Origin of the sequence: Nostoc sp. T09, assembly GCF_002154695.1 — a bacterium.
GTDB lineage: Bacteria > Cyanobacteriota > Cyanobacteriia > Cyanobacteriales > Nostocaceae > Aulosira.
This window is the reverse complement of record NZ_MTAV01000041.1, coordinates 1-41,268: the sequence shown is the minus strand read 5'-3', so window position 1 is coordinate 41,268 and position 41,268 is coordinate 1. Positions and strand designations below refer to the sequence as shown.

The following is a 41,268-nucleotide window of genomic DNA, read 5'->3' as shown; positions in this document are numbered from 1 at the left end:
CTGGGTTTCAGCTTTGAAGACAGTAGTTCATTTGTTCGCGTTGAAAGGGCTGGGTGGGCAGTGCCCACCGTTCGCTCAAACCCTTACTTTTACTTTCTACTTTGGACTTTAAACTCTTGAGTTGGCGTAGCGGTTACAAGAGTCCAATCATGTGCAGCAGTCCTCGACCAGTCACTAGCTCGATAATTAGGGCAATAAAGCCAAGCATAGCAATCCGACCATTCCAGACTTCGGCGCTCGTGGTTATACCCCATTCCCAACGCTCTTGGGGATACATTTTAACCCTCTTCTTCATCTGGGCAGCTTGAGAAAGCTTGAAACTCGGTTGTTTGAGCGCATCAATTACTAAATCTGCCAGCGCTCTAATAAATACTGGATGGGTATTGGGAGCAGGTACACGCCGGAAGTTATGAATTCCCGCTTCCTCGGCTACTTCGCGATACTCAATGTCAATTTCTTGCAGTGTCTCAATGTGTTCTGAGACAAAACTGATAGGTACGACAACTAAATCTTTGACACCTTGGGCCCCTAATTCTTTTAGTGCATCCTCCGTGTAAGGTTGAAGCCACTCTACAGGACCCACACGACTTTGATAAGCCAAGGTGTGGGCATTGGGACGATTGAGAGTACGCATAATCAGAACCGTACATTCCTCAATTTCTTGCTGGTAAGGGTCTCCTGCTTCTTCAACGTAGCTTTTAGGTACACCATGAGCGCTGAAGAAGATATGAACTTCATCGGGATTGGGAAATTCATCAAGTTCTTGGGCAATGAGTTCTGCCATTGCTTGGAGATAGCCCGATTGTTTATACCAGGAGGGAATGACTGTGTATTTAAGAGGTTGCAGTTTTGGGTCTTCTTGCCAAAGTTTTTCTAAAAGGCGGAAGCTGGAACCACTGGTACTGATGGAAAATTGGGGGTATAGGGGTAAAATTACTAAGCTTTCGATATTATCTTGAGTAAGCAGAGCGATCGCTTCTTCAGTATAAGGATGCCAGTAACGCATTCCCACATAGATATTAGCTTCTTGCCCCAGAGCGCTCAGCTGTTCTTTCAAAGCTTCACCTTGCGCTTCGGTGATGCGTCGCAGTGGGGAGCCACCCCCGATTTGCTTATAGTTTTCTTGAGATGTTTTAGTGCGCCGTGAAGCAATGAACCAAGCTAAGGGTCTTTGCAACCAACGAAATGGTAGGCGAATAATTTCTGGATCAGAAAACAGGTTAAACAAAAACGGACCAACATCTTCCAGCTTATCTGGACCACCGAGATTGAGTAATAAGACGCCTACACGACCCATAGCAGTTACTTTCCCCCAACCCTTTCAGTTTTTTTACTAATGTTAACAATATATCTTTATTAAATATAAAGGTTAACAGGACAGAAAGTTGTTATGGCAACAATTTTAAGAGACTGGAGTTATCGCTATCAGTGGCTGTATGACGGCATATCAGGTTTAGCGGCATTAAGTGTAGGCGGTGAAACTCGGTTTCGCCAACTAGCTTTGCATGGTTTAACAATCAACTCAGAGACTAAAATTTTAGATTTATGTTGTGGCAGTGGTCAATCAACACAATTTTTAGTGAAATATTCACAAAATGTAACAGGGTTGGATGCCTCTCCCTTATCTTTGAAACGGGCAAAGCAAAATGTGCCTAGCGCCTCCTATGTGGAAGCTTTTGCAGAAAATATGCCCTTTGTGGATGGTGAATTTGATGTAGTGCATACAAGTGTGGCACTGCACGAGATGGAAACTGAGCAATTGCACAAAATTATTACTGAGGTTTATCGAGTCCTCAAACCGGGTGGTGTGTTTACACTAGTAGATTTTCACGCTCCCACAAATCCTATATTCTGGCCTGGAGTTTCACTGTTTTTGCTGTTATTTGAGACCGACACAGCTTGGCAGCTATTAAAGACCGATTTAGCTGGGTTATTGGCAGAAATAGGGTTTGAAGTTAGTAAACCAAAGTTATATGCAGGTGGAAGTTTACAGGTGATTCATGCAAAAAAGTGAAAGATATCACCTAAATAATGGCAGGCATCCTGTCTATCCTATAAATAAAGTATGGATGTTTGAGAGTTGATGATTATGGCGTCGAACTTGCTAAGCATTGGCGCTAGTTCAAATGCAATAATGATTTATGCATTGGCTTATGCTGCTTGTCAATTTTATGAAGCAAAGCAGAATCCATTAAAAGAAAGCTAAACCCTAGCCTCCCTTTGCAGGCTTTGCCCGGCTAGCCGCACCCTTGAGGGTGACGGCTACCGTTAATTTGTTAGGTAATCATTACTGTCTCTTCAATAACTGCCGCCGCAGTACATCCAATGCTGCACATGCGCTGACATAGCGAATATAAGAGCGATTCCGTGTTGTTCCAAAGCGATACTCAAAACTGGCGACTTCATCTTTAGGCCCAGCTAAACCAATGTAAACCAAACCCACAGGCTTGGTGTCCGTTCCGCCAGTTGGGCCAGCAATACCAGTCACACCTAATCCCCAAGTGGTAGAGAGGCGGGTTTTTACTCCAACTGCCATTTGCTCTGCAACAGTAGCACTTACGGCTCCAAATTTAGCAAGGTCGTCTGGGTTCACTCCTAGCAAACCTATTTTCACGGAGTTATCATAAGAAATTACTCCGCCCCAAAAGTATTCAGAACTACCAGAAATATCAGTCAACATTTGTCCTAGCCCACCACCAGTGCAGGATTCTGCTACTGATAAGGTTTCTCCTGAAGCCTGCAATAACTTACCAACTACTGAAGCTAAAGTATCATTATCAACACCGTAATAATCTAAGCCAGCAATTTCTTTGATTTGTTTTTCAATAGGCGCAATCAAATCTTCTGCTGCTACTTCCGAAGCGGCTTTAGCAGAAATTCTGAGTCTGACTTCCCCAGTACCTGCATAAGGTGCAACTGTGGGGTTAGACAAATTAAAATAAGGGGCTACTTTTTCTGCCAAAGCAGATTCACCAATTCCCCAAAACCTTAAACTCCGGCTGTAAATAATTTCTTGTCCCCAGCCTTGGCTTTTGAGATAAGGTACTGCTGTTTCTTCCCACATCCGGTACATTTCAGATGGCACACCAGGAAAAGTAAAAATAGTTACATTAGGACGGGGTTGCCAGATAATGCCAGGTGCTGTACCTGTAGGGTTAGGCAAAATTTCTGCGCCTTGAGGAATCAAAGCTTGTTTGCGGTTACTAGGGGTCATAACCCGACCGCGTTGAGCAAATTTCTGAGCCATATCTTCGATGATTTCGGCACGTTCTACCAAAGGAACGCCAAAAAAATCAGCGATGGTTTCGCAGGTGAGGTCATCTGGCGTGGGACCAAGACCACCTGTAAAAATCAAAATTTGCGCTCTTGAGGTGGCAATTTCTATAACTTGCTTGAGTCGTTCGGGATTATCTCCTACCACTGTTTGATAATGGTGGGGAATACCTAGCTGAGCTAATTGTTTCGCTAGAAATTGCGCATTGCTGTTAAGAATATCTCCCAACAGCATTTCTGTACCAACACAAATAATTTCTGCACTCATCAGATTTTAGATTTGAGATTAAAGATTTTGTGGAAAGTTGAGTCAGTTTCTGGCAGGAGTTGACCAACCTAGCAAACTTTCCCAGACGGATTTTAGATTGAATCCAAAATTACAAATCTAAAATACTTGATTTTACCGAGAGAGTTTCCAAACTCGCCAGATAGCGAAACTGAGCAGTGAAGTTCCAGCACAGGCGTAAGCAATACCACTAGGTATGCCAGCAATAGCCAATGCTAAACTGCCAACCCATAAAGTTAAAGAATAAATAAATAAAACGGTCCAGCGATGAGATAAACCAGCCTTGAGTAGTCTGTGGTGGAGATGGCTTTTATCTGCTGTAAATGGAGATTTGCCGCGTCGCAGTCGCGCTAAAATCACTGCTGACATATCTACAATCGGTACGGCAAGAATCAGGTAAGGCAATAATACAGCTGTGAAAGCCGGGATTTTTACCAGACCAATTACACCTACAGACGCTAAGGTGAATCCCATAAAATAAGCCCCGCCATCTCCCATAAAGATTTGAGCAGGGTTGAAATTATAGCGGAGAAATCCCAGTGCAGCACCGGCAAGGGCTGCGGCAATTAAGGCTGCTGCTGATTGGTGCATAAACAGTGCCACAACTAGCATTACCATAGCGGCAATTCCCGATACCCCAGCCGCTAATCCATCTAAACCGTCAATCCAATTAATGGCATTGACCATTCCTACCAGCCAAATGACTGTAATCGGTAAACTCAGCCAGTCCAGGTCAACAATCCCGACTGTGGGAACAGTAATAAAATCTATACTTACGCCTGCTTTCCATGCACCAGCTGCCACAATCATTTGCATCAACAGACGTGACAGGGGTGACAAGTTAAGCAAATCGTCGGCTAAACCAATCAGAAAAAAGCCGAGACCACCCAAGGTGACACCCCAAATTTGCCATTCTTTTTCCGGCGGCAGACTGCCAAATCCACCTAACCACCAGACAATTAGTAGAGAGGTTATAGTCCCTGCGAAAATCGAAACTCCTCCCAAGCGGACCATTGGGCGTTGATGGACTTTGCGTCCACCAGGTTGATCTACACGTCCACTTTTGATCCCAATGTTTTTGACATCTGGCGTAGTCCAGAGAACGACTACGGCGGCTACTAAAAAAGAAATCAGATGATAAATCTGGGGAGGCATCTGTATTTTCAAAAAGTAATTTGTAAGACAAAAATCTGCTGAGGGATTTTTCTACCTAGATCTACTAAATGTGAGTCATTGATCAGCATAGAACTGGCATTGGCAGGAGAGTGACAAGGAGCAGGGGGGATAAGGGAGACAAGGGAGAAAGAATTATTGACTCTTGACTCTTGCCTATTGCCTTTTGACCTATACCCCATGCCCCATGTCCTATGCTAGAGCTGGTACGGGAATCTCTAGATGAGAGTATAGGGGGAAGCGATCGCATAATGCCGCTACCCGTCGCCGACAATCAGCAGCAACTTCCTCGGAGTCTGGAGATAGTAAGCGATCGGCAATAATATTTCCAATCTCTGTAAACTCTACTTCTCCTAGCCCCCTAGTTGTCATGGCTGGCGAACCTAACCTCAGACCGCTGGTAACAAATGGTGACTGCGGATCGAAGGGAACTGTATTTTTGTTAGCGGTAATATTTACGCCACTCACCAGCTGATCTGCTTGCTTACCTGTCAGTCCGATAGACCGCAAATCTACTAACATTAAGTGGTTATCAGTACCATCTGATACTAGCTTTAACCCCCGATTTTGCAGTTGAGTTGCCAGAGCACGGGCATTGTCAATCACTTGCGCAGAATATGTTTTAAACTCAGGCTTGAGAGCTTCGCCAAAAGCTACTGCTTTACCAGCAATCACATGTTCTAATGGACCGCCCTGAGTTCCGGGGAAAACAGATTTATCGAACTTTTTACCGAGTTCGGCGTCGCGGGTCAAAATTAAACCGCCACGAGGACCACGTAGGGTTTTATGGGTAGTTGTAGTTACCACATCGCAATAAGGTATGGGGTCGGGATGAAGACCAGTAGCGACCAAACCAGCAATGTGGGCAATATCTGCTAGCAGATAAGCACCGATTTCATCGGCGATACTGCGGAACTTTTCAAAGTCAATAATTCGGGGATAAGCGGAATAACCACAAATCAGTAGCTTAGGACGCTCCCTTAACGCCAGATCCCGAATTTGCTCATAGTCTAGTTGTTCTGTTTGTTCGCTAACGCCGTAATGGCTAACTTTGAACCACTTCCCCGACACATTCACAGGTGAACCGTGGGTAAGATGCCCACCATGAGACAAATCCATCCCCATAATTTTGTCGCCTGGTTCTAACAGTGTTAAGAACACGGCAAAATTCGCTTGAGCACCAGAATGAGGTTGGACATTCGCATGAGCAGCACCAAAAAGCTGTTTAGCACGGTTAATCGCTAACTGCTCAACTTTGTCAATAAATTCACAACCGCCATAGTAGCGTTTACCAGGTAGGCCTTCGGCATATTTATTTGTGAGTACAGAACCTTGCGCTGCTAATACAGCCGCTGAGGTAAAGTTTTCACTAGCAATCAACTCCAAATGGTCACGTTGACGCTGTAGTTCTTGATTAAGTAGCTCCGCGATCGCGGGGTCGCTAGAGGCTAGAAAGTCTGAATTAGTCTTTGTCACTTCCGCTATCCTTAGAGAAATTTGCACAACAGTTAATTTTGGCTGGGTGTCTTACCTACGTGACAGTCCACAGTCAATAGTACATATTTAGTCTATAGTTCAATGGCTTTTGACGATTACCAACTTATTTATTATCAGACGCCAGTTCGAGACTGTATAAAAACCCAGAATCAAAGGTTTCTAATTTTTTTAATTTAGAATACCTTATGCCAATATATGTATTACTTTTTACTAAAAAAACTCTTCTCTACTATATACAACATACAATAAATTTAGAGTCTACTGTGGCAATTTTGTTTGAGTTGCGACGCCTGTATATTGTCGAGGTGCTTCTTCTCAAAACTCCTCCCTTGCTCTTAAGCGCTAAGCGATCGCCCACATTTTGCCCAAGAGACCTCAGAGGTTACTTTTAGGCGTTCATTGCCATCCCGAATCACAATCCACTTTTCCCAAATTCTAGACTGAGCAAAGCTGGAACATCTAGTAATTCTGCGGCTGGGGCGTCTAAAAAGCCGATTCTCCCCTAAGTGAAATTGTGGGTCATAGTGAGAATTTACAGGAGGGATGGGATGCTAGTCATTTTAATGGAAAATCAAATCCTTGCCCCTGGGAAGGTTTGCCAGTCTTGTCTACTAGCTGATCAAAGTGGTCAACCACGTTGGAGTCAAGGTCAACTGCGTTGTGGTCAACAAGTACGCAAACTCACCGAACAGCAGCCAGAGCAGTATGAGTGTATGATGGGTTTTCTCATTGCCAATATAGAATAAGAGGATTTGCTAGCAAGACCAGGTAACTGCGTTATCCTAGGCTCAAGTAACTGTTGAACTTTATCCACAGGAGAACTCACCATGTCTTGGCGCGGGTCTACAACGGTTTCGGACCGTATTCTTGCTTGCTTACCTTATTTACTGCCCTTAATTGATGGGCTGATGTTTGGTTATGTATCCTTATTAAGACAATTTCCGGAGCTGCAAGTTCTATTTTTGCCCCTTGGGCCTATCGTTGCCATTTACGCTAGCTTAGGACAATTTGGGCAATTGATTGTTTTCTTTGCCTTATTCTTTTTGGTAGTTAGAAATGAAAAAATCATTCATTTCATTCGTTTTAATACTATGCAGGCAATCCTTTTAGATATTATTGTGTTTTTGTGCAGCATAGTTTTGCGGGTTGTAGCACTCCCTGGTGTAGATTTTGCAGTTCAAACTGTAGCCAGCACAATCTTTCTCGGTCTAGTAGCAGCAATAGTATATTCTGTTGCTCAGTCTCTTATGGGGCGTTACGCAGAAATTCCAGCAATTTCTGATGCTGTTTATATGCAAGTGCGGTAGTAATTAACGAGCTGCCACAGTGTTTTCTAGGCGACCAATGCCTTCAATTTCTACACGGACGCGATCGCCTAGCTGCAAGCAACCGACTCCCTCTGGTGTACCAGTGAGTATCACATCTCCTGGCAGCAGCGTCATTACCTGACTAATATAGGACACTAAAAAATCGGGAGCAAATACCATCTGATCGATACAGGTAGATTGCACAGGATTAGCATCCTCATTCAAAAAAGTCTGCAATCTCGCACCCGGATTTAATTCTCTGACGATCCAAGGACCCAAAGGACAAAATGTATCAAAACCTTTGGCTCGCGTCCATTGACCATCTTTTTTTTGTAAATCCCGCGCTGTCACATCATTAGCAATGGTATAACCCCAAATTTTGGTTTGGGCTTCCTCTGGGGTACAGTCACTAGTGCGATCGCCAATGATCAGCGCTAATTCGCCTTCGTAGTCTACCCGTTGTGACAGGTGAGGATATTTAATTTCTGTCTCAGAGGCAACAATAGATGTAGGTGGTTTGAGAAAGATCAGTGGTTCACTCGGTACGGGAGTCCCCATTTCTGCTGCATGATCTGCATAATTCTTGCCCACCGCTACAATTTTTGAGGGAGCACAAGGAGCCAGAATGTGATAGTTGTCTGGTTCCAATATTAAGTCTGTAGGTTGTCCCTGTAACCAGGGCGGAGCATCTAGTACCTGGACATTAAGGGATAGTTGTAATAACCCATAGTAAATCTGTCCTTCCTGATTTTGAACTCGCACATAGCGCTGCGCCATAACCTTGATTAATATCCTTTTGGATGCAATTGAAAGCTGTTAGCTGGTAGCAACCGTGAGTTAGCTTTTGAAAAATCAGTAGAGCCAACATGCAACGGTAGAGCCTCGAGCCTGAAACCGATAGCTAGTAAGACTTGGCGGTTGACAGCCCAAAACTCGATTCCCCTTTTGTAATTCAATCCCAGGGTTAACTTAACTGCCTGTGTTGTCACCCAGCAACTTCCCGTCAGGGTAGTGCTAAAGCTGCTCATGCGGCTGCTAAATATCAGAAGTCAGGGGGGTAGCTTCTTTTTAGAGATTGAAACTTTGGCGGATTTGGCTCAAGATTCAAATTAAAAACTGGTAAGATTATAGTTCCTTGTTGCTTCAGATGTTGATTGGTACTGAGATAGCTCTCATCGATACTGTATAAATTAGCATCAGCAGCCACTCTGTCCATAAGGAGACTAAAGTTCATGTCGATAGTTTACGAAACAATGTACATCCTGCGTCCCGATCTAGGAGACGAACAGGTAGAGCAAGCGGTTAATAAATATCAGAACTTGCTTAAAGAACACGGTGCTGAAGATATCCAAATTCAAAATCGTGGGAAGCGTCGTCTGGCTTATGAAATTAAAAAGCACCGGGATGGCATTTACATTCAATTCAACTATACTGGTCCTGGAACTGCGATCGCCCCTGTAGAAAGGGCAATGCGTTTGAGCGAAGAAGTAATTCGCTACCTAACAATTAAACAGGAAGTCCACGAAGAAAAAGCTGCTCAAGTGGCTGCAACCGCTTAAGCAAGTTCTGAGTGCATTCAGTGTTGAGGTCTTACTACTCAGCACTGAAAACTGGGTAAGATAAAACTTATAAAAAAATGTGCCTTTTTTCTTCCTATCTTGGCTAGTAATGCTAAATTAACAACTACTTGCCAAAAGCATTATGACCGCAGTTATACGTAAAAGTGGACAAGATTCTGAATGGGAGCTGTAAGCCACTGTGAGCCAATCTGATACATCCAACATCCAAGCTCTCTCTACTGAAGTAACGCAACTGCGCCAAGAGTTGCAACTTCGTGACCAATTAGTACAACAGTTATCTCAAGAACTCTTCCGACTGGTTAAGGGTAATACTAGTTTTATTCCTCAAAAATCGGAGTCGGAGCCAGATCTGAAGCAGCTGCAGGCTTTGCAAGAACAATTGCAAGCTGTCGAGCAACAGGTAACATTCTACCAAGAGCAAATTACCGCGCGTGACGCTGAAATTTACCAATTGCGGCAAACAGTTCAGGAATTAACCGATCGCAGCCGCATGTTGGAACAAGTAGTACAGGAGTTACCGCAAATTTACCGTCGGAAGTTTGAGGAGCGTATGGCTCCAGTGCGAGAAAAAGTAGCAATACTACAACGAGAAAATCGGCAACTGCAAGCAGAACTGCAAAGTGTCAGTTATCGTTTAGCGCTGAAAAGCCGTAATGCCAATCATAGTGGCATCGATCTGCCCAGTTTTCCCCGTCCAACATCTGAGGAAACTAGTATTTCTCCTGTACCTAATAGTTAAAACTAATTTTAAATTTTCCTAACAGTTGAGCCAGTTGCTTGCCAAGATGAAGAGCTATTGCAGCCAATTTTAGTATTGCTGCCAGGTTTCTTTAATGTAAGCGCCTGGTATCATCTGTGCTAACTTTTCGTGAATAACGCTCATAAACTACATATAAAACAACCTTCCTTACAATAGAAGAATTAAAAACGGGAAATCCTCGAAATAAACCTGACATCAGGCATGATAGTGTCGATAAAAAAAGCTTCAGCTAAACTCTGTACAATAAATTATTAGTCCTTACGGCATCTCCTTCACCATACCAATAAATGTCAGATCAACCTGCACTTCTAATCGAACTGCTCCGTGCGGCGTACGCAGCCTTCAACGCGCGAGACATTGACGCTACCCTTGCCTTCATGACTCCGGACGTGGTTTGGCCGAGAGCGTTCAAAGGCGGTTTTGTCTGTGGGCCTGAAGAAGTTCGCGCTTACTGGACGGAGCAATGGAGCGAGATCAATGGGCACGTCGAGCCGCAAACCTTTTACTTGGAGGAGGGCGGGCGCATTTTGGTCGATGTGCATCAGGTCGTGCGTGACTTAGCTGGAGCAGTTCTTGCCGATGAGCACGTGGGCCATCGATTCACCTTTGAACACGGCTTGATTCAAGCTATGGAAGTCTGTCCACTTCCATCGTCCACCCCAAAGGACTAACAACGCGCAAAGAACGAACAAGCATCGACGGGCAGCCTTCTTCTGTATCCGGGATGAAGTAAGCATCCGTACAGAAAGTTACGCGCTTGGATTTGATGAGCCGCTTTTAACCCAAGTGATCGCCACGGAGAAACCTGTACCAATTGAAGCATGGTAAGAATTTTGCCAATATTTTTGATTTTATTTTCTTATCCCGGTTTTCTGTTCCGTTGCTACTCGCACCCCTAAACCGAAACAAAAACCTCTCTTTTTAGTGAGAGAGGTTTCTAAACTACGACACACGCTCATACTTTTTCTCTAGCCTCTTTTAATTTTGCTACTCAGGCACCAATTTGATGGGGCAGAAAGCAAAGCGTAACAATCTATTTTGCTATAAGTCAATATATAAGCCCCAAGGGCAACTGCCCTTAAGGGATTGTAAATTTACAGAAGCTATATGATCACCAGTCTGATATTGTTAATGATGGTGAGGTGATTGTAATCGAGGAAATTATTAAAAATTACTAAAATTGCTTGGCCTCACCATGCATTTCTAGATAAAAAGACAGATTCACCCCGCTAGTACCAGCCTGTTATCGTTGGCAATAGTGAGGACATCTTCATAGGTACGAAAGATTTCAAATACTGAATCCAGTTGAGTCAGTTCCAAAATCAACCGGACAGGTGCTTTGACATTGCAAAGAACCAAGCGGCAACCGCTATGGCGTGCAGCTTTCAATCCTTTTACCAACGAGACTAAGCCAGAACTATCCATGAAATCTACTGCTGCTAAGTCGATTACCCAGAGTTGGTAAGGCTGTGGTATTACTTTAGCCATTTCGTTACTTAAGGCGATTCCACCTTGTAAGTCTATGCTGCCTTGAGGTTTAAACAAAACCACTTGAGCTTTCTGTTTCAGAGTCATGAATTTCACTGAATTAATTGCAACACTATAACAGAAAACAAAAAATTGGCATTAATACTGTGTTTGGTTTGCAACAAGTAATTACTGTGTTATTTAAACAACAAAGAAATTACAGCAGTGCAGTTGAAACAAGTTTTTTCAGTATTCATGCCGTATAATTTGTCTTAACTTTCTCAATATAGGCATAAGCTCCTAAGAATGGCAGTAGCTTATGTATCTTTTACAAGATTTTTATATTTATTAGGATTTTGATAAATTTTTTATAAAAAGATTATACTTATTCTTCAGTAACTATACGGTTGTGTTAATAGCTTATAAAGAAGTCCCTGTCAATCCTCCACAATTAATAGTTAGTATAGACTAGAAGCTATGTACTCCCATGAGTGGCTTGATTGACACCCCACCCAAAAAGGAGCAAAGATTATAGTACAAGTAAAAATTTGTAAAGGCGGCGGTGCGGAATGTCTCTTGAGTTGATTTCACTAGAAAACATCCAGGAATTCGCCCACCATTATGGTTATTGGGCAATTTTTTTGGGAATTTTGCTAGAAAATTTAGGCATTCCCCTTCCTGGTGAAACCGTAACCCTTGTAGGCGGGTTTCTAGCTGGCAGTAATGAACTTAATTACTGGCTGGTGCTTGGGGACGCCGTTGCAGGTGCCGCAATTGGTGGTACGTGTGGTTATTGGATTGGTAGGCTCGGTGGTTGGAGTTTCTTACTACAAATTGGTAAGTTATTCCGGATATCTGAGGAAAAACTACTAAATATTAAAGCGCAATTTAGTGAGAATGCTGTTAAAGCTGTATTTTTTGGACGCTTTTTCGCGTTCCTACGAATATTTGCTGCGCCACTAGCTGGTATAGCCGAGATGCCTTTTGGAAAATTCTTTGTGTATAACTTAGCAGGCGCAAGTGCTTGGGCAAGCGTGATGGTAACATTAGCTTTCTTTGCAGGAAGAGTTGTTTCTTTAGAACAATTGGTTTCCTGGGTTAGCCATTTTGCGATCGCAGCCTTACTGATTTTGGTTGCTGTAATCGTTGTGCCCATATGGTTAGAGTCTCGCCAAGTCAAGCGTGCGGCGGGAGAATAAAAAAGTAAAAAATAAAAGGCAAAAGTGACAAATCCTATTTTTGTACTTTTGCCTTTTTATTTTTGCCTTTACCTAGTGTGTTGGGCCCAAATGCGAGTTGGTAAACCCCAAACGTAAATAAAGCCTTCAGCTGCCTTGTGATCGAATTTATCTTCAGCACCGTAGGTTGCCAAGTCAGGGGTATAAAGAGAGTTATTACTCCAACGCCCGACTAAGGTGGCATTACCCTTAAAAAGTTTTACCCGTACAGTACCAGAAACTCGTTCTTGTGTCTTTTGAATAAACCCATCCAAGGCTGCTTTCAGTGGACTGTACCACAAACCGTTGTAGACCAATTGGGTATAAGTCTCTTCAATACCACGCTTGTAGTGACTGACATCTGCTGTCAGAGTTAAGCTTTCTAAATCTCGGTGTGCTTGAATTAACAGCACCATCGCAGGTGATTCGTAGATTTCCCGCGATTTGATGCCCACCAAGCGGTTTTCGATCATATCAATCCGCCCAATGCCATGATTTCCTGCGATCTGATTGAGTTGTTCAATTAGATCAACTGGAGTTTTTGCTACACCGTTGAGAGTTGTAGGAATACCATGTTGGAAACCAATTTCGATGTACTCGGGCTGATCGGGAGTATCCGCGATCGCCTTAGTCATCTGATAAATTTCTTCTGGTGGTTCAGCAGCTGGATCTTCCAGCACCCCCGCTTCAATACTACGACCGAGTAAATTCTTATCAATGCTGTAAGGAGAAGATTTTTTTACTGGTGTGGGGATACCATAACGTTCACCGTAGGCAATGGTTTCCTCACGACTCATTCCCCATTCCCGTGCTGGTGCGAGGATTTTAAGATTAGGATTTAGGGCCGCACAGGAGACATCAAAGCGTACCTGATCGTTACCCTTGCCAGTACAACCGTGAGCGATCGCATCAGCATTATATTTTTGGGCTGTTTCTACTAATATCTTGGCAATTAGTGGACGGGCAAGTGCAGTTCCTAAAGGATAACGATTTTCATAGAGGGCGTTAGCTTGAATCGCTGCAAAGGCGTAATCTTTAACGAAGCTTTCTTTTACATCCGCCACAAGGGATTCACTTGCACCCGATTTTAGAGCTTTTTCTCGAACTGGTTCTAATTCATCTCCTTGGCCTAAATCTGCTGCTAGCGCAATCACCTCTTCTACACCCCACTCCTCCTTGAGGTAGGGAATACAAACAGAGGTATCCACTCCACCAGAATATGCCAGGACAACCTTTTTAGCGCGACCCATTAGTTTCTCCACTTAGGAAACAAAGAATGAGTCATTATTATATCTAACTAATACACGTATATTTTATCTAGTATTCAAACAATGAAGAAATTAACTACAAATGCTTATATAGCGCTTCTATTTGATTTATTAACTTACTCGTAGAGGTAAGTAATAGGCAATAGACAATAGGCAATAGATTTTTTTAATAATAATTTAGGATTGCTATATAAACAGCTATTTAAATTAATTTATTGCTGATTATAATCGTATTTATTAAATAATTGTCAGGGTTTGCTTATAAAGCAATTGCTTTTAAAAGTAACGTGAGTTATACCTAATAGCAATCTGTGTAGGAGTTGTGAAATTACTTTTTAAGTCAGGGAACAGGCAAGAAGGATGTACAAATTTACCTGGTTTTTTGACAAATGAAATAGGACTGCTATAGAAAACGAACTATCTTTGATAATATTGGTGGTGCGTTGGGCGTTCCGCCATCAAGCATTCCACTATTTGGTGAATCGAGGCGATCACAATATTTTTTGTACCATAATTTTTAAATTGAAATACTTCTCTTCTTATCAGCAAGAGGAGAAGTTTTAAGTTAAGTATAATTCTTGTAATTTAGTCAAATCAAAGCTGTGCTAATCTTTGTAAAAATCTTTATGCTGTTACTAAGGTAGGTTGTGGCGTAAACATTTTCAGAGTTTTTGGTTGAGTTGTAAATTTCAAGTATTGATTTGCCTAATATAGCGATGCCCAAACGGTTATTTAACTCTCCCAAAGCGGACATATTGGTATCTGCCAGGGATATAAAGTTCGGAGCGTGACTAAAGATTCTACAGCATTACAGGGAGCAAATGCAGTTCCCTGCGATTTGATTTTGCTGCTGCTTTTTTGGCTGTTTTTATGCAGGCGCAGTTGCGGTTCTGGCTTATTCTCTGCGTCTCAATCAATCTGTCTCACGATTACAAGCGATCGCTACTCAAGCAGTTTTAGCCCACATCCAGACACAGTTGCAGGAGTTTGCAGATTTGCAAGCGCTACAATGGCAAGCTACCGGCAATCTAAATCGCAACTGGACGCAGGATTGACAAAGAGTCAAAGTCAGTAGTGATACCCTCGCCTTCTTACAATACACTTACGGCTCTACCTCGATACCAAAAGCTGTCATGATTACCCACGGTAATTTACTGCACAGCTAGAATACGACTTGGTGCATTAACTCTATTTGTCATCTCTGCGGTACTCGTGCTTTTGATACCAAAGAAAAGAGTACAAATAATCTTTGGCTGGCTGTGCTTACTTTTGGCGAATCTTGGCACAACAATAATCATGCTTTTCAAAACTCAGCCAAGTTGCAATGGTGAGAAATTGATTTTGGCTATTGAGTAATTGTGATATTGCAAAGTCTGGGTTTACTTTGGGATGTGAATAAACCTACACCTGAAATGATCCAATCAAAGAGCGTGCGATCGCTCATGGCGTTTCACTTTACAGTTAACACATTTAGGATTGCTAGATATCTACACACTAGCTTGCCTAAATGTATTCAACAAGAGCGATCGCATAATTCAAAGGTGGGACTATGCCCACCCTGTTGACTAAGATTCCAGTGCTTCTGCTGTCTTTTTGTGATCCAACTTGAGAATTAAAACTCCCAAGGGTGGCAGACATAAATCCAGCGAATAGGGACGATTGTGCAACGACCAATCATCAGTCCACTTACCGCCTAAGTTACCCATGTTGCTACCACCATACTGACGGGCATCACTATTAAATAACTCAGTATAAAAACCCTTTTCTGGTACTCCTATGCGGTAATGGGAATGAGGTTGAGGTGTGAAGTTGCAAACCACAACAACAAAATTCTCAGAATCCTTGTCACGGCGGACAAAGGAAACCACACTATGACGGTTGTCGCTACAGTCAATCCACTCAAATCCCGGCTCAGCAAAATCTTGGGTATATAAAGCTGGTTCACTGCGATAGAGATGGTTCAGCTCATGGAAAAACTGTTTTAACTGTTGGTGTGGCTCGTATTGCAATAATTGCCACTCTAAATCGCCCCAGACATTCCACTCACTCCACTGCCCAAACTCCATGCTCATAAACATGGTTTTCTTACCTGGGTGAGCGAACATATAGGTAAACAAACAACGCACATTAGCTAACTTCTGCCATGTATCCCCTGGCATTTTACCAATCATATTGCTCTTCCCATGCACCACTTCATCGTGGGACAGAGCCAGCATAAAGTTCTCGCTGTGGTTGTACCACATACTAAAGGTGATGTTGTTTTGGTGGAATTGACGGAACCAAGGGTCCATGCTGAAGTAGTCCAGCATATCGTGCATCCAGCCCATATTCCACTTTAAGTTGAAACCTAGACCGCCTGTATAGGTAGGCCAAGATACCATCGGCCAAGAGGTAGATTCTTCAGCAATTGAAAGAGCGCCAGGGAAATAGCTGAAAATTAGATAATTTACCTGACGCAGAAAATCTGCTGCGTCCAGGTTTTCTCTGCCGCCGTACTGGTTGGGTAGCCATTCTCCTGGTTTACGGCAATAGTCAAGGTAGAGCATCGAAGCCACAGCATCGACGCGCATACCGTCAATGTGGTACTTGTCAAACCAAAAGAGCGCATTTGCTGCTAGGAAATTACGGACTTCGTGGCGTGAGTAGTTAAATACCAGAGTTCCCCATTCTTTATGTTCGCCTTTGCGAGGATCTGCATGTTCGTACAGGTGACTACCATCGAAGAAGGCTAAACCATGACCATCTTTAGGGAAGTGCCCAGGAACCCAATCCACAATTACGCCGATACCATTTTGATGACATTGGTCAACAAAATACATGAAATCTTGGGCACTACCAAAACGGGACGTAGGAGCAAAGTAGCCAGTTACTTGATAACCCCAAGATCCATCAAAGGGATGCTCTGCAATGGGTAACAGTTCAACATGGGTGTAACCCAACTCTTTAACGTAAGGGATCAGTCTATCTGCTAATTCCCGGTAGGTAAGGAAGCGTGCGCCGGGTTTAAGTTCGGAAACAATAACTACAGGCTCAGTTTCGCCATTGGGCAGTTTAGGTGGTTCGGAACTAGAAGCGTGTAACCAAGAGCCTAAATGCACTTCATAAACTGAAACTGGCTGGGTGAGGGGATCGGTGTGTCGCCGTTTTTCTAACCAATCTTGATCGCTCCAAGTGTAAGCATTTAAATCGGTAACAATTGATGCTGTTTTCGGGCGAGGTTCCTGCTGGAAACCGTAGGGATCGGATTTTTCGTAAATGTGACCTTCAAAATTTTTGATTTCATATTTGTAATGCTCTCCCACTCCTAATTCAGGAATAAACAATTCCCAAATGCCAGTGGGACCCTTACGCATCTGGTGTTGGCGTCCATCCCAGTGATTGAAATCTCCCAACACAGAAACGTTACGAGCATTGGGTGCCCAAACGGCAAAGTAAACGCCTTTAACGCTGCCTACTTCTGTCAGGTGCGCGCCTAGTTTTTCGTAAATCCGGTGGTGGTTCCCCTCACTAAACAAATGCAAGTCAAAGTCTGTCAGCCCTGGAGAACGGAAGGCGTAAGGATCATAGGTGACGCGCTCGTGCTCTCCTTCTTTAATTCTTAACTGATAGTTTGCCAGTTCTGCTGTTTCAATTGTGCATTCAAAAAAGTGGGGATGATGCACTGTTTGCATCGGATATTCTTTACGTTCTTGAGGAATCACTACCCACGCAGCGCTTGCATTTGGTAGATAGGCTCGCACAGCCCAGACATTTTTGCCATTCTGTTCTATGAGATGAGAACCCAGTATTTCAAAGGGATCTTGATGTTGATTCCAAACGATGCTGTTAACCTGTTCAGGGGCGATCGTGGTGATGGACATTAAAGCTACCTACGTGAAATAAGGTGATTGACTAAATTTACTTTTGTAATATGTATATATATTCTTTACATTTATTTGCAATTTTGTCGCCACCGTTATCCTACCTCAGAAATGATGAACTAGTGCCTGATGAAGGAAAAAGCGAGCAGGAAGTAATAATTAATGATAAATGCCAAATGAATCTTGACTCTTGACAAATGTCCAATTTGTCAGATTCCTAAAAATGGGAAAAGCTGAAGCAAAGCCTTACGTATTCGCAGCAAAAAAATCTGGTCTCTGATTTTAGGATCTAGTTTGCGTGGTGGGCTAACTTGCAGTTGCTCTTGCAATTCTGCGTATTGGGCGGCAGTTAATGGCTTACCATCTATAGGCGATCGCGCTTCTACAATTATCTCTGTCCGTAAGATTTCTTCTGGAAGATCCTCTGGCGGTGGTAATGCCATAACTGCTGTCTTCAGATGGCTAGTCAATCCCACTACAATGCTAATGCTGATGCTTAAAACAAAAAATCTTATCCGCTTCATCGCTACCCTTTAGAGTTCTGAGTCCAGATCGCCATAAACTGGGTTCGATATAACTTAGGTTTGTTCTCTATCCAACCTACCTTAGTATGTTCGATCCCTATCAATGAATAGGTGGACTAATTGCAATATTTTTTGGGAGTTTTAAATATGAGTGTAATATTTTAGTTTGCTTATAGCACAGAACCAAGAGGGCTTAACGATAATATTGACAGAAATTTTCAACTGAATAGATCACAAATCTCATCACAATCTCATCCTAGTCAAGCAATGCAGACTAGAGTAGGGTGGCAGAAATTACAAGCCACTAGCAAAAGGTTAAAAAAGTAACAAATTTCTTGCTCAAATATTTTTAGGCGCTCACAGCATAAGGACACTTGGTAACAGTGCTAGCTGTCTTTACCAGTGTCCTCTATCGTGCTGTCTGAATTAAACAGATACTTAAGTATCCTCAAGTTTGCGTTAGCAACAGCAGATTCCTTAGATCTTATGTCCCCACCAATTTTACCAAGGCATATGGTGAGGACTGCTGTTAGTAACCTAGCTATAACTAGGGTGTTTTTGTAGGGGAAGGAGTTGCAGTCCCAGTAGCTTTAGGAGTTGCAGTCCCAGTAGCTTTAGGAGTTGCAGTCCCAGTAGCTCCAGGAGTTGCAGTCCCAGTAGCAGCAGGGCTAGGGGAGCGAGTAGCAGGGGCCCCAGTATCAGTTGGTTCACCTGTAGCTGCTGGGCTGCTGGTGGAACCGCCAGTACCACCAGGTTCACCACCACCTTCGCAGGCTCCAAGAATTCCAGCCAGACTTAACATGAGAGCCAAACCAAAAATTTTTGTTTTCATAACTCCTCTTTCACCAATTGTGGCAAGAACAAATTTTCACCTGATGAATACGATACCTTATTTGTTGCTTTTTTTTAAAATGCTTTCAGGCATAGATATTAAAGGCAATGTAAAAGATTTTTTATCACAGTAGCAATATCCAGGAGCTATAATAATGAGCTTCTCTTAACTCAAGAAAAATCTAACTTAATCACTAAAGCTCAGATTTTTTAAACTCATCTCCTTAATTTTAGGATATTGCCGGTTACTAAAGGGTATGATCCCTTAACCACTTCAGTGTCTGATGTAGATGTTGAAAAGAAAGTACTCTAAACAGAAGTGGCAGAAGAACTCGCAAGAGCGTTTCCCAAGTCATGGGTATAGGTAATTGAGCGCCACTATTTTGTAAATTTGGCAGCAAACCGAGCTATCATACCAAAAATTGTGATGTTGTCGCTGACACTTGCCGCTTGCTGTTTAGCATTGCCATACTTTAGAGACGATGCCCAAAGGATCAAGCTGTCCTAGTGCAACTCGCAATCAGCGAGCATTGCAATACTCAAGTGATGCAAACATTGGTGCAGCTACCGATCAGAACACTGAAAAGAGTTTAGGGTATTATTTGTGCTGATTGCATTAAAGGCAATTTTAACCTTAGCAAAAACAGACACCCAATCTAAAATCCAGTTTTTCCAACCTGAACAAAAAGTTATGGCTGCTGCTCGCAAATCAGCTGTTTCTGCAACGGGTAATTGGTTTCGGCAAGCTTCTCCCCTATCTTTAGGGAAGAGACGCTCGGCACATCAACAGTCAACCGCCCCAAAAGCGTCCACAGTTGCTGTTGAACCACCAGTAACCTCTACAAGAAAACGGCGTTCATCAAAAAATTTATCTGCTTCTGCCACAAATGGGTCAGTTATGCCCCCACCAGTGCCCTCAGGTAAACAACAAGCTGCCAATTTCAAAGGGCAGTCAAGTACTGTGCATAAAAGCTCAAGATTGGGCTTTCTTAGCCTCTCCGGAATGAATAGTTCTGGTAATTTACCTGTGTGGTTGCTGCGCTTTTATGCCTGCCATCGTTATTCTTCGGTTGTGGCATTTTTGTTAGTGGCAACCACCCTAGTGGTCTATGGTTGGACGGTATATTCCCAGGAAATTTGGAGCCAGGGATACCGCAGACTGCAAAGTTTGCAACGTCATGAGCGGCAGTTGACGACTACTAACGCCGCACTCACCAACAAAATGGCTGAAGAAGCAGAACAACCAGCAGCAGGATTGATATTACCAACTCCGGATCGCACGATTTTTTTGCCCCCAGCATCTCAGAGTCCTAATTCCACACCAACAAAGACAGCGCCAGATTCACAAGCGCAGCAGCAAACTACTTCGCCGCTGGGATATTAAAGTCAACAGACAGTAGTCAGTGGTCAATAATCAGTAGCTAATATTCACAAAAACTAGCAACCGACAACTGACAACTGACAACTGACAACTGACAACTGACACAGGAAGCAGTAATGCGTAAGTCACCAAGTAAAAGTAAATTTAAAAACTTTCGTCATTCAGATTTTACAAGGCGGAGGAGGGTCTCTAAACAGGGGTTATCAGAGACGCCTACCTCGAAAACCCAAGACTACATAGCTAATATTAGAAATCGACTGTTTGTAGCATGGGCTGTACTAATTGCCGCCGGTTTGGGGCTAGCGATCAATTTGTATCAATTACAAATTGTCCGGGGACCAAAGCTAACAGAGAAGGCGCGGAACCAGCAAATGGTGAATTTGAGACCTTTTATGCCCCGTCGCCCAGTAATAGATCGCAGCAATAATTTGTTAGCAATTGACCGTCCTGTATACACTGTCTTCGCCCATCCGAAATTGTTTGATAAGTCTAATGAAGAAATAGCCAAGCGTCTGGCCCCATTCTTAGACAAAGATACTGCTGAGTTAGTGAAAACCTTTGAAAGTAAAAAAACTGGAATTACACTTGCCGCTGCATTGCCCGAAGAAATTGCCGAGCGCCTAATTGCTTTACATTTAAATGGTTTTGAATTTATTCAAAAATATGCGCGTTTTTACCCACAAGACAATTTAGCTGCCGATGTGGTGGGCTACGTTAATCTTGACCGTCGCGGCCAGGCAGGTGTGGAATATAGTCAAGAGAAGTTATTAGAACGTTCGGTGAAAACGGTGCGCTTAAGTCGATCGGGAAATGGCGCTTTGATGCCAGATCATGCACCGGAAGGATTTTTGCATTTTGATGACTTGCAACTACAACTAACTATCGATAGTCGCTTACAACGGGCAGCTCGTTCTGCGCTCAAACAACAGATGGAAAAGTTTGGTGCAAAACGAGGGGCAGTAATTGTGATGGATGCATCGGATGGTTCCCTACTGGCTTTAGTTTCTCAACCCACCTACGATCCAAATCAGTACTCCAAAGCTAAAATCGAACTGTTTAAAAACTGGACAGTAGCAGATCTTTATGAACCAGGATCGACATTCAAGCCCTTGAATGTGGCGATCGCTCTAGAAAATGGTGTTATTAGGCCAGACGATTTATTTAATGATCCTGGTTCGATCAAAGTGGCCGATCGCATCATTAAAAATGCTGAAAATAAAAGTTATGGGCAAATCAACATTGCCCAAATTCTGCAACATTCCAGCAACATTGGCATGGTGCAAATCATCCAACGATTACAGCCTAATATCTACTACAACTGGCTGGAACGTTTAGGGCTAGGGCAAACTGTTGATACAGATTTACCTTTTGAGGTCGGTAGTCGTCTCAAAAGCCAAGAAGAATTTATTTCCTCACCCATTGAACCTGCAACTACCTCTTTTGGGCAAGGCTTTTCCTTAACGCCCTTACAGCTAGTACAAATGCACGGAGCTTTAGCTAATGGTGGCAAATTGGTAACACCTCATGTTGTCCGCGGCTTAATTGATAGCAAAGGGCAGATGCATTATTCCCCCACTCGCCCGGTATCACGCCAAATTTTCTCCCCGACAACAACTCAACGGGTAGTGGAAATGATGGAAACTGTAGTTGCTGAAGGTACTGGTAAGGTGGCACAAATTCCGGGATATCGGATCGGTGGTAAAACAGGTACAGCACAAAAAGCTAGTGCTTCTGGTGGCTACATAGTTGGTGCGAGAATCACCAGTTTTGTCGGAATTTTACCTGTGGAATCTCCCCGATATGTGGTTTTAGCATTAGTGGACGAGCCAAAAGGAGAAAACGCCTATGGTTCTACTGTCGCCGCACCGATTGTCAAAGCTGTGATGGAAGCGTTGATTCCGATTGAACAAATTCCGCCTAGTTTACCAATCAATCCCACGCCAACAGTTCCGCAAAATTGAGGATTTTAAGGAAGCATAATTTTAAAAAAGCATAGAGAAAATAGGTAATAGAGGGGAAGGAAATACTGCTTGTTACCTGTTTTCCTCTGCCCCTAGACGGTAGGCGGCAAGCATAGCCACTCCTTGAAGAACGCCAATGTCTATGAAACTGGATAAGGGGTGATACTTTAAATTAACTAAATTGACGCTGGATGCTGGATTTTTGACAGTTATTCTCACAAGAAACTGCAATATATAGGAACTAAGTTGAAATTTGTGAGTTTGCTCTTGCTTCATGTACTCTTCACATTTCTTTATTACTAAGGAAAGATATGCAAAAGTCTACAAGTGTGGAAATCTAGATATTAAAGGTGAATTAATTTTCACATCTTGGCAATGCTACTTAAGATTACATGGGAAACAATATAGTTATATTCCCCAACCTCAAGGAAAGAGGGAATAGTACGCAAATAGCGGAAATAACAGCTACCAAGTATGACGATGCCGAGCAGCAATTTATAGAACTGCTAGCTACGGCGAATTTAGATAATCAAATAGAAAAAGAATCTGCGAAAGTTCGGGAATTTGAGCAGGCTCTCTCGACAGCAATCAATGCTGCCTATAAAAACGGTAATGGTGATGACCAGGCTCATCGGTTTCTGCAAAGAATACTCTATCGGATTAATCGGCTAAAGTTGTTTTGGTATGACGATTTGCGGCACTATGAAAATGAGCGATCGCTTTATATATCTTCGTGTCGCAACCAAATCGAAGCGGCTTGGCAAGGATGGGAACTAGCGCAAATCGATGTGTCAGCACTGCAACAACTAGATGTCAAACAAGCACTGATTGAGCGCGCGTCTGTTGATGTAGATCCAACTTTATCGCCGGATAGTCGCTATATTCGCGAAGAAATGAGTGAAGCTGGCTATCGTCACTTATTAGCCATTGGCTCGTTTGATGGCTTAGTAGAAGGTAGCCGTATGACCTCCATTTTGGGCGGTGCGGCGAATGAAGTGCAGTGTACGCTGGTGCGAGTATTTTTGGAAGAATACGGCAACGGTCGTTTATCGCGCAAGCACTCGACATTTTTTGCCCAAATGCTAGCTGAGTTTGGCATGAACACCGAACCAGAGGGATATTTTGATTTAGTGCCTTGGGAAGTCCTCGCTTGTGATAATCATAATTTCTTAACGACGGAGCGTAAGCGCTATTTTCTCCGCTACAGTGGTGCGTTGACCTATTTTGAGGTAGCTGGCCCGGCGGCTTACAGAAATTATTTAGCGGCAGCGCAACGACTGGGACTGTCAGAGGCGGCGATGGGTTACTGGGAACTGCACATTCGGGAAGATGAACGCCACGGTCGTTGGATGTTGGATGATGTGGCTTTGGCTTTGGCAGAAAAGTATCCCAATGATGCGTGGGAACTGGTACTTGGCTATGACCAAGAAAAACTTATGGGCGATCGCGCAGCGAAAGCTGTTGTCCGATCAATACGTGAAGTTGAACAAGCTACCTGACCCATAAATGAAAGATAGCAATTAAAAATAACAGCTTCGGCGCTGAGATTTTTAATTCAATATTACCCATTTTCCCAGAAAAGAATTTCTTTAGTGAGCGCTTAATCACTAAAGAAACAGTTTCTATTGCTTTCATGCAGTAGAACTGATTTTCTTCGACATTGATTATACATTAAAGTTGAATCGAGGTCACAATGAAAGACATATTTTTTTGTCCTGAAGAATCTAATTTCTACTCCAATTGTTTAGAAAACTTAGTTCTAAGGAATTGTGAAAATGCTGAGTCGATTGTTGAGTTTGGTTCAGGTGATGGTACTCCTGTCATCAACTCATTGTTGAGGAATAAATTTGAGGGAGTAATACATGGATTTGAATTAAATACCTCTGCTTGGAAAGCTGCCAATTTAACAATCGATGAATATAACCTCGCTAACAAATATATTATCAATAACTCATGTTTATTTAAATCTTCTAAACCTCAAGCCCAGTATCTCGTAGCTAATCCTCCATATCTCCCTGCGCCAGATCCAGATATTTATATGCCATTACTATTTGGTGGTATAGATGGAGCAACAATTACTAACAATCTCTTATCTTTAGGTTATGAAAATGTGCTAGTTTTAATTTCTAGCTTTTCTAACCCTACAAGTACAATTGAGCAGGCACAAGAACAGGGATATACAGTGAGCAATTTTATAGTTTTACCTTTAAAATTTGGTTACTATAGCTCTGAGCCAAAAGTTAAACAACACATCGAAGAGTTGCGGAATCACAAAATGGCATTTTATTCTGGTGAATATTACTTCTTAGCTGGAGTTTTATTCAATAAATGTCAAAATAATACAACTGATTTATCTAAGGAATTAGCTCAGGTAATGACAAGTTTGTAAACTAATTAAGAGCAAGCATTGCTAATAACTGCGATTCTTGTTAATTCCTTACCTTCATAATAGTATGATTGAGAGAGGAATCGCCGCCTGCCAAGAAGGGACATAGCGCATGGACAAGACCACAAATATCCTATTCCCAATTCCCCATGCTCGTCAAATCCCTCGTAATTTACTCAAGGGATTGAGCTTAACTATATAAGTAAGTTTGTCTCAGTACGGCTTCTATGGAACCTAAGCGCTGATATTCTTGTATAAGGTGTTGAGCTTTTGTTTCTCGCTTATTTAAGCTAAGTCTCAAGGATGATAAAAAATTAACATCAGGGTCATCTTTAAGAGCAATCTCAGCTGCTGCTAAAATCTTAGTTGCAGTCAAAAAAATCTCTTCGTTGTCAAATCCTTCTTTTGCTGAAATTTGATGTAAAGTTGCATCTGGGATTGTTGCTCTACCTAACAAAGATTCGTCTAAAACTAAACCTTTTAACAAAGCTAACAAAGCTGCGTACAGCGAAAAATCATCACAACTATCAAAAGCTTTAAATTCAATCCGGCCTACTTCTGCTGGAATACGTGCGACTTTTGTCAACGCAGGAACACTTTGAATTAGTTGTTCTGCTTTTTCTACAAACACTAGCGTTGCTGGCCTTTTTCCTGTTCTAACAAATGTTCTTACCGAAAGTCCTTCCCACAATCTGCCATCATAAAAAGGCGAACTATAGCTAAAAGGAACTATATAAGGACTGTAATAAGTCAATTTTCTGCCAATATCAATTAGTTTTTCTACAGACAAGTCTGCTACAGATATATTTAAATCTGGCCCGTATGTCACCATATAAATATTGGCAGTATGTTCGTCGGGATAAGCTTGTAGATATTTTATTTCATAATCATTTAATGGCGGTTGTGGCTCAAAAACTGTCTTGTAGGGATTAAAACTCGTCAAGATGGGTGAGAATCCGTAATTAGCAGCGATCTCACGCAATAAGCTAAAACTTTCTGATAATTCATTAATTGCACCTTGAATATTAGAGTGTATAGTTGTTCTGATTTCAATGCCTTTAGGTAAACAATCTATTACCTTATCGGAGTCTGCAAATCTTTCAAATCCTTCAATATACCACCTCTTCTTTTTAATACCAGCATCACCCACACGTAATTGAGCATAATCATCGGGGTATGAGGGTAACCTTTCGACAATTTGATTGAAATCAGCAAATTTAGTCCGAGAAAAATCAGCAATCTTTCCTTCTGCATTAAGGAAAGCGACTTCATGTTCAATACCGAAAAAAAACATCATTATATTCCTGAAATATTTGAGGTTAGGTTCAATCTAATGCCAGGTAATTAATCAGCAGATCCAATTTTGGTCAAACTGCGTATTAAGTCTTATAGCAATCTCAAAAGCATGGTTAGGATACTGCTTGAGGTATTTGTCTACCCATTCGCAGAGAGCCTCTCTTCGTCAACAGCAAGCTATATGAGATATATTCGCAATAAGTAGTGTAGTAAAACTGTAACATTTGCTGCAATAATTTCAGCATTTTTCAGTTTAAATATGATTTCATCTGCTTCTTGAAGCTTAGAGACTCGCAACCAGTCCTGATTGATTACCAATTTAAGTAGAAAAATTATCAATATTTTTAGAAGAGGACAAAAAATTGAGTAGTAGCGATTTTGTCACTCTCACACTTTGATAATTTCTTTGCTAATGCCCAAATAATTTGGCATTCACTAACTTATTTAAAATTAGATTAAAAAAAGGTTATGTGTATTTAGCTACTATCTTATAATGCTCTTAAAATACTGTATTTTGGTCAAGTTACCGCAGTTTAAGGGTAAAAAATTGATGAATCTGTGGCAGAGTAATTTTAAATTAAGGAACCGCTTAACTGAGTTGGTTCAAACTTATAGAGTTAAAGCTTTGCACTCTCTAAAAAAGTGGTACGGGTATTCTTTGTGGAGCCTGGTGTCTCTATTTTTGGTAGGAGTAAGTTTGAGTTTAGTGCTGGCTGCGTGTGGGGGTAAAGTCGATAATAATGCTAATAGTGCTGCTCTAGCCTCCAAGACTGATGTCAACCTCACATTTGTTTCCTACTCGGTTACCAGTGCTGCATATGAGCAAATCATTCCCAAGTTTATAGAAAAGTGGAAAAAAGAGCATAACCAAAACATCAGTTTCAATCAGAGCTACGATGGATCTGGTTCTCAGACTTTGGCTGTGATTGATGGCAAAGAAGCTGATGTGGTACACCTGTCACTTGCCATTGACATTAATAAACTTGTTCAAGCAGGTTTTATTCAACCAGGTTGGGAGAAGGAAGCACCTAATAATGCAATTGTTACTCAATCTGTAGATGCGATCGCCATTCGTCCAGGTAATCCGAAAAATATTAAAACCTGGGCAGATTTGGCAAAAGATGGCGTTAAGGTAGTTACAGCCGATCCGAGAACCTCTGGTGGTGCGCGCTGGAACTTCCTTAGCCTTTGGGGTGCTGTGACAAAAACTGGTGGTAATGAGAATCAAGCAATCAACTTGATTTCTAAAGTCTATAACAATTTACCTTTGTTGCCTAAAACTGCTCGCAGTGCTAGCGAACTGTTCTTCAATGAAGGACAAGGTGATGTGTTACTCAACTATGAAAATGAAATGATTTTATTGGCAAAAAAATATGGTGAAAAAGTTTCATATATTGTGCCTGATGTAAATATCTCCATCGACAATCCTGTTGCTGTTGTAGACAAGAATGCCGATAAACATGGCAATCGCGCTATTGCAGAAGCATTTATGCAATTTCTTTACACTCCAGACTCGCAACGAGAGTTTGCTAAATTAGGCTTTCGTCCTGTCGATTTGACGATCGCAAAAGAAACGGAAAGCAATTTTCCCAAAATTAAAACTCTCTTTAAAGCTCAAGATTTAGGCGGATGGGACGAGATTCAGAAAAAATTCTTTGATGAAGGTGCTATCTTCGACAAAATTCGCTCTCAAAAAGCTTAACAGTATTAAAAACGCGCTTCATCGGCCTCTTCGTTGACTTTTATTTCTCGTGGAGGCTAATAAAAAACAAATTTTCACAGTCTTTAAAGTTAAATATGTAACAGTTTAATTACCTTGAAGGTAGCTTAGTATGTACTGTATGGACTGAGGACAGCTTGAGGTATGAGTTTATGAAAAGTGTCGTTCAATCCCCCTATAGTAGTGAACAAGTTGCTGCCTGGTTGCGTGGATTGCTCACTATTGCTCTGGCAGATGGTGACTTTGACGCTCATGAAAAGCAATTAATTGCTAGTATCACTGAGAATGAATTAGCTCCCAGTATTAACTTCGATTCGCTGGAAGTGATCACACCAGAGGAACTAGCCATCATTTTGGGTAAAGGTACATCAGCAGCAGAAAATTTCTTGCGTACAGCGGTGATGGTCGCGATCGCAGATGGTACATATTCTCCCAGCGAAGACCAAGTTCTGCAACAGTTGTGCCAAGCTTTAGGACAACCCAAGGATTTAATCGAAGCTCTGCGTCATACTTTAGAACATACAGAACATCTAGATCCTGCAATAGACAGTTTCCTACAGCGAGAACCATCCGAGCAACCGTCCTTAACAATTGCGCCCTATGCACCTCCCCATGATGCACTCGATCCCCTGCGCGATTGGATGGATGGACTCGATATTCAAGACCCTAGAGTTGCCCGCTTTTTATGTAAAATGATTCCTTCACAGTGCCCTTTTGAACGGGATGTTACACTGTTTGGACGCAAAATTGTTCATATTCCGCCATTATGTAAAATTAACCCGCTTTATGAACAAATGGTAGGCTTACGTTTTCGTGCCCTCTCCTATTTGGCAGATGACTGTGGTGAGGATGTTTCGCCATATATTTAATTAATAGTCATTGGTCATTAGTCATCAGTCATTAGTTCTCCTAGGTGAATAAGTTCGTAGTAAGCACTTTAGTGCTTGAAAATACAGGACTAAAGTCCTGAACGGGTTCGTTAGTCGCTGATAAGGGACTTGGGACCCCCACAAAGTGGGGATTGGAGGAGAACCCCCAAGACCGTGCTAACTCACTACGAACTCACCAACATTAATGACATAGAGCACTAGTGACAAATGACAAATGACAAATGACAAATGACTAATTATGCAATTTATCGATCAAGCAGTAATTGAAGTAGAAGCTGGCAAAGGTGGCGATGGCATTGTTGCCTTCCGACGCGAGAAGTATGTGCCAGCTGGCGGTCCCTCTGGTGGTAATGGCGGGCGAGGTGGTTCGGTAATTTTTGTGGCTGTAGAAAATCTGCAAACTTTGCTGGACTTCAGATATAATCACCGTTTTCAGGCAGAAAATGGTGGTCGTGGTGGCCCAAATAATTGCACTGGAGCATCAGGAAAGGATTTAATCATCGAAGTTCCTTGCGGTACTTCTATTTATGATGCCTCAACAAGTGCTTTGCTAGAAGATTTAATCGAACCAGGACAACGTTTTCGGGTTGCGGAAGGTGGTAAAGGTGGACTAGGAAATCAGCATTTCTTGAGTAACCGCAACCGCGCCCCAGAATACGCCCTCCCCGGTTTACCAGGGGAAATGAAAGTGCTGCGCTTGGAATTGAAACTTTTGGCAGAGGTGGGGATTATTGGGTTACCAAATGCCGGCAAATCTACCCTAATTTCATCTTTGTCAGCTGCACGTCCTAAAATTGCTGATTATCCCTTTACTACCCTCATTCCAAATTTAGGTGTAGTACGTAAACCTTCTGGTGATGGTACAGTTTTTGCTGACATTCCCGGATTGATTGAAGGGGCTTCTCACGGGGCGGGGCTGGGATACGATTTTCTCCGTCACATTGAGCGCACAAGGGTACTGCTGCACTTGATTGATGCTACAAGTGAAGATGTGGTGGGTGACTTCATCACCATTCAGCAAGAATTAAAAGCCTACGGACGGGGTTTAGCAGAACGCCCACAAATTTTGGCGCTAAATAAAATTGATGCAGTCGATCGAGAAACTGTAGATTTAGAAGCGTTGGCTACCGAATTAAATCATCGTTCTTACGCTCCGGTTTTCATAATTTCAGCAGTTACTCGCACTGGATTAGAGCCGATGTTACAAGAACTTTGGGGAATTCTTGACCAAATTAATGCTGCTGAAGAAGTCGAAGTATTAGGTTAGGTGAAATTCTATGACCATTGCACAGACACAACAATATTATTCACCTGAAGAATACCTAGAACTAGAGGTTAATTCTGAAGAACGCCATGAATATATTGATGGTCAAATTATTCTTATGACAGGTGGAACACCAAATCACAATCAAATAGCTGGCAACTTTTATAGTGCGTTAAATTTTGCTCTCAAGCGCCAACCTTATCGAGTCTTTTTCACTGACCAACGTCTCTGGATTCCTAACAGGCGAATTCACACTTATCCTGATGTGATGATGGTGAAAACTCCTTTGGAGTATGAGGAAGGAAGAAAAGACACTCTGATTAATCCAGTATTTATTGCTGAGGTGTTGTCAAAATCTACTAAAAGTTATGACCGAGATGAAAAGTTTGCTGCTTACCGGACAATTTCTAATTTTCAAGAGTATGTTCTAATTGATCAATACAGGATGCACGTTGAGCAGTATTTTAAAACAGAGAACAATAAATGGATATTTTCAGAATATGAAGATGGGGATGTAATTTTATCCCTTGCTTCTGTTTCTTTTCAAATTTCGCTGGTCGATATTTACGATAATGTGGATTTTGATGTGGAAGAAGAATGATGGAATAAGATCATGCAGAGGCGCAAAGGCGCAAAGTTGTTTTTTACGTCTTTGCGTCTGGTAAAGGAATGCTGAGTTAAACTTTGAAAAACCAGCGTTGGCGATACATAATTACTGCAACTAACCACCATAACAACACGGTAACAAGGGCAAATAATAGCGAACCGTTAAATGTTCCAGCCCAAGATGCGAAAACATTCTGGTAAATCCAATCGTAGGTGCTGGGGGCTTTTTCACCAGTGCCAATATTGGTTCTGACTAAGATTTTAATCAGTAAAACAGAGGCAACGAAAAGGGCGATCGCATTTAAGCCCATGATTTCAAATGGTTTACTCCAGCGACGTATGCGCCGGACTTCGATGAGTTCGTAACAAGCAGCTAACAACAGTAATGCCCAACCACTGGTAAAGAGAACATAGGAACTCGTCCAGATTTTTTTGTTGATGGGAAATGTCCAGCCCCACGTCCAACCAATAATTAAGCAACCAATGCCAAATAATGCCAAACCTATGCTTACACGTGATTGTACTGCCTGACTACGTATCCATTGTCCTGTGAAATAGCCAGCCAGGACACTAACAATAGCGGGAATGGTACTGAAAAGTCCCTCTGGATCTCCCATGAAGTTGAAACCATCACCCTTATACAAATGTGCTTTCGGTATAATCAATCGATCGATATATGCGCCGAAGTTACCTTCCCTTGTCAATACGCCAGCACCATAACCAGGTACGGGTAGATACATCATTGCCAACCAATAGCCAATGAGTAGTACAACTGCTAATATCCATTGCCCTTTACGTGGTAACTTGAGGACTGTTAAGGAACCAAATAGATAAGCTAGACTGATTCTTTGTAACACCCCCATCAGCCGGATGCTGCTCAAGTCGAAAGTCCAAATACCTTGATTCCAAAAACCGTTGAGCAGCAAACCTAAGGCAAAGAGAATCGCAGCGCGGCGCAAAATCCGCCAGTAAACAGCTGATTGAGGTTTTTCGCCTTCGGTGTACTTTGACAGCGAAAAAGTCATCGCCATACCGATAATGAACAGAAAGAAGGGAAATACCAAGTCAGTTGGCGTGCAGCCGTTCCATGCGGCATGGTCTAAGGGAGGATATTTATCATCTGCGACTCCCGCCATATTAACGAGAATCATGCCAGCAATGGTAATACCTCGAAAAACATCAAGTGAGGTTAGGCGCATAGCAGGAAATTTGTCTTTTAAAGATATAACTTTACTCCTGCTGTTGCAGACGAGCAAGGAAAGTTTTTAGACCAACATCCAAGTTAAAATTTTGTAAAGGACTGACGTATCAGTATTTGAGAGTGACCTGACACGAAGCGACTATGCTAAAGTGCGATCGCGCCTAGCTTTAATGGCGGCTTGCACCTCTAAAATTCAATTATCTGGGCAGACACAAAATAAAAACCAAGCTTTAGCAACCTCAGCGAGGCGGGTGTAAGGGAAAGAACGCCGCTTTCATTTATTAAATCCTAGACCAGAGCGATCGCTCTGGTCTAGGGTTGTCGCTACTGAAAATGCCCAAACTGGCTGAGCATTAACCTGTTACTAATTTGCAAAGAAACTTAATACACATTTCATGCACACGTGTGCAAAAATAAAAACATGAACAAATGCACACGTGTGCATAAAGCATAAAACAACCATTTAACAACGCAAAATCGAAAACGAAGACATATGTCTCAAACTCTAAATGCCATAGAGCAAGCTCAAAACAATCCCTTGCATTCGCTAGAAGAATGGGAAGAAGACGTACTTAATCGCTATCCCGATCCGGACAGCATAGTTCAAGAAGGTAAAACTACCGCAGAGTACAGGAATTACGAAAATACTACCAGAGACACAGTCAAAGAGTTTTATCGATTAAATCATATTAATCAAACCTATGACTTTGTATTAAAAAAACAAGAAGAGTTTTCCAAGTTTGACAAGACAGAAATGTCAATTTGGAATGCACTGGAATTTTTGAATCAATTGGTAGATGATTCAGATCCGGATACAGATTTAGATCAATTACAGCACTTGTTGCAAACATCAGAAGCTATTCGTGCTGATGGTCATCCTGACTGGATGGTACTTACTGGCTTCTTTCATGATATGGGAAAGGTGCTTTGTTTGTTTGGGGAGCCACAATGGGCTACTGTAGGTGATACCTATCCTGTAGGTTGTGCATTCTCTAATAAAATTGTTTTTTCGGAATTTTTTCAAGAGAATCCTGATTACAATAACCCAAAATATAATACTAAATATGGTGTTTATCAGCCGAATTGTGGATTGAGTAATGTACATATGTCATGGGGACATGATGAGTATTTTTATCGCATCATGAAATCCTATTTGCCTGAACCAGCATTGTACATTCTTCGCTATCACTCATTTTATCCTCAACATCGAGAAAATGCCTACGAACATTTGATGGATGAACGCGATCGCGAAATGTTTAAGTGGGTAAAACTATTCAATCCCTACGATTTGTATTCAAAAAATCCCAATCCTCCAGATTGGCAACAACTCAAGCCATACTATGAAGATTTAGTGGCTAAATATTTACCTGCAACAATTAAATTCTAAAGCTCTAATAGAGGCAAAGATCGGGATGAAATAATACTGCACACACATACATCATATCTAATAGAGCTTGTTGAGATTAAGATGATTTCTGCTGCTAATCATGCGCAAAAATTATTGAGCAGGCTGAAATTAGGTGGTCTATTTTCCTAAATTTGGCACCGAATTAGTATCAGTGTAAATATACAATGAGCGTGCAGATTTTCTTGAAAAACAACCAATTAAAAAAGATTTTTATTGCTATTCTACTACGTTAGATAGAAGAAAATAGTCAATTTTTGTATTAAATTACGTTTGTAATAGCGATAAAAACTAAGTTTACTTGGCAAACAATGCAGAAGGATTTTCTGGCAGAGTAATGTACTACATTTTATTAAGTCAAATGCCCGCCCCTTGTGCTTTATGTTTGCTGTTGGGGATTGTTATTGTACAACAGCTTAGTTGGCAAAATCTAGATCACAAATCAAATCTTTCTCTACAATGCTGTTAATTTTTATGAATATGCTTTAATCTGTAGCTGTTAATTTGGTTAAACTGATAAATAACCTTAAATCCGCTTATTTATCTCCAATACTTCTCTAGAACTAGAAAAAGGGAATAACTATTATTCCTTTAGTAATAAACGGTGTTTTGAGAAAAAGTTTATTTTGAGATTAACTACAGAATAAACGAAGAGAAACTTGTTTTCATTCACCTACTTTTAAATAAGTTTTACAAACAATGGTGTAAATATTTAAAGTAGTTTAGCGAACATCGTTTTCCTTTAAAAAGCAAAAAATTTAATTTAGTGGAACTGTAGCTATAACTCCAATCGCATTAGAGCACGGTTTGAGAGGAGTTGAACTGGCAAAAGCTATCAGTGTCACTAACTTAGGTCTGAAAACTTCAGTCCTAGTTCATAGTGGGATGACATTGCAGATTTATCTGCTGCTGACCTTCCTGAAATAAAATTCGTTGTTAGATACAGATGAATATGAAGAGAATTGCAATCGCAGTTAGCATCTTAGGTTTACTCAGTGGTACTGTTGTTGGTTGCACAAATAGCTCTCCCAATGACAACAGTGCTGCTAACACTGATAACAATACTGCTATCAACACTAGTGCCCAGACTAAAGCTAGTAATCAGAATGGCAAATTGCGAACAGTAGGTGTTAGCCTTGGCGACTTAGGTAATCCCTTCTATGTAGCAGTGCAGAAAGGCGCTGAGAGACAAGCCAAGAAAATCGGCAATGTCAGAGTTAATGCGGTTTCCAGTGGCTTTGACCTCAATCAACAAACTAACCAAATCGAAAATTTCACCGCTGCGAATACTGACCTAATTATCCTCAGCGCTGTTGACAAAAAAGGAGTCAAACCGGCAATTGACAATGCCAGACAAGCAGGTAGGGTTGTGATTGCGGTAGATTCAGCCGTTGATGCAGATGTCGATGCGATGATTAGCTCTAACAATACCCAAGCTGGAGAGATTGCTTGCAAATATATAGGCGATCGCCTCAAAGGACAAGGTAACGTAGTCATCCTCAACGGTACGCAGATGGATTCCATCGTCCAGCGAGTTGAAGGCTGTATGACTTCATTGTCTAAATATCCTGGGATAAAAATCCTCTCTAAAGACCAGAATGCAGAAGGAACAAGAGATGGCGGACTCCGAGTCATGACAGACTTGCTCACAACCTTTCCTAAGATTGATGCTGTTTTTGCCACTAACGATCAAAGTGGGGTAGGAGCAGATTTAGCAGCCAAGCAAGCAAGACGCAAAGAATTTTTTATTGTTGGGGTTGACGGTTCGCCAGATGCAACCAAAGCAATGGAAGACAAAGATGGTCTGTTTGCTGCAACTGCTGCTCAAAATCCAGCAGGGATGGCTGAACAAGCGGTTCAGGTTGGTAACGATGTCATCCAAGGCAAAAAACTTAGTAATTCCAACATTTTGGTTCCAGTCAAGTTAGTTACCCGAGAGAACCTCAGCAGTTACAAAGGCTGGTAGTTCTTGAAGCGGACAAGGGAGAAAGAGCTCTTACTAATGCTCACTACCTATTGACCCTTGATTCTTGACTCAGAGATTTTTTAAATAGGAAATATATGAAAGTGAAAAAGATTGCGATCGCAGCTAGCATATTAGGCATTCTCAGCGGTACTGTTATTGGTTGCTCAAATGGCGCTCAGAATGGCAACAGTGCTAGTAACACTGATACCAACACCGCCACTAACACTGCAAGCAATACTAGCGCCCAGACTAATACTGCCACTGGTGATAAAAAATTACGTTCGGTAGCCTTCACGGCTGGCGATCTCAGTAACCCCTTTTTCGTCCTGATGGGGGACGAAATTAAGGCAGAAGCCAAGAGAATTGGCGGTAATAATGTGAAAGTTAGTGTGGTTTCCAGTGCCTATGACCTCAACCAACAAGCCAACCAAATTGAAAACTTTACTGCTTCCAACACCGACGTAATTATCCTGAATGCTGCTGATAAAACTGGTATTAAGCCAGCAGTAGATAAAGCCAAGCAAGCCGGTAGAATCATAGTTGCAGTAGATACAGGTGCAGAAGGAGTAGACGCCACCGTTACTACTAATAATGCGCAAGCTGGAGAGGTTGCTTGTAAATATATTGCTGACCGACTCAAAGGCCAAGGAAATGTAGTAATCGTCAATGGACCTCAGGTGGAATCAGTAATTCAGCGAGTTAATGGCTGCCAGAATGTATTGGCGAAATATCCTGGGATAAAAATACTTTCTCAAAACCAGAATGCAGAAGGCAGTCGGGATGGCGGACTCAGAGTTATGACTGACTTGCTAACAACCTTTCCGAAAATAGATGCTGTTTTTGCCATCAACGATCCGAGTGGGGTAGGAGCAGAACTAGCAGCTAACCAAGCACAACGTAAAGAGTTCTTTATTGTTGGGGTCGATGGTGCGCCTGAAGCAATCAAAGCGATCGCCAACAAAGATGGTATATATGCGGCAACTGCTACGCAAAATCCCCGTGGGATGGCAGCAAAAGCAGTTGAGGTTGGTAACGACATCTTGCATGGGAAAAAGCCAAGTAGTCCTACCATTCTGATTCCAGTCAAGTTGATCACAAAAGATAACGTTGCTACAGAAAAAGGCTGGTAAGGAATTGGGCATTGGAAGGGAGATGAGAGGGAACAAGGAGAATTGTGAACTATGCCCCATGCCCAATGCCCTATGCCCCAATATTGTTTTTACAGGATGTGTTCATGACAATAAGTACTGAAACTTCTTTTCCTGATGCGCCAACTGTCACCCCTGTATTAGAAATGCAAGGGATTACAAAACGATTTCATGGTGTACCTGCTCTGCAAAATGTCAATCTCACGATTTATCCGGGAGAAGTTCACGCTCTTATGGGCGAGAACGGAGCAGGCAAAAGCACATTGATGAAAATCCTGGCTGGGGCTTACATCGCTGATGAAGGCGAGATTCGCATCAATGGTAACCCCGTGAAAATTACCGATCCAGCGACAGCGCGACAGGCGGGTATTAATCTCATCTATCAAGAACTGAATGTTGCACCCAATTTAACCGTTACCGAAAATATGTTTATGGGTAGCGAGTTACGCAGAGGTCAGTTTTTAGATCGCCAAGGCATGGAAGAAGAAGCACGGCAAGTGCTGCAAAGCCTCGGTGCTAGTTTTGCGATCACTGATATAGTCGGTACTCTCTCAATTGCCGAACAGCAGCAGGTAGAAATTGCCAGGGCCCTGAAAGATAAAAGACGCATCTTGGTGATGGATGAGCCAACAGCTGCACTATCTGACCGCGAGACTGAGCGTTTGTTTGAGGTAATTCGCAAACTGCGAAATGACGGCATTGCCATTATCTATATCAGCCACCGCATGGAAGAAGTTTATGCCTTGGCGAACCGCATTAGCGTGCTGCGTGATGGTCAATACGTTGGCAGTCTGACACGAGAGGAAATTTCTGCCCAGCGATTGGTACAAATGATGGTCGGTCGTCCTATGCAGGATTTTTACGAACATCAGCGGCGAACAAATTTTGGGCCAGTGGTGCTGGAAGTTAGAAATATGAGTGACGGCCGCAAGATTGAGCCGGCTAGTTTTGTAATTCATGCTGGCGAGATTCTCGGTCTATCCGGGCTGGTTGGTGCAGGACGCACTGAACTATCCCGGCTAATTTTTGGTGCTGACCGCAAGGTAAGTGGTGAAGTATTTCTAGATGGCAAAAGACTAAATATTAATAGTCCTAGTGATGCCATTGCTGCCGGCATAGGCTATGTCCCAGAAGACCGCAAAGACCAAGGTTTGTTTCTGGAGATGAGTTCCCGGAAGAATATTGCTCTCAACAGGCTCAAGCAGGATGCAAAGGCTGGTGTTGTTAACTGGGGTTCAGTCAATCAGATTGCCACGGAAGCGGTAGAAAACTTTCATATCCGGCTTGCCAACCTGGAAATTAGAGCCGTGGATCTTTCCGGTGGTAATCAGCAAAAGCTGCTGCTGGCGCGCTGGCTAGCCATTAAACCGAAAGTATTGATGCTCGATGAGCCGACACGCGGTGTAGATATTGGTGCCAAAAGCGAAATTTACCGGATTATGAGCGAACTGGCAGCACATGGGATTGCGATTTTGATGGTTTCCAGCGAACTACCGGAGATTGTCGGCATGAGCGATCGCGTCTTAGTGATGCGAGAAGGGCAGCTGGTAGGCGAACTAGACGGCAGCCTTGGCAAAGAAATTACCCAAGAAAATATTATGCACTATGCCACAGGAGCAGGGGAGGTAGTAAGATCATGAGTCAAACTGTAAGACCTGCCAAAAATAGACCAGGCACGCAACCCGTGTCGCGCCAGCGTCAATCAATCAACAATCTTATCCAGGTTGCAGGTATTCTGCCGATTCTGGTACTGATCTGCATCTTGTTTTCGTTTTTGTCCCCCAGCTTTCTCTCAGCTGGTAACGCCGTCAATATATTACGGCAGGCATCAATCAATATTGTGCTAGCGACAGGAATGACGTTTGTCATCCTCACCGGTGGTATTGACCTTTCAGTTGGGTCAATATTGGCTGTTTCTGCCGTAGCTACACTGATAGTATCCTTGGTTCCAGGTTTGGGCTGGGCGGCTGTGCTGGCTGGGCTGCTGACAGGATTGGTTTTGGGCTTAGTGAACGGCGCTTTAATCACCTTTTTGGATGTGCCACCCTTTATTGTTACCCTCGGTTCACTTACCGCCTTGCGGGGTGTTGCCTATTTGATCGCCAAGGGGACAACAGTTATTAACCGTGATATCAATTTTGCTTGGGTAGGTAATAGTTATTTGGGACCCATTCCCTGGTTAGTAGTCATTGCCCTACTTGCTGTCGCAGTTAGTTGGTTCATCCTGCGACAAACTGTTTTAGGAGTGCAGATATATGCAGTTGGAGGTAACGAACGGGCAGCACGCTTAACTGGTATCAAAGTCAATCGCGTCTTGCTTTTTGTCTATGGCGTCAGTGGATTACTGGCAGGTTTGGCAGGAATCATGAGTGCTAGCCGTTTATATAGTGCTAGTGGCTTATTGGGTCAAGGTTACGAGTTGGATGCGATCGCTGCTGTAATTCTTGGTGGCACCAGCTTTACAGGTGGTATTGGTACTATTGGTGGTACCCTACTAGGCGCATTGATTATTGCTATTCTCAACAATGGTTTAACCCTGTTAAACCTATCTTTCTTCTGGCAACTAGTCGTCAAGGGACTAGTAATTATCTTGGCGGTAATGATCGATCGCCTCCGCAGACGTACCAGATGAAAAATCAAAAGATTTAAGGCGATATGCAGCTTAATCTTCTGTTACAAGTCCATCAAATTTTAATGGTACTCTAATGTGAAGATTAAGCTCCTGACAAACAATATGAGCTAATGGCTGACTATTAAAGCGCTCTACACGGTATCCTATCACAGTTTCAATTAACCGCCTCAGTCGTTGCAAAACTGTACTGATTTAGGTCATAGCTATCTTGCTGGAGCGCATTCCCTAAGAATATTTTTTTCTTTTCCATTAATAAATTTAGGGGTTCGGGATTATCTCTCTGCATTACCTTTTACCCTACCCTGCGGGAGCGTTAACCTTTCTGTTATGTGTGCTTTCCCGTAGGGATACGGGAACGGCTAGCCTTGCGCAACGTTAAGGGCGGATGCCGAACAGCGAACGGGTGAAGTTTAGACCAACGATACAGGTTTTTACAAGTATCTCGTTTAATATCATGCTAAAAAATTTTTTGTACAGTTTTCCACTCTTATTTTTGTTATGCCCAGCAGCCTGGGCAATACCCTCAAACAATAATTTGAAAATTGCTGATGCAGCAGATAATAATGGCAGCATTCAGGAACAGGTAAATTCTGTATCTCAGCTATCAGATGTACAACCAAACGATTGGGCATTCCAAGCACTGCAATCGCTGGTAGAACGCTACGGCTGTATTGCAGGTTATCCCAATGGCACCTACCGCGGCAACCGTGCCCTAACTCGCTATGAATTTGCCGCAGGTTTGAATGCCTGCTTGAATCGGATTGGTGAGCTAATTACTACCAGTACTAGCGAGCTAGTCAATAAGCAAGACTTAGCAACATTGCAACAGTTGCAGCAAGAATTTGCCGCCGAATTAACAACCCTACGTGGGCGGGTGGATGTGTTAGAGGCACGCACAGCCACACTCGAGCAACAACAGTTTTCTACTACCACTAAATTAAATGCCCAAATTATTACTGCTGTTAGCGATACCTTTGGTAACAGAGTTGGAGGCGATCGCGATGAATCCAACGTCTTCTTTGCAACTCGCGGTCGTCTCCAGTTAGAAAGCAGCTTTACAGGCAAAGACATGTTGCGAGTCCGCCTGGAGTTTGGTAACTTTACCAATCCTGATGGCACTAGCCGGATTGCCGCAGCCACTGGCACAGGAATGACGCGCCTGAATTTCGATAACGACAGCAACAATACACTAATTGTGCCCCACATCCGTTACTACTTTCCAGTTAGTGATTCCCTCTCCTTCGTGGTCGGTCCGGTGGGTATTGGCTACAACGACATCACAGAGAACGTAACTCCTGCCACAATTGCCGATGATGGCAATGGGATTCCCTCACTATTTGGTAAAAACAGTCTTCTGTTCGAGCGCGGTGGCGGCGGTGGCGCGGTTAACTGGAATATCAGCAAAGACTTGGTTTTGACCTTAGGCTATTTAGCAAACAGTCCCAATAACCCAACTCCGAAAAATGGCTTATTTGATGGTGGTTACAACGCTCTGGCCCATCTAGTCTATCACGGCAACCAAGCAGCAATTGGTGTCGCCTACTCTCATGGATATAACCCTGCTGGCACTGTTGATATCACAGGCGGCAGGGGCAGCGCCTTGTCAATCGCTCCCTTTGGTAACCGCATTGCTACTTCCAACGACATCGTCGGTGTCCAGGGATACTATCGCTTTTCCCCTAACTTCCAAATCCATGCTTGGGGTGGATATATTTGGGCAACTGCCGAGAGTTCTGGTTTGAGTGATGTTTCTAATGGCAGGGGTGGAACAGATTCTCTATTGGTCAATAGTGGTAACACTGCTAATGCTTGGTTTGGGGCAGTTGGTCTCTCCTTTCCAGATTTTGGGGGTAGAGGCAACCTTCCGGGAATTCTCGTTGGTATTCCACCTCATGTTACTAACAGTGATGTCCGTCAAGAGAATGACAATGCTTACCACATCGAAGCTTTTTATCGCTTGCGAGTCAACGATAACATCTCGGTGACTCCTGGTTTCTGGGTAATTCTCAATCCAGAGAACAACAGCAACAACGATACTCAGTATGTCGGTGTACTGCGTACTACCTTTGATTTCTAAATCTGCTTTTCAACACAACAGTTTTGTCAGCCAATCGAGGGTTCTAAAAAAGTGATTACGCGAATAACTCAATTTGGCAAATACTTCTCACTTAATATCTACGAAATATAACTATGACCTCCACTACTACTCGTCGGAAAGCAAACACGTATTATGTGATCTTGATTGCTGGTGCGGCTGCGCTGGGTGGCTTTTTGTTCGGTTTTGACACGGCTGTAATTAACGGCGCAGTTGTAGCTTTATCAAAAGCCTTTAACACTAGTAGTTGGGTGACTGGTCTTGCAGTCTCGCT

The 41,268-nt window shown here is 42.5% G+C and carries 33 protein-coding genes and 2 pseudogenes; 22 read left to right on the top strand and 13 right to left on the bottom strand.

All coding sequences use genetic code 11. The features are described 5' to 3' along the window. Positions 1–133 precede the first annotated feature (133 nt). Positions 134–1,297: a ferrochelatase gene (hemH, locus tag BV372_RS10515; protein ID WP_086686451.1), complete on the bottom strand. Its 1,164-nt coding sequence runs from the start codon at positions 1,295–1,297 to the stop codon at positions 134–136. A 93-nt stretch (positions 1,298–1,390) separates the two neighbouring features. Here hemH and BV372_RS10510 point away from each other — a divergent pair, with 93 nt between their 5' ends. Beyond that, positions 1,391–2,014, top strand: a complete 624-nt coding sequence (locus BV372_RS10510; protein WP_086686450.1) for a class I SAM-dependent methyltransferase — start codon at positions 1,391–1,393, stop codon at positions 2,012–2,014. Between the two features lie 273 nt (positions 2,015–2,287). Here BV372_RS10510 and BV372_RS10505 read toward each other — a convergent pair whose 3' ends face one another. The 3 genes from BV372_RS10505 to glyA all read right to left on the bottom strand — a co-directional run bounded on the left by BV372_RS10505 (position 2,288) and on the right by glyA (position 6,208). Continuing rightward, positions 2,288–3,541, bottom strand: a complete 1,254-nt coding sequence (locus BV372_RS10505; protein ID WP_086686449.1) for a competence/damage-inducible protein A — start codon at positions 3,539–3,541, stop codon at positions 2,288–2,290. A 132-nt stretch (positions 3,542–3,673) separates the two neighbouring features. Beyond that, positions 3,674–4,714 (bottom strand): glycosyltransferase family 4 protein, encoded by a 1,041-nt coding sequence (locus BV372_RS10500; protein ID WP_086686448.1) that lies wholly within the window; start codon positions 4,712–4,714, stop codon positions 3,674–3,676. A gap of 210 nt (positions 4,715–4,924) precedes the next feature. After that, positions 4,925–6,208, bottom strand: a complete 1,284-nt coding sequence (gene glyA / locus BV372_RS10495) for a serine hydroxymethyltransferase (RefSeq protein ID WP_086686447.1) — start codon at positions 6,206–6,208, stop codon at positions 4,925–4,927. A gap of 569 nt (positions 6,209–6,777) precedes the next feature. Between glyA and BV372_RS10490 the strand changes: the two genes are divergently transcribed. Together BV372_RS10490 and BV372_RS10485 are read left to right on the top strand one after the other, a co-directional pair. Continuing rightward, positions 6,778–6,975 (top strand): hypothetical protein, encoded by a 198-nt coding sequence (locus BV372_RS10490; RefSeq protein ID WP_086686446.1) that lies wholly within the window; start codon positions 6,778–6,780, stop codon positions 6,973–6,975. Positions 6,976–7,056: 81 nt separating this feature from the next. After that, entirely contained in the window at positions 7,057–7,536 is a 480-nt protein-coding gene (locus BV372_RS10485; protein WP_086686445.1) for a Tic20 family protein, read from the top strand. A 3-nt stretch (positions 7,537–7,539) separates the two neighbouring features. On the opposite strand, the gene BV372_RS10480 is transcribed toward BV372_RS10485, so the two are convergent. Continuing rightward, positions 7,540–8,313 (bottom strand): fumarylacetoacetate hydrolase family protein, encoded by a 774-nt coding sequence (locus BV372_RS10480; protein WP_086686444.1) that lies wholly within the window; start codon positions 8,311–8,313, stop codon positions 7,540–7,542. A gap of 455 nt (positions 8,314–8,768) precedes the next feature. Here BV372_RS10480 and rpsF point away from each other — a divergent pair, with 455 nt between their 5' ends. The 3 genes from rpsF (at position 8,769) to BV372_RS10455 (ending at position 10,547) form a co-directional block, all read left to right on the top strand. Further along, on the top strand, positions 8,769–9,095 hold the full coding sequence (gene rpsF, locus BV372_RS10465; RefSeq protein ID WP_086686441.1) for a 30S ribosomal protein S6: 327 nt from the start codon (positions 8,769–8,771) through the stop codon (positions 9,093–9,095). A gap of 199 nt (positions 9,096–9,294) precedes the next feature. Further along, complete coding sequence (locus tag BV372_RS10460; protein WP_086686440.1) at positions 9,295–9,855, top strand: Npun_F5560 family protein; 561 nt, start codon at positions 9,295–9,297, stop codon at positions 9,853–9,855. A 308-nt stretch (positions 9,856–10,163) separates the two neighbouring features. Further along, entirely contained in the window at positions 10,164–10,547 is a 384-nt protein-coding gene (locus BV372_RS10455; RefSeq protein WP_086686439.1) for a nuclear transport factor 2 family protein, read from the top strand. Between the two features lie 550 nt (positions 10,548–11,097). Here BV372_RS10455 and BV372_RS10450 read toward each other — a convergent pair. After that, the gene (locus BV372_RS10450; RefSeq protein WP_086686438.1) at positions 11,098–11,451 is read right to left on the bottom strand and encodes an STAS domain-containing protein; all 354 of its coding nucleotides are present in this window, start codon (positions 11,449–11,451) and stop codon (positions 11,098–11,100) included. A 461-nt stretch (positions 11,452–11,912) separates the two neighbouring features. Between BV372_RS10450 and BV372_RS10445 the strand changes: the two genes are divergently transcribed. Continuing rightward, positions 11,913–12,542, top strand: coding sequence for a DedA family protein (locus tag BV372_RS10445; protein WP_086686437.1), 630 nt, complete (start codon positions 11,913–11,915; stop codon positions 12,540–12,542). Positions 12,543–12,610: 68 nt separating this feature from the next. On the opposite strand, the gene BV372_RS10440 is transcribed toward BV372_RS10445, so the two are convergent. Further along, positions 12,611–13,810 (bottom strand): argininosuccinate synthase, encoded by a 1,200-nt coding sequence (locus tag BV372_RS10440; protein WP_086686436.1) that lies wholly within the window; start codon positions 13,808–13,810, stop codon positions 12,611–12,613. Positions 13,811–14,901: 1,091 nt separating this feature from the next. Here BV372_RS10440 and BV372_RS38350 point away from each other — a divergent pair. Further along, positions 14,902–14,994: pseudogene (locus BV372_RS38350) on the top strand (AMP-binding protein); the annotation flags it as partial. 399 nt (positions 14,995–15,393) lie between these two features. Here the strand turns inward: BV372_RS38350 and glgB are convergent. The 3 genes from glgB to BV372_RS10420 all read right to left on the bottom strand — a co-directional run bounded on the left by glgB (position 15,394) and on the right by BV372_RS10420 (position 19,044). Further along, on the bottom strand, positions 15,394–17,688 hold the full coding sequence (glgB, locus tag BV372_RS10430) for a 1,4-alpha-glucan branching enzyme (protein WP_179198042.1): 2,295 nt from the start codon (positions 17,686–17,688) through the stop codon (positions 15,394–15,396). A gap of 209 nt (positions 17,689–17,897) precedes the next feature. Beyond that, complete coding sequence (locus BV372_RS10425; protein ID WP_086686434.1) at positions 17,898–18,212, bottom strand: hypothetical protein; 315 nt, start codon at positions 18,210–18,212, stop codon at positions 17,898–17,900. A 547-nt stretch (positions 18,213–18,759) separates the two neighbouring features. Further along, positions 18,760–19,044 carry a hypothetical protein gene (locus BV372_RS10420; protein ID WP_086686433.1) on the bottom strand — a complete coding sequence of 95 codons (285 nt, stop codon included), beginning with the start codon at positions 19,042–19,044 and terminating at the stop codon, positions 18,760–18,762. Between the two features lie 690 nt (positions 19,045–19,734). Between BV372_RS10420 and BV372_RS10415 the strand changes: the two genes are divergently transcribed. The 4 genes from BV372_RS10415 to BV372_RS10395 all read left to right on the top strand — a co-directional run bounded on the left by BV372_RS10415 (position 19,735) and on the right by BV372_RS10395 (position 24,774). Then, entirely contained in the window at positions 19,735–20,427 is a 693-nt protein-coding gene (locus BV372_RS10415) for a hypothetical protein (RefSeq protein WP_086686454.1), read from the top strand. 113 nt (positions 20,428–20,540) lie between these two features. Beyond that, positions 20,541–22,385 (top strand): penicillin-binding protein 2, encoded by a 1,845-nt coding sequence (locus tag BV372_RS10410; protein ID WP_086686432.1) that lies wholly within the window; start codon positions 20,541–20,543, stop codon positions 22,383–22,385. 392 nt (positions 22,386–22,777) lie between these two features. Continuing rightward, positions 22,778–23,884, top strand: a complete 1,107-nt coding sequence (locus BV372_RS10400; protein ID WP_086686430.1) for an iron-containing redox enzyme family protein — start codon at positions 22,778–22,780, stop codon at positions 23,882–23,884. A gap of 194 nt (positions 23,885–24,078) precedes the next feature. After that, complete coding sequence (locus BV372_RS10395) at positions 24,079–24,774, top strand: class I SAM-dependent methyltransferase (RefSeq protein WP_086686429.1); 696 nt, start codon at positions 24,079–24,081, stop codon at positions 24,772–24,774. 187 nt (positions 24,775–24,961) lie between these two features. Here the strand turns inward: BV372_RS10395 and BV372_RS10390 are convergent, their stop codons facing one another. After that, a complete protein-coding gene (locus tag BV372_RS10390) occupies positions 24,962–26,065 on the bottom strand; it encodes a glutamate--cysteine ligase (protein ID WP_179198043.1) in 1,104 nt (367 codons plus the stop codon). 552 nt (positions 26,066–26,617) lie between these two features. Here BV372_RS10390 and BV372_RS10385 point away from each other — a divergent pair. From BV372_RS10385 to BV372_RS10370, 4 genes are all read left to right on the top strand, one after another. After that, positions 26,618–27,769, top strand: coding sequence for a sulfate ABC transporter substrate-binding protein (locus BV372_RS10385; protein ID WP_086686453.1), 1,152 nt, complete (start codon positions 26,618–26,620; stop codon positions 27,767–27,769). A 170-nt stretch (positions 27,770–27,939) separates the two neighbouring features. Beyond that, entirely contained in the window at positions 27,940–28,656 is a 717-nt protein-coding gene (locus BV372_RS10380; RefSeq protein WP_086686427.1) for a Mo-dependent nitrogenase C-terminal domain-containing protein, read from the top strand. Positions 28,657–28,915: 259 nt separating this feature from the next. Next, positions 28,916–29,944 (top strand): GTPase ObgE, encoded by a 1,029-nt coding sequence (gene obgE / locus BV372_RS10375; RefSeq protein ID WP_086686426.1) that lies wholly within the window; start codon positions 28,916–28,918, stop codon positions 29,942–29,944. A 10-nt stretch (positions 29,945–29,954) separates the two neighbouring features. Continuing rightward, entirely contained in the window at positions 29,955–30,542 is a 588-nt protein-coding gene (locus tag BV372_RS10370; RefSeq protein WP_086686425.1) for a Uma2 family endonuclease, read from the top strand. A 76-nt stretch (positions 30,543–30,618) separates the two neighbouring features. On the opposite strand, the gene BV372_RS10365 is transcribed toward BV372_RS10370, so the two are convergent. Then, entirely contained in the window at positions 30,619–31,746 is a 1,128-nt protein-coding gene (locus tag BV372_RS10365) for an acyltransferase family protein (RefSeq protein ID WP_086686424.1), read from the bottom strand. A gap of 495 nt (positions 31,747–32,241) precedes the next feature. Between BV372_RS10365 and BV372_RS10360 the strand changes: the two genes are divergently transcribed. The 5 genes from BV372_RS10360 to BV372_RS10340 all read left to right on the top strand — a co-directional run bounded on the left by BV372_RS10360 (position 32,242) and on the right by BV372_RS10340 (position 38,899). Further along, complete coding sequence (locus BV372_RS10360; protein ID WP_086686423.1) at positions 32,242–33,135, top strand: inositol oxygenase family protein; 894 nt, start codon at positions 32,242–32,244, stop codon at positions 33,133–33,135. Between the two features lie 970 nt (positions 33,136–34,105). After that, positions 34,106–35,119, top strand: a complete 1,014-nt coding sequence (locus BV372_RS10355) for an ABC transporter substrate-binding protein (protein WP_086686422.1) — start codon at positions 34,106–34,108, stop codon at positions 35,117–35,119. Between the two features lie 95 nt (positions 35,120–35,214). Continuing rightward, positions 35,215–36,249 carry an ABC transporter substrate-binding protein gene (locus tag BV372_RS10350; RefSeq protein WP_086686421.1) on the top strand — a complete coding sequence of 345 codons (1,035 nt, stop codon included), beginning with the start codon at positions 35,215–35,217 and terminating at the stop codon, positions 36,247–36,249. Between the two features lie 104 nt (positions 36,250–36,353). Beyond that, positions 36,354–37,907 (top strand): sugar ABC transporter ATP-binding protein, encoded by a 1,554-nt coding sequence (locus BV372_RS10345; RefSeq protein ID WP_086686452.1) that lies wholly within the window; start codon positions 36,354–36,356, stop codon positions 37,905–37,907. Beyond that, a complete protein-coding gene (locus BV372_RS10340) occupies positions 37,904–38,899 on the top strand; it encodes a ribose ABC transporter permease (protein WP_086686420.1) in 996 nt (331 codons plus the stop codon). Before BV372_RS10345 ends, BV372_RS10340 begins: the two co-directional genes overlap by 4 nt. A gap of 30 nt (positions 38,900–38,929) precedes the next feature. On the opposite strand, the pseudogene BV372_RS37510 reads toward BV372_RS10340, so the two are convergent. Continuing rightward, positions 38,930–39,082: pseudogene (locus BV372_RS37510) on the bottom strand (IS982 family transposase); the annotation flags it as partial. A gap of 271 nt (positions 39,083–39,353) precedes the next feature. Between BV372_RS37510 and BV372_RS10335 the strand changes: the two are divergent. Beyond that, the gene (locus BV372_RS10335; protein ID WP_086686419.1) at positions 39,354–40,976 is read left to right on the top strand and encodes an iron uptake porin; all 1,623 of its coding nucleotides are present in this window, start codon (positions 39,354–39,356) and stop codon (positions 40,974–40,976) included. The last annotated feature ends 292 nt before the right edge of the window (positions 40,977–41,268 follow it).

Bases quoted from the DNA above. Each gene is read 5' to 3' on its own strand.
- hemH (WP_086686451.1), bottom strand. From the start codon at position 1,297: ATGGGTCGTGTAGGCGTCTTATTACTCAATCTCGGTGGTCCAGATAAG.
- BV372_RS10510 (WP_086686450.1), top strand. From the start codon at position 1,391: ATGGCAACAATTTTAAGAGACTGGAGTTATCGCTATCAGTGGCTGTAT.
- BV372_RS10505 (WP_086686449.1), bottom strand. From the start codon at position 3,541: ATGAGTGCAGAAATTATTTGTGTTGGTACAGAAATGCTGTTGGGAGAT.
- BV372_RS10500 (WP_086686448.1), bottom strand. From the start codon at position 4,714: ATGCCTCCCCAGATTTATCATCTGATTTCTTTTTTAGTAGCCGCCGTA.
- BV372_RS10490 (WP_086686446.1), top strand. From the start codon at position 6,778: ATGCTAGTCATTTTAATGGAAAATCAAATCCTTGCCCCTGGGAAGGTT.
- BV372_RS10485 (WP_086686445.1), top strand. From the start codon at position 7,057: ATGTCTTGGCGCGGGTCTACAACGGTTTCGGACCGTATTCTTGCTTGC.
- BV372_RS10480 (WP_086686444.1), bottom strand. From the start codon at position 8,313: ATGGCGCAGCGCTATGTGCGAGTTCAAAATCAGGAAGGACAGATTTAC.
- rpsF (WP_086686441.1), top strand. From the start codon at position 8,769: ATGTCGATAGTTTACGAAACAATGTACATCCTGCGTCCCGATCTAGGA.
- BV372_RS10455 (WP_086686439.1), top strand. From the start codon at position 10,164: ATGTCAGATCAACCTGCACTTCTAATCGAACTGCTCCGTGCGGCGTAC.
- BV372_RS10450 (WP_086686438.1), bottom strand. From the start codon at position 11,451: ATGACTCTGAAACAGAAAGCTCAAGTGGTTTTGTTTAAACCTCAAGGC.
- BV372_RS10445 (WP_086686437.1), top strand. From the start codon at position 11,913: ATGTCTCTTGAGTTGATTTCACTAGAAAACATCCAGGAATTCGCCCAC.
- BV372_RS10440 (WP_086686436.1), bottom strand. From the start codon at position 13,810: ATGGGTCGCGCTAAAAAGGTTGTCCTGGCATATTCTGGTGGAGTGGAT.
- glgB (WP_179198042.1), bottom strand. From the start codon at position 17,688: ATGTCCATCACCACGATCGCCCCTGAACAGGTTAACAGCATCGTTTGG.
- BV372_RS10425 (WP_086686434.1), bottom strand. From the start codon at position 18,212: ATGAAGCGGATAAGATTTTTTGTTTTAAGCATCAGCATTAGCATTGTA.
- BV372_RS10420 (WP_086686433.1), bottom strand. From the start codon at position 19,044: ATGAAAACAAAAATTTTTGGTTTGGCTCTCATGTTAAGTCTGGCTGGA.
- BV372_RS10415 (WP_086686454.1), top strand. From the start codon at position 19,735: ATGGCTGCTGCTCGCAAATCAGCTGTTTCTGCAACGGGTAATTGGTTT.
- BV372_RS10410 (WP_086686432.1), top strand. From the start codon at position 20,541: ATGCGTAAGTCACCAAGTAAAAGTAAATTTAAAAACTTTCGTCATTCA.
- BV372_RS10400 (WP_086686430.1), top strand. From the start codon at position 22,778: ATGGGAAACAATATAGTTATATTCCCCAACCTCAAGGAAAGAGGGAAT.
- BV372_RS10395 (WP_086686429.1), top strand. From the start codon at position 24,079: ATGAAAGACATATTTTTTTGTCCTGAAGAATCTAATTTCTACTCCAAT.
- BV372_RS10390 (WP_179198043.1), bottom strand. From the start codon at position 26,065: ATGTTTTTTTTCGGTATTGAACATGAAGTCGCTTTCCTTAATGCAGAA.
- BV372_RS10385 (WP_086686453.1), top strand. From the start codon at position 26,618: ATGAATCTGTGGCAGAGTAATTTTAAATTAAGGAACCGCTTAACTGAG.
- BV372_RS10380 (WP_086686427.1), top strand. From the start codon at position 27,940: ATGAAAAGTGTCGTTCAATCCCCCTATAGTAGTGAACAAGTTGCTGCC.
- obgE (WP_086686426.1), top strand. From the start codon at position 28,916: ATGCAATTTATCGATCAAGCAGTAATTGAAGTAGAAGCTGGCAAAGGT.
- BV372_RS10370 (WP_086686425.1), top strand. From the start codon at position 29,955: ATGACCATTGCACAGACACAACAATATTATTCACCTGAAGAATACCTA.
- BV372_RS10365 (WP_086686424.1), bottom strand. From the start codon at position 31,746: ATGCGCCTAACCTCACTTGATGTTTTTCGAGGTATTACCATTGCTGGC.
- BV372_RS10360 (WP_086686423.1), top strand. From the start codon at position 32,242: ATGTCTCAAACTCTAAATGCCATAGAGCAAGCTCAAAACAATCCCTTG.
- BV372_RS10355 (WP_086686422.1), top strand. From the start codon at position 34,106: ATGAAGAGAATTGCAATCGCAGTTAGCATCTTAGGTTTACTCAGTGGT.
- BV372_RS10350 (WP_086686421.1), top strand. From the start codon at position 35,215: ATGAAAGTGAAAAAGATTGCGATCGCAGCTAGCATATTAGGCATTCTC.
- BV372_RS10345 (WP_086686452.1), top strand. From the start codon at position 36,354: ATGACAATAAGTACTGAAACTTCTTTTCCTGATGCGCCAACTGTCACC.
- BV372_RS10340 (WP_086686420.1), top strand. From the start codon at position 37,904: ATGAGTCAAACTGTAAGACCTGCCAAAAATAGACCAGGCACGCAACCC.
- BV372_RS10335 (WP_086686419.1), top strand. From the start codon at position 39,354: ATGCTAAAAAATTTTTTGTACAGTTTTCCACTCTTATTTTTGTTATGC.